The 57431-nt window shown below is 65.8% G+C and carries 52 protein-coding genes (1 of these 52 running past the window's edge); 17 read left to right on the top strand and 35 right to left on the bottom strand.

Features of this window, described 5'->3' with window-relative positions; all coding sequences use genetic code 11:
- The 12 genes from DNK34_RS05595 to flhA all read right to left on the bottom strand — a co-directional run.
- Positions 1 to 342, bottom strand: the 5' portion of a protein-coding gene (locus DNK34_RS05595; protein ID WP_131173568.1) for a CheW domain-containing protein. It extends 477 nt beyond the left edge of the window; the window shows 342 of its 819 coding nt (coding positions 1-342); its start codon is at positions 340 to 342; the stop codon falls past the left edge of the window.
- 92 nt (positions 343 to 434) lie between these two features.
- Positions 435 to 1223 carry a ParA family protein gene (locus DNK34_RS05590; protein ID WP_131173569.1) on the bottom strand — a complete coding sequence of 263 codons (789 nt, stop codon included), beginning with the start codon at positions 1221 to 1223 and terminating at the stop codon, positions 435 to 437.
- Between the two features lie 52 nt (positions 1224 to 1275).
- On the bottom strand, positions 1276 to 2151 hold the full coding sequence (gene motD / locus DNK34_RS05585; protein ID WP_131173570.1) for a flagellar motor protein MotD: 876 nt from the start codon (positions 2149 to 2151) through the stop codon (positions 1276 to 1278).
- A gap of 12 nt (positions 2152 to 2163) precedes the next feature.
- Positions 2164 to 2904: a flagellar motor protein gene (locus DNK34_RS05580; RefSeq protein ID WP_131173571.1), complete on the bottom strand. Its 741-nt coding sequence runs from the start codon at positions 2902 to 2904 to the stop codon at positions 2164 to 2166.
- Complete coding sequence (locus tag DNK34_RS05575) at positions 2904 to 4013, bottom strand: protein-glutamate methylesterase/protein-glutamine glutaminase (protein ID WP_131173572.1); 1110 nt, start codon at positions 4011 to 4013, stop codon at positions 2904 to 2906. Before DNK34_RS05575 ends, DNK34_RS05580 begins: the two co-directional genes overlap by 1 nt.
- A 43-nt stretch (positions 4014 to 4056) precedes the next feature.
- The gene (locus DNK34_RS05570) at positions 4057 to 6252 is read right to left on the bottom strand and encodes a chemotaxis protein CheA (RefSeq protein ID WP_131173573.1); all 2196 of its coding nucleotides are present in this window, start codon (positions 6250 to 6252) and stop codon (positions 4057 to 4059) included.
- A gap of 11 nt (positions 6253 to 6263) precedes the next feature.
- The gene (locus DNK34_RS05565; protein WP_131173574.1) at positions 6264 to 7052 is read right to left on the bottom strand and encodes a protein phosphatase CheZ; all 789 of its coding nucleotides are present in this window, start codon (positions 7050 to 7052) and stop codon (positions 6264 to 6266) included.
- Positions 7053 to 7071: 19 nt separating this feature from the next.
- The gene (locus DNK34_RS05560) at positions 7072 to 7446 is read right to left on the bottom strand and encodes a chemotaxis response regulator CheY (protein WP_207390760.1); all 375 of its coding nucleotides are present in this window, start codon (positions 7444 to 7446) and stop codon (positions 7072 to 7074) included.
- A gap of 155 nt (positions 7447 to 7601) precedes the next feature.
- The gene (gene fliA / locus DNK34_RS05555) at positions 7602 to 8345 is read right to left on the bottom strand and encodes an RNA polymerase sigma factor FliA (RefSeq protein WP_131173576.1); all 744 of its coding nucleotides are present in this window, start codon (positions 8343 to 8345) and stop codon (positions 7602 to 7604) included.
- Positions 8342 to 9172: a flagellar synthesis regulator FleN gene (fleN, locus tag DNK34_RS05550; RefSeq protein WP_165496906.1), complete on the bottom strand. Its 831-nt coding sequence runs from the start codon at positions 9170 to 9172 to the stop codon at positions 8342 to 8344. Before fleN ends, fliA begins: the two co-directional genes overlap by 4 nt.
- A gap of 102 nt (positions 9173 to 9274) precedes the next feature.
- Positions 9275 to 10570, bottom strand: coding sequence for a flagellar biosynthesis GTPase FlhF (gene flhF, locus DNK34_RS05545; RefSeq protein ID WP_131173577.1), 1296 nt, complete (start codon positions 10568 to 10570; stop codon positions 9275 to 9277).
- A gap of 15 nt (positions 10571 to 10585) precedes the next feature.
- Entirely contained in the window at positions 10586 to 12694 is a 2109-nt protein-coding gene (flhA, locus tag DNK34_RS05540) for a flagellar biosynthesis protein FlhA (protein ID WP_131173578.1), read from the bottom strand.
- Positions 12695 to 12977: 283 nt separating this feature from the next.
- On the opposite strand from flhA, the gene sodC reads away from it, so the two are divergent.
- On the top strand, positions 12978 to 13499 hold the full coding sequence (gene sodC, locus DNK34_RS05535) for a superoxide dismutase family protein (RefSeq protein ID WP_131173579.1): 522 nt from the start codon (positions 12978 to 12980) through the stop codon (positions 13497 to 13499).
- Between the two features lie 231 nt (positions 13500 to 13730).
- On the opposite strand, the gene DNK34_RS25380 is transcribed toward sodC, so the two are convergent.
- Positions 13731 to 13895, bottom strand: a complete 165-nt coding sequence (locus DNK34_RS25380; protein ID WP_165496907.1) for a hypothetical protein — start codon at positions 13893 to 13895, stop codon at positions 13731 to 13733.
- A 308-nt stretch (positions 13896 to 14203) separates the two neighbouring features.
- On the opposite strand from DNK34_RS25380, the gene phaR reads away from it, so the two are divergent.
- Positions 14204 to 14737, top strand: a complete 534-nt coding sequence (gene phaR / locus DNK34_RS05530) for a polyhydroxyalkanoate synthesis repressor PhaR (RefSeq protein WP_131173580.1) — start codon at positions 14204 to 14206, stop codon at positions 14735 to 14737.
- A 162-nt stretch (positions 14738 to 14899) separates the two neighbouring features.
- Here the strand turns inward: phaR and DNK34_RS05525 are convergent, their stop codons facing one another.
- Positions 14900 to 15475: a phasin family protein gene (locus DNK34_RS05525; protein ID WP_131173581.1), complete on the bottom strand. Its 576-nt coding sequence runs from the start codon at positions 15473 to 15475 to the stop codon at positions 14900 to 14902.
- Between the two features lie 362 nt (positions 15476 to 15837).
- Here DNK34_RS05525 and DNK34_RS05520 point away from each other — a divergent pair, with 362 nt between their 5' ends.
- The 4 genes from DNK34_RS05520 to fabI are packed head-to-tail and all read left to right on the top strand — an operon-like array spanning position 15838 to position 21411.
- A complete protein-coding gene (locus DNK34_RS05520) occupies positions 15838 to 18492 on the top strand; it encodes a DUF3141 domain-containing protein (protein WP_131173582.1) in 2655 nt (884 codons plus the stop codon).
- Positions 18489 to 19427, top strand: coding sequence for a bifunctional enoyl-CoA hydratase/phosphate acetyltransferase (locus tag DNK34_RS05515; RefSeq protein ID WP_131173583.1), 939 nt, complete (start codon positions 18489 to 18491; stop codon positions 19425 to 19427). The genes DNK34_RS05520 and DNK34_RS05515 overlap by 4 nt, the downstream gene beginning before the upstream one ends.
- Entirely contained in the window at positions 19424 to 20632 is a 1209-nt protein-coding gene (locus DNK34_RS05510) for an acetate/propionate family kinase (protein WP_131173584.1), read from the top strand. Before DNK34_RS05515 ends, DNK34_RS05510 begins: the two co-directional genes overlap by 4 nt.
- Entirely contained in the window at positions 20629 to 21411 is a 783-nt protein-coding gene (gene fabI, locus DNK34_RS05505) for an enoyl-ACP reductase FabI (RefSeq protein ID WP_131173585.1), read from the top strand. The genes DNK34_RS05510 and fabI overlap by 4 nt, the downstream gene beginning before the upstream one ends.
- Before the next feature lie 75 nt (positions 21412 to 21486).
- Here fabI and DNK34_RS05500 read toward each other — a convergent pair whose 3' ends face one another.
- Entirely contained in the window at positions 21487 to 22623 is a 1137-nt protein-coding gene (locus DNK34_RS05500) for an AraC family transcriptional regulator (RefSeq protein ID WP_131173586.1), read from the bottom strand.
- 221 nt (positions 22624 to 22844) lie between these two features.
- Here DNK34_RS05500 and phbB point away from each other — a divergent pair, with 221 nt between their 5' ends.
- The 8 genes from phbB to DNK34_RS05460 all read left to right on the top strand — a co-directional run bounded on the left by phbB (position 22845) and on the right by DNK34_RS05460 (position 34710).
- Complete coding sequence (gene phbB / locus DNK34_RS05495) at positions 22845 to 23591, top strand: acetoacetyl-CoA reductase (RefSeq protein WP_131173587.1); 747 nt, start codon at positions 22845 to 22847, stop codon at positions 23589 to 23591.
- Between the two features lie 58 nt (positions 23592 to 23649).
- The gene (locus DNK34_RS05490) at positions 23650 to 24828 is read left to right on the top strand and encodes an acetyl-CoA C-acetyltransferase (RefSeq protein ID WP_131173588.1); all 1179 of its coding nucleotides are present in this window, start codon (positions 23650 to 23652) and stop codon (positions 24826 to 24828) included.
- A gap of 172 nt (positions 24829 to 25000) precedes the next feature.
- Complete coding sequence (gene phaC, locus DNK34_RS05485; RefSeq protein WP_131173589.1) at positions 25001 to 26695, top strand: class I poly(R)-hydroxyalkanoic acid synthase; 1695 nt, start codon at positions 25001 to 25003, stop codon at positions 26693 to 26695.
- Between the two features lie 25 nt (positions 26696 to 26720).
- On the top strand, positions 26721 to 27794 hold the full coding sequence (locus DNK34_RS05480; protein WP_131173590.1) for an HlyD family secretion protein: 1074 nt from the start codon (positions 26721 to 26723) through the stop codon (positions 27792 to 27794).
- On the top strand, positions 27791 to 30535 hold the full coding sequence (gene rbbA / locus DNK34_RS05475; protein ID WP_131173591.1) for a ribosome-associated ATPase/putative transporter RbbA: 2745 nt from the start codon (positions 27791 to 27793) through the stop codon (positions 30533 to 30535). Before DNK34_RS05480 ends, rbbA begins: the two co-directional genes overlap by 4 nt.
- 1 nt (position 30536) lies before the next feature.
- A complete protein-coding gene (locus tag DNK34_RS05470) occupies positions 30537 to 31652 on the top strand; it encodes an ABC transporter permease (protein ID WP_131173592.1) in 1116 nt (371 codons plus the stop codon).
- A gap of 66 nt (positions 31653 to 31718) precedes the next feature.
- Positions 31719 to 31937, top strand: a complete 219-nt coding sequence (locus DNK34_RS05465; protein ID WP_131173593.1) for a YgdI/YgdR family lipoprotein — start codon at positions 31719 to 31721, stop codon at positions 31935 to 31937.
- Positions 31938 to 32217: 280 nt separating this feature from the next.
- Positions 32218 to 34710: a phosphoketolase family protein gene (locus DNK34_RS05460; protein ID WP_131173594.1), complete on the top strand. Its 2493-nt coding sequence runs from the start codon at positions 32218 to 32220 to the stop codon at positions 34708 to 34710.
- 905 nt (positions 34711 to 35615) lie between these two features.
- Here DNK34_RS05460 and flhB read toward each other — a convergent pair.
- From flhB to DNK34_RS05365, 19 genes are all read right to left on the bottom strand, one after another.
- On the bottom strand, positions 35616 to 36752 hold the full coding sequence (gene flhB / locus DNK34_RS05455; protein ID WP_131173595.1) for a flagellar biosynthesis protein FlhB: 1137 nt from the start codon (positions 36750 to 36752) through the stop codon (positions 35616 to 35618).
- A 2-nt stretch (positions 36753 to 36754) separates the two neighbouring features.
- The gene (fliR, locus tag DNK34_RS05450; protein WP_131173596.1) at positions 36755 to 37531 is read right to left on the bottom strand and encodes a flagellar biosynthetic protein FliR; all 777 of its coding nucleotides are present in this window, start codon (positions 37529 to 37531) and stop codon (positions 36755 to 36757) included.
- A gap of 5 nt (positions 37532 to 37536) precedes the next feature.
- Positions 37537 to 37806 carry a flagellar biosynthesis protein FliQ gene (gene fliQ / locus DNK34_RS05445; protein ID WP_131173597.1) on the bottom strand — a complete coding sequence of 90 codons (270 nt, stop codon included), beginning with the start codon at positions 37804 to 37806 and terminating at the stop codon, positions 37537 to 37539.
- A 10-nt stretch (positions 37807 to 37816) separates the two neighbouring features.
- Positions 37817 to 38608: a flagellar type III secretion system pore protein FliP gene (gene fliP, locus DNK34_RS05440; RefSeq protein WP_131173638.1), complete on the bottom strand. Its 792-nt coding sequence runs from the start codon at positions 38606 to 38608 to the stop codon at positions 37817 to 37819.
- Positions 38602 to 39030 (bottom strand): flagellar biosynthetic protein FliO, encoded by a 429-nt coding sequence (gene fliO / locus DNK34_RS05435; RefSeq protein WP_131173639.1) that lies wholly within the window; start codon positions 39028 to 39030, stop codon positions 38602 to 38604. The genes fliP and fliO overlap by 7 nt, the downstream gene beginning before the upstream one ends.
- A 5-nt stretch (positions 39031 to 39035) precedes the next feature.
- Positions 39036 to 39506: a flagellar motor switch protein FliN gene (gene fliN, locus DNK34_RS05430; protein WP_131173598.1), complete on the bottom strand. Its 471-nt coding sequence runs from the start codon at positions 39504 to 39506 to the stop codon at positions 39036 to 39038.
- A gap of 60 nt (positions 39507 to 39566) precedes the next feature.
- Positions 39567 to 40538: a flagellar motor switch protein FliM gene (gene fliM, locus DNK34_RS05425; protein ID WP_131173599.1), complete on the bottom strand. Its 972-nt coding sequence runs from the start codon at positions 40536 to 40538 to the stop codon at positions 39567 to 39569.
- Positions 40539 to 40553: 15 nt separating this feature from the next.
- Positions 40554 to 41081: a flagellar basal body-associated protein FliL gene (gene fliL / locus DNK34_RS05420; RefSeq protein WP_131173600.1), complete on the bottom strand. Its 528-nt coding sequence runs from the start codon at positions 41079 to 41081 to the stop codon at positions 40554 to 40556.
- A gap of 581 nt (positions 41082 to 41662) precedes the next feature.
- Positions 41663 to 42925, bottom strand: a complete 1263-nt coding sequence (locus DNK34_RS05415; RefSeq protein WP_131173601.1) for a flagellar hook-length control protein FliK — start codon at positions 42923 to 42925, stop codon at positions 41663 to 41665.
- 99 nt (positions 42926 to 43024) lie between these two features.
- Entirely contained in the window at positions 43025 to 43378 is a 354-nt protein-coding gene (locus DNK34_RS05410) for an Hpt domain-containing protein (protein WP_131173602.1), read from the bottom strand.
- Positions 43379 to 43529: 151 nt separating this feature from the next.
- Complete coding sequence (locus tag DNK34_RS05405) at positions 43530 to 45227, bottom strand: fused response regulator/phosphatase (protein ID WP_131173640.1); 1698 nt, start codon at positions 45225 to 45227, stop codon at positions 43530 to 43532.
- A 6-nt stretch (positions 45228 to 45233) separates the two neighbouring features.
- Positions 45234 to 45539 carry an STAS domain-containing protein gene (locus DNK34_RS05400; protein WP_131173603.1) on the bottom strand — a complete coding sequence of 102 codons (306 nt, stop codon included), beginning with the start codon at positions 45537 to 45539 and terminating at the stop codon, positions 45234 to 45236.
- Between the two features lie 190 nt (positions 45540 to 45729).
- The gene (fliJ, locus tag DNK34_RS05395; protein WP_131173604.1) at positions 45730 to 46182 is read right to left on the bottom strand and encodes a flagellar export protein FliJ; all 453 of its coding nucleotides are present in this window, start codon (positions 46180 to 46182) and stop codon (positions 45730 to 45732) included.
- 3 nt (positions 46183 to 46185) lie between these two features.
- A complete protein-coding gene (gene fliI / locus DNK34_RS05390; protein ID WP_131173605.1) occupies positions 46186 to 47544 on the bottom strand; it encodes a flagellar protein export ATPase FliI in 1359 nt (452 codons plus the stop codon).
- Positions 47534 to 48325, bottom strand: coding sequence for a flagellar assembly protein FliH (fliH, locus tag DNK34_RS05385; RefSeq protein WP_131173606.1), 792 nt, complete (start codon positions 48323 to 48325; stop codon positions 47534 to 47536). The genes fliI and fliH overlap by 11 nt, the downstream gene beginning before the upstream one ends.
- A gap of 3 nt (positions 48326 to 48328) precedes the next feature.
- Positions 48329 to 49345 (bottom strand): flagellar motor switch protein FliG, encoded by a 1017-nt coding sequence (gene fliG / locus DNK34_RS05380; protein ID WP_131173607.1) that lies wholly within the window; start codon positions 49343 to 49345, stop codon positions 48329 to 48331.
- Positions 49338 to 51035 carry a flagellar basal-body MS-ring/collar protein FliF gene (gene fliF / locus DNK34_RS05375; protein WP_425273937.1) on the bottom strand — a complete coding sequence of 566 codons (1698 nt, stop codon included), beginning with the start codon at positions 51033 to 51035 and terminating at the stop codon, positions 49338 to 49340. The genes fliG and fliF overlap by 8 nt, the downstream gene beginning before the upstream one ends.
- Before the next feature lie 121 nt (positions 51036 to 51156).
- The gene (gene fliE, locus DNK34_RS05370; protein ID WP_131173609.1) at positions 51157 to 51489 is read right to left on the bottom strand and encodes a flagellar hook-basal body complex protein FliE; all 333 of its coding nucleotides are present in this window, start codon (positions 51487 to 51489) and stop codon (positions 51157 to 51159) included.
- A gap of 267 nt (positions 51490 to 51756) precedes the next feature.
- Positions 51757 to 52086 carry a ComEA family DNA-binding protein gene (locus tag DNK34_RS05365; protein ID WP_131173610.1) on the bottom strand — a complete coding sequence of 110 codons (330 nt, stop codon included), beginning with the start codon at positions 52084 to 52086 and terminating at the stop codon, positions 51757 to 51759.
- A gap of 420 nt (positions 52087 to 52506) precedes the next feature.
- Here DNK34_RS05365 and DNK34_RS05360 point away from each other — a divergent pair, with 420 nt between their 5' ends.
- The gene (locus tag DNK34_RS05360) at positions 52507 to 54111 is read left to right on the top strand and encodes a glycoside hydrolase family 17 protein (protein ID WP_131173611.1); all 1605 of its coding nucleotides are present in this window, start codon (positions 52507 to 52509) and stop codon (positions 54109 to 54111) included.
- A gap of 22 nt (positions 54112 to 54133) precedes the next feature.
- On the opposite strand, the gene DNK34_RS05355 is transcribed toward DNK34_RS05360, so the two are convergent.
- Positions 54134 to 54505 carry a hypothetical protein gene (locus tag DNK34_RS05355; protein ID WP_131173612.1) on the bottom strand — a complete coding sequence of 124 codons (372 nt, stop codon included), beginning with the start codon at positions 54503 to 54505 and terminating at the stop codon, positions 54134 to 54136.
- Between the two features lie 324 nt (positions 54506 to 54829).
- Between DNK34_RS05355 and DNK34_RS05350 the strand changes: the two genes are divergently transcribed.
- Entirely contained in the window at positions 54830 to 56128 is a 1299-nt protein-coding gene (locus DNK34_RS05350; protein WP_131173613.1) for an alpha/beta fold hydrolase, read from the top strand.
- Positions 56121 to 56897: an MlaA family lipoprotein gene (locus DNK34_RS05345; RefSeq protein ID WP_131173614.1), complete on the top strand. Its 777-nt coding sequence runs from the start codon at positions 56121 to 56123 to the stop codon at positions 56895 to 56897. The genes DNK34_RS05350 and DNK34_RS05345 overlap by 8 nt, the downstream gene beginning before the upstream one ends.
- Positions 56898 to 57431: the final 534 nt, after the last annotated feature.

Genomic DNA, 57431 nt, shown 5'->3' with positions numbered 1-57431 from the left:
CCCGTCGGCAGCGACCGATGGTGCAGGCGGAGCGGGCCTGTGCACCTCGGCGACGGCCTCGACCAGCGCCGGCATGGCGACGGCCTCGACGGCGATTTCCGGCGCGGGTTCGGCCGGGGCCACCGGCACCGGCTCGCTGAGCGCCTGCGGCGCTTGCCCGACCTCGACCGCCAACTGGGCATCGCGGATCTGCTCCTCGCGCACGGCCGCCTCGAACTCGTCGAGCGTGCTGCTCGGGGCCAACTCGAGTTCGAGCTCGACCGCGGCCTCCTGCAGCAGGCCGTCGAGATAGGACTGCAGCGCCAATTGCGGCCGCGTGGCAGTGACGATGGAACGACTCATGAATGCAACCCGCAAAAAAGACCTGTATGGGCTATCGGCCGCAATGACGGCAGACTTGAGCCCCTCGACGCAGAATAACGGGCCATTGCCTGTCAGGCCACCTGGGCGGAGGGCTGTTGTGCCAGCAGGTACTTCAACAACGCCCGATAGGCGATGGTACTGCGGCTGTTATGGTCGAACTGCGACGGTGTGAGCCCCGCCCGGCTGGCATCGCGCAGGCGCGTATCGATCGGGATGTAGGCTGGCCACAGCACCTCGGGATAGCTGCTGCGCAGCGCCCGCAGCGTGGTCATGGAGGCTGCGGTACGACGGTCGAACAGGGTCGGCACGATGGTGTAGGGCAAGGCCTGCTTGCGCGAGCGGTTGATCATGGCCAGGGTACTGACCATGCGCTCCAGGCCCTTGACCGCGAGAAACTCGGTCTGCACCGGAATCACCAGTTGCTGGCTGGCCGCCAGGGCGTTGACCATCAGCACGCCCAGCAACGGCGGGCTGTCGATGATCGCGTGGTCGAAGTCCTGCCACAGCTGCGCCAGGCTCTTGGCGATCACCAGGCCGAGACCGCTCTGTCCGGGCGACTGGCGCTCCAGGGTCGCCAGCGCCGTACTGGAGGGCAGCAGCGAGATGCGCTCGTGACTGGTCGGCAGCAGCAATTGCTGCGGCAAGCCCTGGGGCACGCCGCCCTGATGCAGGAACAGATCGAAGGCGCTGTGCTCCAGGGTATCGGGGTCATGGCCGAAGTAGCTGGTCATCGAACCGTGCGGATCGAGGTCGACCACCACCACACGCTTGCCGGCATCGGCCAGCAGGCCCGCCAGGGCGATGGACGTGGTGGTCTTGCCTACACCACCTTTCTGATTGGCTACAGCCCAAACTCTCATGGTCTTCATCCTCCCGGAGCAGGTCGAACCTGGCCGAGAACGGGCGCCAGCCTCACGGAGCTGGCGACGGGGGATTGACGGCGCCCGCTGGCGGGGCCTGCACTGACGGCGCTGAAGCAGGTTGCGTGCCAGCCCGCCGCAGCGCCGCGTCGGGTTGCGCGTTGGCACTGCCGACTCCGCTGACACTGCGCCGTACATCAAGGTTGCGCGACACCACCAGCACCACCCGGCGATTGCGCGCCCGCCCCTCCACCGTGGCGTTGTCGGCCACCGGCTGGAATTCGCCATAGCCCACCGCGGCCATCCGCGCCGGGTCGACACCCTCCATGGCCAGCATACGCACGATGCTCGCCGCGCGCGCGCTGGACAATTCCCAGTTGGTCGGGAACTGGGCCGTGCTGATCGGCTGATTGTCGGTGAAACCCTCGACGTGCACCGGGTTCTCGTAGGGTGCCAGAATCTTGGCGATGGTCTCGATGATTTCGAATGCCTCGTCGTTGGGCAGCGCATCGCCACTGGGGAACAGCAGCCCCGAACTCAGTTCGATCTCGATCCACAGCTCGTTGCCACGCACCTTGAGCTGGTCGCTCTGCATCAGCCCGCCGAAGGCTTCGCGCACGTTGCCGGCGATCGTGTCGAGGGTCTCGGAGGCGATCTGCTGGTTGCTGTCCTCCTCGTCCACCATGGAACGGTCCGGCTCGGTGGTGCGCGGGCGCTCATCGCCCACCGGGATCGGCTTGATCGAGCGATCGGGTTGATTGAAGACCCCGGTGAGGGTTTCCGAAAGGATCTTGTACTTGCCTTCGTTGATCGAGGAAATCGAGTACATCACCACGAAGAAGGCGAACAGCAAGGTGATGAAATCCGCGTATGACACCAGCCAGCGCTCATGGCTGTCATGCTCCTCAACGCGGCGTCTGCGAGCCATGCTGCCACCCCACTAGTTCATGAAGCCTTGCAGCTTCAGCTCGATGGAGCGCGGGTTCTCACCTTCGCCGATGGACAGGATGCCTTCGAGCAGCATCTCGCGGTAGGTGGACTGGCGCATGGCCACGGACTTGAGCTTGTTGCCGACCGGCAGCAGCAGCAGGTTGGCGAACGCCACGCCATAGATGGTGGCGACGAAGGCCACGGCGATGCCACCGCCCAGCAGGCTCGGGTCGGCCAGGTTGCCCATGACATGGATGAGCCCCATCACCGCGCCGATGATGCCGATGGTCGGCGCGTAACCGCCCATGCTCTCGAACACCTTGGCCGCCTGGATATCGCGGTTTTCCTGGGTGTACAGATCGACCTCGAGAATGCTGCGGATGGCCTCCGGCTCGGCGCCGTCGACCAGCAGTTGCAAGCCCTTGCGCGCGTAGGGATCGGGTTCGGCATCCGCCACCGCCTCGAGCCCCAGCAAACCCTCCTTGCGCGCGGTCATGCTCCAGTTGACCACCCGGTCGATGCCGCCCGGCAGGTCGATCTGCGGCGGAAAGAAGATCCAGCGCAGGATCGTCATGGAACGCTTGAACACGTTGACCGGGGTCTGCAGAAAGGCGGCACCCAGGGTGCCGCCCAGCACGATCAGGGCCGCCGGCCCATTGAGCAGTGCCGAGACATGACCGCCTTCCAGGTAGTTGCCGCCGAGGATGGCGACAAAGGCCAGGATGACACCGATCAGGCTCAGCACATCCATCAGAGGCAGGCCTCGACCAGGTGGCGGCCGATGTCATCGAGCGGGTACACGGCATCGGCCAGGTTGGCCTTGACCACCGCCATGGGCATGCCATAGATCACGCAGCTGGCTTCGTCCTGGGCCCATACCTGGCTGCCGCCCTGCTTGAGCAGGCGCGCGCCTTCACGGCCATCGGCGCCCATGCCGGTGAGCACCACCGCCAGCACCTTGTCGTGGTAGGACTTGGACGCGGAGCCGAAGGTGATGTCGACACAGGGCTTGTAGTTCAGCCGCTCGTCACCCGGCAGGATGCGGATGACGCCGCGCCCGTCGATCATCATCTGCTTGCCGCCAGGCGCCAGGATGGCCAGCCCGGGGCGCAGGATGTCGCCGTCCTCGGCTTCCTTGACGTTGATCTTGCAGAGCTTGTCGAGGCGCTCGGCGAAGGCCTTGGTGAACGCCGCCGGCATGTGCTGGATCAGCACGATGGGCGCGGGAAAGCTGGCCGGCAACTGGGTCAGCACCCGCTGCAGGGCCACGGGCCCGCCAGTCGAGGTGCCAATCGCCACCAGCTTGTAGGCCTTGCGCTTGGGTGCCGGGCTGCTGCCGCTCGATGCCCCGCTGGCGGCCGGCGCTGGCTGGGCGCGTGCCGGAGCGGACGCACCGGCCAGGGGTCGGCTCGGCGCACCGCCGGCAGGCGGCGTCAGGGACGCCGCGCCGAACCCCCGGCGGTTGCTGCGCGAGATGCTGTGCACCTTCTCGCACAACAGTTGCTTGACCTTGTCCGGGTTGCGCGAGATGTCCTCGAAATTCTTCGGCAGGAAATCCACCGCCCCGGCATCCAGCGCATCCAGGGTCACCCGCGCGCCCTCGTGGGTCAGCGAGGAGAACATCAACACCGGGGTCGGGCAGCGCTGCATGATGCTGCGCACCGCGGTGATGCCGTCCATCAACGGCATCTCGTAATCCATGGTGATCACGTCGGGCTTGAGCGCCAGCGCCTGATCGATGGCTTCACGGCCATTGGTGGCGGTGCCGACCACGGTGATGTTGGGGTCGGCCGACAGAATCTCCGAGACCCGGCGACGGAAGAAGCCGGAATCGTCGACCACCAGTACCTTGACAAGCATAAACACTCCTAAACGACCTGGCCCGAGGCCACGCCGCGATCGATCAGATACGCCGCGCGTAACGCTTGAGCATGCTCGGCACATCGAGAATCAGGGCGATGCGGCCATCACCGGTGATCGTCGCGCCCGACATGCCGGGGGTTCCCTGCAGCATCTTGCCCAGCGGCTTGATGACCACTTCTTCCTGGCCGACCAGTTGGTCGACGACGAAGCCGATACGCTGGTTGCCGACGGTCAGGATCACCACATGGCCTTCACCCTGCTCTTCGTGGGCGGCTTTGCGCACCAGCCAGCGCTTGAGGTAGAACAGCGGCAGCGCCTTGTCGCGGACGATGACCACCTCCTGCCCGTCCACCACGTTGGTGCGCGACAGGTCGAGGTGGAAGATCTCGTTGACGTTGACCAGCGGGAAGGCGAAGGCCTGGTTGCCCAGCATCACCATCAGGGTCGGCATGATCGCCAGGGTCAGCGGCACCTTGATGACGATCTTCGAACCCTGGCCCTTCTGCGAGAAGACGTTGACCGTGCCGTTGAGCTGGGAAATCTTGGTTTTCACCACGTCCATGCCGACGCCGCGGCCGGAGACGTCGGAAATCTCGGTCTTGGTCGAGAAGCCCGGGGCGAAGATCAGGTTGTAGCACTCCAGGTCGGTCAGACGATCCGCCGCATCCTTGTCCAGCAGGCCTTTCTCCACGGCCTTGCCACGCAGCACGTCGGCATCCATGCCCTTGCCGTCGTCGGTGATCATCAGCAGGATGTGGTCGCCTTCCTGCTCGGCGGACAGCACCACGCGCCCGGTACGCGACTTGCCGGCGGCTTCGCGCTCCTCGGGGGTTTCCACGCCGTGGTCGACGGCATTGCGCACCAGGTGAACCAGGGGATCGGCCAGGGCCTCGACCAGGTTCTTGTCCAGGTCGGTCTCTTCACCGACCAGCTCCAGGTTGATTTCCTTCTTCAACTGGCGCGCCAGGTCGCGCACCAGGCGGGGGAAGCGGCCGAAGACCTTCTTGATCGGCTGCATGCGCGTCTTCATCACCGCGGTCTGCAGATCGGCGGTGACCACGTCGAGGTTGGACACGGCCTTGGACATGGCCTCGTCGCCACTGTTCAGGCCCAGGCGTACCAGGCGGTTACGCACCAGCACCAGTTCGCCGACCATGTTCATGATCTCGTCCAGGCGCGCGGTATCGACCCGCACGGTGGTTTCCGCTTCGCTGGCCGGCGCGTTCGCCGCCGGCGTATGCGCGGCCTTGGCCGGCTCGGCTTTCGCCGCGGGAGCGGCCGGCGCCTTGGCCGGCGCCGCAGGCTTCGCCGCCGCTGGCGGCTGTGCCGCCTTGGCTACGGGCTCCGCCGCCTTGATCGCAGTGGGTTCGACGAACTTGCCTTTGCCATGCAACTGATCGAGCAACGCTTCGAATTCATCGTCGCTGATTTCATCGCTGGAGGAATCCGGTGCGGCAGGCGCGCTATCGGCGGCGGGTGTTGCCGCTGCGGCAGGCGCGGCGGCGAACTGCCCCTTGCCATGCAACTGATCGAGCAGCGCCTCGAACTCGTCGTCGGTGATTTCGTCGCCGCCAGTGGCAGGCGGGGCACTGGCCGGCGCCTCGGCGGCGCTCAGCGCCGCAGGCGCGAACTGCCCCTTGCCATGCAACTGGTCGAGCAGCGACTCGAACTCGTCGTCGCTGATCTCGTCCGCCGAAGTGCCGGCAGCCGCCACCGGCTCGTCGTCCAGGGCCTCGAGAAGTTGCTCGAACTCGCTGTCGGTGATGTCGCCCGCAGGCGCTGCGGCGGCCTGCTCTTGAACCGGCGCGACCGGCGCTGCAGGCGGAGCCGCTGCCGGTGCGGCGGAAGCCGGCTCGGCCAGACGCGCCAGGGCGGCCAGCAGTTCGGGCGTGGCCGGCGTCGGTTCGACCCGCTCGCGCACCTCGGCGAACATGCCATTGACCGCGTCCAGCGCCTCGAGCACGACATCCATCAGTTCGGCGTCGACCCGCCGCTCGCCCTTGCGCAGAATGTCGAACACGTTCTCGGCGATGTGGCAGCACTCCACCAGCTCATTGAGTTGCAGGAAACCTGCCCCCCCTTTGACGGTGTGGAATCCCCGGAAAATCGCATTGAGCAGGTTCATGTCATCCGGACGACTTTCCAGCTCAACCAACTGCTCGGACAATTGCTCGAGAATCTCGCCGGCCTCTACCAGGAAATCCTGGAGGATTTCTTCATCGGCGCCGAAGCTCATATGACGTGCTCCTAAAATCCTAAGCTGGACAACAAATCGTCGACATCATCCTGACTGGATGCGACGTCATCACGCTTATCGGCATGAATCTGCGGACCTTCACCATGAGAAGGCTGTTTTTGTTTGTTCTGCTCGGCGCGCAACACCTCGTGGTCGTGCTCGATACCGGCGAAACGATCCACCTGGCTGGCCATGAGCACCAGCTTGAGCAGATTGCTTTCCACCTCGGTGACCAGTTGCGTGACCCGCTTGATCACCTGCCCGGTCAGATCCTGATAGTCCTGAGCGAGCATGATGTCGTTGAGGTAGCCGGACAGCTTGCTGCTGTCGCGCTGGCTGCGCGCCAGGAACAGTTCGAGACGCTTGGCCAGTTCGCGAAAGCCGTCGGCGCCCATTTCACGGCGCATGAAACGGCCCCACTCGCCACTCAGCTCTTCGGCCTCGCTGCTCAAGTCGTTGACCAGCGGCGCGCTCTGCTCGACCAGATCCATGGTGCGGTTGGCCGCACGCTCGGTCATGGTCACCACATAGTTGAGGCGCTCGGTCGCATCGGCGATCTGCGACACTTCCTTGGCATGCGGTACCCGCGGATCCAACTGGAAATTGACGATGGCATTGTGCAATTCGCGCGTCAGCTTGCCGACTTCGTGGTAGAGACCCCGGTCGCGCGCCTTGTTGAGTTCGTTGATCAGCTGTACCGCTTCGCCAAAATTGCCTTGTTCAAGGCTATCCACCAACTGACGAGCGTTGGTTTTCAGGGTCGACTCGAGGTCGGACCCTGCAGAATCATCATGTTCCATAACAACCTCGCGGCAGACATCAGCCGTTGACCCGCTCGAAGATCTTCTCAATCTTTTCTTTAAGCACCTGGGCGGTGAACGGCTTGACCACATAACCGTTCACGCCAGCTTGGGCGGCCTCGATGATCTGATCGCGCTTGGCTTCCGCCGTCACCATCAACACCGGCATATGCTTCAAGCGCTCGTCCGCACGCACGGCACGCAGCAGGTCGATCCCACTCATGCCCGGCATGTTCCAGTCGGTCACGAGAAAGTCGAAGCTGCCGCTGTGCAGCATCGGCAATGCCGTGGTGCCGTCATCGGCTTCCGCGGTATTGGTGAATCCCAAATCGCGCAGAAGGTTCTTGATGATCCGGCGCATCGTCGAAAAATCATCGACGATGAGGATTTTCATGTTCTTGTCCAAGTCGACCTCCGTACAGTCCTAAAACGCCCTCAGCATTCTGGAGCGCTCTCAATCGCGAAACCGGCCTGGCGGAACGCCGCAAAACTATTGCGCCTGGCTTTGCTGCGTTCACTACTCTGTTTCCAGCGCCCTACTTCAACTACCTAAGCGCGCCATTCCACCAACCGCGCACGCAAACGCGCGGCACACTGGCTATGCAACTGGCTGACCCGCGACTCACTGACTCCCAGCACCTCGCCGATTTCCTTGAGGTTCAACTCCTCGTCGTAATACAACGACAACACCAGCCGCTCACGCTCCGGCAGGTTGGTAATGGCATCGGCCAGCGCCGCCTGGAAACGGGTGTCTTCCAGCTCGTGCGCAGGTCCGTGATGCAGGGAACTCGTGTCTTCCTGCAGCCCCCCCGTTTCGCCGTCCTGCAACAGATCGTCGAAACTGAACAGGCGGCTGCCCAAAGTGTCGCCAAGAATGCCGTAGTAATCCTCGAGACTCAATTGGAGTTCGGCCGCAACCTCCTGATCTTTAGCGTCGCGCCCGGTTCTGGCCTCGATTTTTCTGATGGCGTCACTGACCATGCGGCTGTTGCGGTGCACCGAGCGTGGCGCCCAGTCGCCCTTGCGCACCTCGTCGAGCATGGAGCCGCGAATGCGGATGCCGGCGAAGGTCTCGAAGCTGGCGCCCTTGCCAGCGTCGTATTTCTTCGATGCCTCGAGCAGACCGATCATGCCGGCCTGGATCAGATCGTCCACCTGGATATTGGCGGGCAAGCGCGCCAGCAGGTGGTAGGCGATACGCTTGACCAGCGGCGCGTAGCGTTCGATCAACTGGTGCTGTGAATCTCGTGCCTGTGCCTTGCTGTACATACGGAGTCCAGAGGCTGCTGTCATACAGCCGTGTCTGCGATCGGTTGTTGCACCAGGCGTTCGACGAAAAACTCCAGATGGCCCCGCGGGTTGGCCGGGAGCGGCCATGCATCGACCTTCTGGGCAATCGCCTTGAACGCCAGCGCGCACTTCGAGCGAGGAAACGCTTCATATACCGCACGCTGTTTCTGTACGGCCTTGCGCACCGACTCGTCATAGGGCACCGCACCCACGTACTGCAGCGCGACGTCCAGGAAACGATCGGTCACCTTGGTGAGCTTAGCAAACAGGTTGCGTCCCTCCTGCGGGCTGTGCGCCATATTGGCCAGAACCCGGAAACGGTTCATGCCATGGTCGCGGTTGAGCAATTTGATCAGCGCGTAGGCGTCGGTGATAGAGGTCGGTTCGTCGCACACCACCACCAGCACTTCCTGGGCGGCGCGCACGAAGCTGACCACCGAGTCGCCGATACCGGCGGCGGTGTCGACGATCAGCACATCGAGGTTGTCGCTGATATCGCTGAACGCCTGGATCAGGCCGGCGTGCTGCATGGGCGTGAGCTGCACCATGCTCTGGGTGCCGGAGGCGGCCGGGACGATACGGATACCCCCCGGCCCCTGCAGCACGACATCGCGCAAGTCGCACTCGCCACTGATGACGTCGGCCAGGGTACGCTTGGCGGTCAGGCCGAGCAGCACGTCGACGTTGGCCAGACCGAGGTCGGCGTCCATCAGCATGACGCGCCGGCCGAGATCGGCCAGCGCCAGCGACAGATTCACCGACACATTGGTCTTGCCGACGCCACCCTTGCCGCCGGTCACCGCGATCACCTGTACGGGATGCATACCCATGTTATTTCGATACCTTGTCTAACTTCGCCTTGGAGCCACGTGGCGGATTGTGCGCCGCTGCGCCATTGCACAGCCAGCCTTTCGCCACACCTGGGTGTCTCATCATCCCGCGCATCGCGCTGGGTCCTGATAAAGCCCGGCAAACATGTCGGCCATCGTGTCCTCGCTCGGCTCTTCCGGGGACTGCAGGCCCACGGCGCGACTGACCAGCTGGTGACTGCGCGGTACATGCACATCATCCGGAATCCGCGGCCCGTCTGCCAGATAGGCTACCGGTAGACGGTGGCTGATAGCCAGCCCCAATACTTCGCCCAGACTGGTGGCCTCGTCCAGTTTACTCAGAATACAGCCCGCCAGCCCGCATCGTTTATAGCTGTGATAGGCCGCCTTGAGCACCTGACTCTGGCTGGTGGCGGCCAGCACCAGGTAATTACGCGCCTTGATCCCGCGGCTGGCCAGGGTTTCCAGCTGCATGCGCAGGGCCGGGTCGTTGGCCGGCAGGCCGGCGGTGTCGATCAGCACCACGCGCTTGCGCGCCAGAGGCGCCAGCGCCTGGGTCAGGGACTGGCCCGGATCGACCAGGGTCACCGGCACATCGAGAATGCGCCCGAGCGTCCTGAGTTGCTCCTGGGCGCCAATACGGTAGCTGTCCATGCTCACCAGGGCGATGTGCTGGGCGCCGTACTTGAGCACGTAGCGCGCCGCCAGCTTGGCCAGGGTGGTGGTCTTGCCCATGCCGGCGGGGCCGACCAGGGCGATCACGCCGCCCTCTTCCATCGGCTCCTGCTTGGGCGTCTGGATCGAATGGGCCAGGTGCGCCAGCAGCATGCGCCAGGCCTGACGCGGCTCGGCAATGGCGGCCACGCGCTCGAGCAGCGGGCGCGCCAGTTCGGCAGGCAGGCCCATGCGCTGCAGGCGGCGCCACAGGGTAGCCTGCTGTGGGCGACGAGCCTGCAGCTGGCCCCAAGCCATGGAACCCATCTGCATTTCGATCAGCTCACGCAAGCCATGCAATTCGGAGCGCATGGATTCCAGGGCAGACTGGTCGACCGAAGCCGAGGCCGGTTTCTTCTGCTGGCGCTCGAGCACGGCATCCAGGCTGTCGGCCGGTACTTCGGCGAACAGTTGGCGATCCTTGCCGGCATCGAGCTGGGCGCGGGTGGTCAGTTCGGCCTGGGCCGAAGCGATGCGCGACTGGGTCTTGCGCAGCTCGGCTTCCAGGGCCGGATTGGGCTGGCGCGCCGGCGCCGGCGGCAGCTGATAATCGAGCGCGGCCGTCAATTCCACGCCACCGGCCACACGGCGGTTGCCGATGATCGAGGCGTCGGCGCCCAGCTCATCGCGAACCAGCTTCATGGCTTGGCGCATATCGGCGGCGAAAAAGCGTTTGACCTGCATGGCCTGTACCCTCGATCAGTTCTGCCCCACCGTCGCAACGATGGTGACCTGCTTGTTGTCCGGAATTTCCTGGTACGCCAGCACATGCATGCTCGGTACGGCCAGCCGCGCGAATCGCGACAGCATTCCCCGAACCGGACCGGCCACCAGCAGTATCACCGGCTTGCCGAGCATTTCCTGACGCTGCGCTGCTTCCACCAGGGAACGTTGCAGCTTCTCGGCCATGCCAGGCTCCAGGAGGATGCCATCCTCGGAGCCTTGCCCGGCCTTCTGCAGACTATTGAGCAATATCTGTTCCAACCTTGGCTCGAGGGTGATCACAGGCAGCTCCGGCTCTAGTCCCACGATGCTTTGCACGATTGCGCGGGCCAGCGCCACCCGTACCGCGGCGACCATGGCGGCGGGATCTTGACTCCGCGGCGCGACGTTGGCGATGGCCTCGGCGATGGTGCGGATATCGCGTACCGGCACCTGTTCCTGCAGCAGCGCCTGCAACACCTTGAGCAGGGTCGACAGCGAAATCAGCCCGGGCACCAGTTCTTCGGCCAGTTTCGGCGAGCTTTTCGCCAGCACTTGCATCAGTTGCTGGACTTCCTCGTGCCCCAGCAACTCGTGGGCGTGCTTGTGCAGGATCTGGTTGAGGTGGGTGGCCACCACGGTACTGGCGTCCACCACGGTGTAGCCCAGCGACTGCGCCTGATCGCGCTGGCCCGGATCGATCCACACCGCTTCCAGACCGAACGCCGGATCTTTGGCGGCGAGTCCGTTGAGGGTGCCGAACACCTGCCCCGGGTTGATCGCCAGTTCGCGATCCGGATATACCTCGGCTTCGGCCACGCTGACGCCCATCAGCGTCAGGCGGTAGGCGCTGGGCTGCAGGTCCAGGTTGTCGCGGATATGCACCGACGGCATCAGAAAGCCCATTTCCTGGGACAGCTTCTTGCGCACGCCCTTGATCCTGGCCAGCAGTTGCCCGCCCTGGTTGCGGTCGACCAGCGGGATCAGGCGGTAGCCGACTTCCAGGCCGACCATGTCCACCGGCATGACGTCATCCCAGCCCAGCTCCTTGACTTCCTGGGCGCGCTGGGCGGGGAGCAGTTCCTGCTGACGCTGAACCTCCTGAATCTCGACTTCCTTGACCTTGCGCTGCTTGTTGGCGATCCAGTACGCCGCGCCCGCGGCGATCAGGCCCAGGCCAACGAAAGGCATATGCGGCATGCCGGGCACCAGGCCCATGGCGATCATGATCGCCGCCGCGACGGCCAGCGCGCGCGGCGAGGCGAACATCTGCCGGTTGACCTGGGCGCCCATGTCTTCGGAGCTGGACACCCGGGTGACCATGATCGCCGCCGCCGTGGACAGCAGCAGCGACGGGATCTGTGCCACCAGACCGTCACCGATGGTCAGCAACGAGTAGATGCGCCCCGCCTCGCTGAACGGCAGGCCGTGCTGCAGCATGCCGATGCCAATGCCGCCGAGCAGGGTGACGAACATGATCAGCAGACCGGCGATGGCATCGCCGCGCACGAACTTGCTGGCACCGTCCATCGAACCGTAGAAATCCGCTTCCTGGGCCACCTCGACACGGCGCTTCTTGGCTTCCACCTGGTCGATCAGGCCGGAGTTGAGGTCGGCGTCGATGGCCATCTGCTTGCCGGGCATGGCATCCAGGGTGAAACGCGCACTGACCTCGGAAATCCGTCCGGCGCCCTTGGTCACCACCACGAAGTTGATGATGATGAGGATGGCGAACACCACGATACCGACGACGTAGTTACCGCCGACCACCACCTCGCCGAACGCCTTGATCACCTGCCCGGCCGCTCCCGCGCCGTCCTGTCCGTGCAGCAGCACCACCCGCGTGGAGGCCACGTTCAGCGCCAGGCGCAGCAAGGTGGCCGCCAGCAGGATGGTCGGGAATACGGCGAAATCCAGCGGCCGCAACGCATAGATCGCCACCAGCAGGACGACGATCGACAAGGCGATATTGAAGGTGAACAGCACGTCGAGCAGGAACGGCGGAACCGGCAGCATGACCATGCCGAGCATGACCAGCAGCAGCAGCGGGATACCGAGATTGCCGTCGCGCAACCCGGACAGGTTGCTGCGTACGTTGCCAATCATTTGCGAGCGGTCTACTGCCACGTGGTTACCCCGGCTGATTCAATCTTTTGACGCCCATGACGTCGCTATGCCGGTGTTTGCAAAAAGCTTTCCAGTTTTGCCAAAGCGTCGAAATTACTCGCCCGAGCGCCCGTGACAGGCATTCGCAGCCCCCAGCCGCGCAGGGCTCGTGGCGACGGACGAGCATGACCAGGAAAAACAGCGAACCTCACGCACGCCAGCCAGTCCCACCCCATAGGGCCTTGCTGCGCCCCTCTTTTCCCCCTATTCCAAGGAGTCACCAATGAAACGATGGATGATCGCCGCTCTGGCCGGCTGCTGCGCCGCCAGCCTGCAGGCCGCCGACCTGTCGGTCGAACTCAACGCCGTGAGCGCCGAAGGCCAGGGCGCCTCGGTCGGCAAGGTGGTTATCAGCCAGAGCCCCTACGGCGTGGTGTTCAGCCCCGAGCTGCACGACCTCGAGCCGGGCGTGCATGGCTTCCACGTACACAGCAAGCCCAGTTGCGATCCGGCGCCCAAGGATGGCCAGCCCTCGGCTGCCGAAGCCGCTGGCGGCCATTGGGACCCACAGAACACCGGCAAGCACGGCCTGCCCTGGGGCGAGGGCCACCTCGGCGACCTGCCCGCCCTGCTGGTCACCGCCGACGGCAAGGCCAACCAGCCGGTACTGGCTCCCCGCATCAAGAACGTAGACGAGCTCAAGGGCCTGTCGCTGATGGTGCACGCCGGTGGCGACAACCATGCCGACCATCCCGAGCCGCTGGGCGGCGGCGGTGCGCGCGTGGCCTGTGGCGTCATCAAGTAACGCCACCAGGGCCTGTTGACGTTTCAGCGCAAGCCGCGTCGTGCTCGCCAATCGCCGCGGCTCCCGCCGGATTGCGGCAAGTCTGGGTCAGGTAGGAGCCCCGCCCCCGGGGCGATGCGCCAGCAGCCATTGCGCGCAGGCAAGGGCTTTCGGCACTTGGCGTCACAGCGACTCGAGGTCATGCAGAGAGAGCCGGGCCTGGGCGGTCCCCATCGCCCGGAACTCATCGCCTCAACCCAGCACCAGGTAGAGCTTGTAGCCGATGGTGGCGAACATCACGCCAATCCCCGCGGCGATCATCAGGACCCCGTAATCGAATTCCCGGCGGCTGTAGCCTGTTACCAGCAACAGGAATCCCAGGCCGATCAAACCAATCATGACTTCGAGTTGTTGCATCGGGTTACGCCTTCATCAAGGGGGTGGTTTTCGCGTGTTTCGCTGCGAGGGAAGGAACCGGCACGGCGCGAACGCATACTCGCCGAGGAGATCCCGCGCACGCTGGAAGCCTACATCAAGCGCGACAGAACCGAACATGGGAGCGGCCATAAGCTGCAAGGCGGATGGCCGCCCCCTGCGAGCGGCAGGTCGAAAGCGCTTCAGGCATAACGCCCTATGCTTCTGACTTGAAGCTTGCGGCTGCTACTGGCAGCCACGCCTCTGGGGTAAGATAGCCGCGACTCCAGGCTATTCACGAGACACGTCACATGCCAGAGAACAGCCGGAACACTCCCCGTCTGATCAAGAAATACGCCAATCGCCGCCTGTACGATACCCATACCAGCAGCCATCTGACGCTGAGCGATATCCGCCAGTTGGTGATCGATGAAATCCCCTTTCAGGTGGTCGACGCCAAGAGTGGCGAAGACCTGACCCGCAGCATCCTGATGCAGATCATCCAGGAAGCGGAAAGCGACGGCGAACCGATTTTCTCCAGCGACATGCTCAAGGGCATCATCCGTTTCTACGGTCCCTTCCAGGGCATGCTCGGCAGCTACCTGGAAAAGAGCATCCAGACCGTCATCGACGTGCAGACCCAGACCGGCGTGCAGTCCTCCCAGGCCTGGAGCGAGTTCATGCACAAACAGGTGCCGGTGATGCAGGAACTGATGAACCAGTACGTCGATCAGTCGAAGCAGCTTTACCTCAACACCCAGAACCTGTTCGGTCTGTTCGGCACGCCGCCGTCCGCCAGGCCCGACGGCGACGACGGGCGCAAAAAGGACGACGACGGACACTAAGCCCGCCGGCAGGAGCGGACATAAGCTTCAAGCCACAAGCTGCAAGCAAGAGCCTGAAGCGCCCCGAGTTGCTTTTAACTTGCAGCTTGCAGCTTGCGACTGCTGTTGCCTCGATGTCGTCATCCACGCCGAAACAGACCTACCCGAGCAAGCCACAGCCTGTCAGGCCTGCTTGCGCGAACCGCCCGCCGCCTTGCCGGCTTCACGAGTCGCCTGACCGGCAGCGGAAGCGGCTGCGGCAATACCGTTCTCGGCGATTTCCGCCGCCTGCTTCGCCGCCTTCTGCGCGCTTTCGTAGACGCTGCCGGCGCTTTCCAGCGCCGACTTGAGCACGGCCACCGCCGGCTCGGCCCCGGTCGGTGCGTTCTTGGCGATCACCTCCACCAGTTCCTGGACCTGCTTGGCGCCCGTCTCTATCTGGCGCTCGGCGAGCTTGGCGATTTCCGACTGGGTACCGGAAATCAGTTCGTACACCTGGCGATTGAATTCCATCAGGCGTTCGGCCTGGGCGGTGGGCTGGGCGAAGGAGGCCTGCAGCTCGGCGAAAGCCTGTGGGTCGCGGGCCGAGAGCAGCTTGCGGAAGCTGTCGAAGTGATCGTCGCTCGAGGCGCGCAGCGTCTTGAACTGCAATTGGCTGAGCTGCTCGACGCCCTCGAATACCTTGCTGCTGATCTGTTGCAACAGGTCGAGGTTGGCTTTCTGGGTGCTGTGCAGTTTTTCCGTATCGAACAAGGACATGGTTGGGTCTCCAGGTAACGGGATGGCCCGGCAAAGGGCCTGACTCCACCTCCAGGACAGCCCGTGCGCACTGCCGGCTCAGGTGCCGTAGGCGCTGCAGCCTGTGTGTCTCGACCGTGCACCCGAAGGAGGAACGATGCGCGCGAGCCAGCACTTGTCGCGAACCCGACGCGCCACTGGATTGTTGCGCTGCAAAAAACCCTTTGCAAGCGTTTTTTGCAGCGCACAAAAAAGCTTTGCCTGAGCGCCGGGCATTGGCTATAAGGAATCATTCGCCACAACCGGCGAAGCATGGGCCGGCCTGAGCGAGCAGTCTGGATCAGGCAAGCGGCTCGTTGACCTGCCAGCGACGGGAGACGGTCATGAGTCAGGAAAGTTTTTTTGCAAAGCAGGAAGACCATTACGCGTCGTACCAGGGCCTGCTCAGGCACATGGGCGAACTGCAGCGCCTGCATGTGCAGATCCTCCTGGATGCCTTGCGCCAGCGCCAGGAACATATCCTCGCGCCCATTCGCGCCGGCCAGTTGCGCCAGCCCAGCGCCAGCGATTGCTGGGAATACCTGGTCGATTTCGGCCAGCGCAGCCTGCTGTTCCTCGACACCCTGCGCCAGCGCGGCGACAACACCCTGGCCCACGAGCGTGCGGGATACCCACTGCTGCTCAAGTTCGACCACGAGGTGCTGATCGACGGCCACGACTTGCCCCACCCGGCCAACTACTCCCTGCTGCGGATACTCCCGGGCCCCAACCAGCCGAGCGACGACAGCCGCCAGCCGGTGATCATCGTCGACCCGCGTGGCGGCCACGGCGCCGGCATCGGTGGCTTCAAGGAGGACTCGGAGATCGGGGAAAGCCTGAGGGCCGGGCACCCCACCTATTTCATCGCCTTCAGCCACTTCCCCGCGCCGGGACAGACACTGGCCGATATCGCCGAAGCCGAAGCCCATTTCATCGAGGCGGTTCGCGCCCGCCACCCCGACACCGGCAAACCGGTGATCATCGGCAACTGCCAGGCCGGCTGGGCGCTGATGGGGCTGGCCGCCGCCCGCCCGGAACTGCCGGGCCTGGTGATCATCAACGGCGCGCCGCTGTCGTACTGGGCCGGGGTCAATGGCAGCAACCCGATGCGTTACGCCGGCGGCCTGCTCGGCGGCAGCTGGATGACGCGCCTGGGCAGCGACCTGGGCAACGGCCGTTTCGACGGCGCCTGGCTGGTCAGCAACTTCGAGAGCCTGAACCCGGCCAACACCCACTGGAGCAAGTACTACAACCTGTTCAGCCAGGTCGACAGCGAGGCGCCGCGCTTTCTCGACTTCGAACGCTGGTGGGGTAGCCCGACGCTGCTCAACAGCGAGGAGATCGAGGCCATCGTCGACGACCTGTTCATCGGCAACCGCCTGGCGGGCGGCTTCGGGCGCAAGAGCAGCGCAATCGACCTGAAGCGCATCGAAGCGCCGGTGGTGGTGTTCTGTTCCTATGGCGACAACATCACGCCGCCGCAGCAGGCGCTGAACTGGATCGTCGACGTCTACCCCAGCGACCTGGCCCTGCGCAGCGCCGGACGTACCATCGTCTACCTGCGCCATGCCAGCATCGGCCACCTGGGCATCTTCGTCTCGGGCAAGGTGGCCCGCCGCGAGCACCGCGAGTTGCTGGGCGCCATCGACAGCATCGGCGCGCTACCGGCCGGCCTGTACGAACTGGTGATCGATGACTTGCCGGAAACCGCCGAAGACGGGCAGACCTATCAGGTGCATTTCGAACGCCGACGCATCGCCGATATCCTCAGCCATGACCAGGACGGGCGCGACGACGAGCGTGAATTCGCCCTGGTCGACCGCCTCTCGGAACTCAACAGCACCCTCTACGACTGGTTCGTGCGTCCGACGATGCGCCAGCTGATCAACGAACCCACGGCCGAGGTCATCCGCAAGGCGCATCCCTTCCACCAGCAACAGGTGCTCTGGAGCAGCCTGAACCCGGCGCTCTGGTGGCTGGCCGGCACCGCCGGGCAGGTGCGCGGCAACCGGCGGCCGGTGGCCGCGGACAACCCGCTGCTGACCTGGCAGGCGCTGTTCTCCCACCTCGTCGAAGCGCAGTTGGACGGCTACCGCGACCTGCGCGATGCGCTCCAGGAACTGTGCTTCCACGGTTTCTATGGCGGCCTGAGCACGCTCACCGGTGGGCAAAAACCACAGAATCCGCAGAAACGCGCCAGCGTGCAGGATCAAGCGCTGATCGCGCGCCTGCACGATGCCCTGCCGCATGGCGGCCAGCTGGAAGCCCTGGCGCGCATCCTGTTCCTGCTCGGCAGCACCAGCCAGAGCATCAGCAAGGAGCGGATCGAGCGCCTCGCCCAGCACGGTCGCCAACTCGTGCAGCAGTTCGCCCTCGACCCCATCGCCCTGCGCGACAGCGTTCGCCTGCAGGGCCTGCTGGTGTTTGCCCACGCCGCGGAAAGCCTGAGCAGCCTGCCGCTGTTGCTGCGCACGGCGAGCGAACGCCAGCAGGTGCTGGACGCCGTCATCCAGTTGGTGCCGGAACTGCACACCGCCGAGGGCGCCGTGGGCGACTTATGGCGCGAACTGCACCGCCTGCTCGAACGCCCCCTGCCCGGCTTCGTCCTGACCCCCGACGAGCCGGCCGCGACGGACGCGGCAGCCGCTGCCAAGCCTACTGCGCCAGCCGACGCAACTGCGCCGGCCGCTGCCGACAGCGTACGCGCCAGGGCAGCCAGCCGGGCCGCCGCGCCGGCGCGCCGCGCCAGCTCGCCGGGCAAAACGACGAAGGCGGCCGACTCCGGCAAAGCGCCGGGCAAAACCGCCGGCAAGCCAGCGCCCGCGACGGCCAGGACAGGCCCAGGCAAGGCCGCCACGGGCAAGGCGACGGCCGAGGCCAGCACGCCACTGGATGGCGAACCGGCCGCCGGGGCGCCTGCGGCCAAGCCCGCCCCAAACGCAGCCGCCGCGCGCAAGCGCAAGCGCCCGGCCAACGACCCAGCCGGTTCAAGCGAATGAGCCAGGATCATTATCAGGATCTGCTGCGGCGTTGCGACCGTCTCGCCCCGGTGCCCACCGCCGTGGTTCACCCCTGCTCGGCCGGCGCCTTGAGCGGTGCGCTGGAGGCCGCGGACGCCGGGCTGATCGCACCGATCCTGATCGGCCCGCGGCACAGGATCGAGAGCACCGCGGCGGCGGCCGGCCTGGCTATCGCCCAATGGCCGCTGGAATCCGTGGAACACAGCCATGCCGCCGCCGCGCGTGGGGTCGAACTGGTGCGCGCCGGCCGTGCCGAACTGCTGATGAAAGGCAGCCTGCACAGCGATGAGCTGCTGCAGGCGGTGACCGCCCGCGACAGCGGCCTGCGCACGGAGCGGCGCCTCAGCCACCTGTACGCGATGAACGTGCCCAGCTACCACAAACCGCTGTTCGTCACCGACGCGGCGGTGAACATCTTCCCCAGCCTGGACGACAAGGCCGATATCTGCCGCAACGCCATCGACCTGCTGCACGTGCTAGGCGTCGAGCGGCCGAAGCTGGCGCTGCTGTCGGCGGTGGAGACGGTCACCGCCAAATTGCCCTCGACCCTGGAGGCCGCCGCGCTGGTGGTGATGGCGCGGCGCGGGCAGATCCAGGGCGGCCTGCTCGACGGCCCCCTGGCCTTCGACAACGCGATCAACGCCGAAGCGGCGCGGCTCAAGGGTATCCAGTCCGAGGTCGCCGGCGATCCGGACATCCTCCTCGCCCCGGATCTGGAGGCCGGCAATATCCTCGCCAAGCAACTGATCTACCTGGCCGGCGCCGAGGCCGCCGGTATCGTCCTCGGCGCCCGCGTGCCGATCATTCTCACCAGCCGCGCCGACAGCGTCCGCGCGCGCATCGCCAGTTGCGCCCTCGGCGTGCTGCTGGCCGAGGCCCGGCGCACAGCACTGGCCGTGGAGGCGCTGGCATGAATGCGCCACGGGACGCACTGATCCTCACCGTCAACGCCGGTTCGTCGAGCCTCAAGATCGGCCTGTTCACCGGCCGACGCGGCGAGGCCGAACCGGCGCTGCTGGCCCGCGGCAAGCTGGACGGTATCGGCGTGCAACCACGCCTCAGGCTCACCCGGGCCGACGGCAGCAACATCCACGACAGCGCCTTCGACGCCCAGCAGGTGGGCGATATGCCGGCGGCGTTCCGGCAGCTCTACCAGGCCCTCGGCGAATACCTGGGAGACCGGCGCCCGACGCTGATCGGCCATCGCGTGGTGCATGGCGGCGCGGACTTCAGCGCGCCCCTGCGCATCGATGCCGCAGTGCTGGCCCGCCTGCGCGAGCTGGAACCCCTGGCGCCGCTGCATCAACCGCACAACCTGGCGGCGATCCAGGTGGTGCTCGACAGCCAGCCGGAGCTGCCTCAGGTCGCCTGCTTCGATACCGCGTTCCATGCCGGGCGCAGCCTGCTCAGCCAACTCTTCGGCCTGCCTTATGCCCTGTATGAACAGGGTATCCGCCGCTACGGTTTCCATGGCCTGTCGTTCGAATACATCAGCCAGTACCTGCAACAGCGGCACCCGGAACTGGCCGCCGGCAAGCTGGTGATCGCCCACCTGGGCAACGGCTCCAGCCTGTGCGCCGTCGATGGCGGCAGGAGCGTCGAGGTGACCACTTCATTCAGCGCCCTGGACGGCCTGCCCATGGGCAGCCGCTGCGGCGCCCTGGACCCCGGTGTGCTGCTGCACCTGCTGGCACGCGGCGAGGATGCCCGCAGCCTGGAACACATGCTCTACCACCAATCGGGCCTGCTCGGCATTTCCGGGGTCGGCAGCGACATGCGCAGCCTGCGCGCCAGCAGCGCGCCGCGCGCGCGGCTGGCCATCGATTATTATGCCTACCGCATCGCCCAGGAAATCGGCCGCCTGGCCGTCAGCCTAGGCGGCCTGGACACCCTGGTGTTCACCGCCGGCATCGGCGAGAAGGATGCCGAACTGCGTCACCAGGTGGTCACGCACCTGGCCCCGCTGTTCGGCCTGCGCCTGGACGCAGCGGCCAACGGCCGGCATGCCGAGCGCATCTCCAGCCGCGACAGCGCCCGGCCGATACTGGTGGTCGCCACCGACGAGGAAAGCATGATTGCCCGCCATACCTGGCGCCTGTACCAGGAGTCCGTGCCATGAGTTTCACGCCACAGCGCCTGTCCCTGGCTGGCAAACGCGGCCTGGTGGTGGGCATCGCCAACCAGCACTCCATCGCCTGGGGCTGCGCCCGGGCGCTGCATGCCATGGGCGCCGAACTGGCCATCACCTGGCTCAACGACAAGGCGCGCAGACACGTGGAGCCACTGGCCGACCAGCTCCAGGCCGGCCTGAAACGGCCCCTGGACATCACCCGGCCCGGCGAGCTGGAGGCGTTGTTCGAGGACATCGAACAACGCTGGGGGCGCCTCGACTTTCTCGTCCACTCCCTCGCCAGCGCGCCCAAGGATGACCTGCGCGGCCGCTTGCTGGACAGTTCCAGCGCAGGCTTCCTGCAGGCCATGGACATTTCCTGCCACTCCTTCATCCGCATGGCGCGCTTGGCCGAACCGCTGATGGAGCGCGGCGGCACCCTGCTGACCATGAGCTACCACGGCGCCCAGGAAGTGATCGATGGCTACGCGCTGATGGGGCCGGTCAAGGCCGCCCTGGAAGCCGGCGTCCGCTACCTGGCCGACGAGCTGGGCCCCCGCGGCATCCGCGTCCATGCGATTTCCCCCGGCCCCATGCCGACCCGCGCCGCATCCGGGCTGAAGGACTTCGACAACCTGCTCGAGCGGGCCGCGACCCGCTCGCCGTTGCGCCGCCTGGCCAGCCTCGAGGACGTGGGCGCGCTCTGCGCCTGGCTGGTCAGCGATGCCGCGTGCGGCCAGACCGGCAGCGTCCATTTCGTCGATGGCGGGCTCAATATCATCGGCTGAAACCTCGCGCCCGCCAAACCTACGGCACGGGCGGCGATCCCGTCGCGGTGCGTCGGCCAGGACGGCGCCGGCCCGTCAGCACGAGCACACGCCCCCGGAACGGCAGGCACATGGGGGACGTGCGTCGTCCCCCTGTTGCCGTTCATCGATAGCGTCGTCGCCATCGGCTGCACGGGCGGTGTCTTCACCGGAGGCGCCGTCCGCCAGCGCCCCCTCGCCGAGCCGGTAGCGCCCGGGCGACACGCCGAACCAGCGCAGGCAGGCCTTATGGAAGCTGCTTTGCTCGAGGAAGCCGAGGCGCTCGGCCACCTGCGCCAGGCTGTCCTGGGTGTGGCGCAGGTAGTAGTCGGCCAGTTGCCGGCGCACGGCGCCGAGCACATCCTTGAATTGCACGCCCTCGCGCTCCAGGCCACGCTGCAGGGTACGCTTGCTGATGCACAGCGCTTTCGCCACCGACGCCATGTCGCAGCCGCCCCGATCCAGGTTCTCGGTGATCAGCGTGCGCACCCGGGCGGCCAGCGAATGGCCACACAGCAGGCTCAGGCGGGCTTCGGCAAAACTCTCGTGAAGCGTGGCCAGCGCTTCGTTGGCCGTGCTCAGCGGCGCCAGCAGCTCCTGCGAGGCGAACAGGATACTGGCCCGGGCGGCGCCGAAATGCAGCGGGCAATCGAACAGGCGCTGGTGCTCGGCAATGTCCGGCGGCTCGGGATAGTCGAGCTCGATCGCCAGTGGCCGCTGCAGGTTGCCTCCGGTCAGCCAGCGGCAGAAGCCCAGCAGCGCCGCGGCGGCAGCGTCCGACGCTTGCCGGGGGCGGGCGATACCTGCTTCGGGATGCTCCTCGAACGACAGCCGATGACAGCCCTGCTCCCGGGTGAAGAGCACCGTGACGCCATTGCCGAGCAACGGCGTGAAACGCACCAGGCGTTCCAGGGCCTCCTTCAGGTTGGGGCTGGACATCATCACGTAACCCACCAGCTGGAAGCTGCCCGGCAGGAAATGCGCATAGGTCTTCAGGCCGATGTTGGGGTTGCCGGACTCGACGGCGGCCAACTCCAGTAGCCGATAGATCGTCCGGCGCCGGAAAAAGGCATCCGCCTGCTGCAGGCGCTGCCTGTCCAGCCCGGCGTCGCGGCACAGGCGCGCCACGTCCAGGCCTTCTGCCATGAAGGTGTTCAGCAGAAGCGCGGCAAAGCTCGCGCTGACCCTGTACATGCTCTCTTCGCTCCTATCCCCATGTCCATGCCGTAGCCACGCTACAGCGCCTGCGCTCCTCGCCACCGATCCAGGTCAAGGAGCCGACGATTTTCCGGATTCGATGTCCGCAAATGACAGATTTGGCACGGATTGACAACCGGGCGTCGCCCAAGAACGTTTTCCCGAACGGGATGCTACCGAATACTTGAGCGAACACATATGCACGCAAGGAACACGCCATGGGAGTTTCCAATCGCATCGCACTGGTCACCGGCGGCATGGGTGGCATCGGTACCGCCATCAGTCAGCGCCTGTACAAGGACGGTTTCACCGTGGTCGTCGGCTGCAGCCCCGACTCCAGCCGCAAGAATGCCTGGATCGCCCGGCAACTCGAGGCCGACTATCACTTCCACTGCGTCGACTGCGACATCACCGACTGGGAGTCCACTCGCCAGAGCTTCGAGATGGTTCGCGAGAACATCGGCCCCATCGACGTGCTGGTCAACAACGCCGGCATCACCCGCGACGCCAGTTTTCGCAAGCTGACCGCGGAGAACTGGAAGGCGGTGATCGACACCAACCTGAGCGGCCTGTTCAACACCACCAAGCAGGTCATCGAGGGCATGCTGGCCAAGGGCTGGGGACGGATCATCAATATTTCCTCGATCAATGGCCAGCGGGGCCAGTTCGGCCAGACCAACTATTGCGCGGCCAAGGCCGGCATCCATGGTTTCAGCATGGCCCTGGCCCGTGAAGTCACCGGCAAGGGCATCACCGTCAATACCGTTTCCCCCGGCTACATCCAGACCGACATGACCGCGGCGATGCGCCAGGACATTCTCGAGGGCCTGGTCGCCGGCATCCCGCTCGGCCGCCTGGGCAAACCCGAGGAGATCGCCTCGATCGTCGCCTGGCTGGCATCGGAGGAATCCGCCTATGCCAGCGGCGCGGACTTCTCGGTCAATGGCGGCATGAACATGCAGTAGCGCCGCGCGCGGACACGGACATTCCCCCTTCCTTCAGGTCCCACGAACGGAGCGCCGCATGAACGATGTCGTCATTCTCGCCGCCAGCCGCACCGCCATCGGCAGTTTCCAGGGCGCGCTGGCCGGTATACCCGCCGCCGACCTGGGCGCCGCGGTGATCAAGCAACTGCTGCAACGAACCCAGCTGGACCCGGCCCAGGTCGACGAGGTGATCCTCGGCCAGATCCTCAGCGCCGGCAACGGGCAGAATCCGGCGCGCCAGGCGGCGATCAGGGCCGGCCTGCCCGATACGGTGCCGGCGCTGACCCTGAACAAGGTCTGCGGTTCCGGACTCAAGGCGGTACACCTGGCCGCCCAGGCGATCCGCTGCGGCGACGCCGAACTGGTCATCGCCGGCGGCATGGAGAACATGAGCCTGGCGCCCTATGTGCTGCCCAAGGCGCGTACCGGCTTGCGCATGGGCCACGGCCAACTGCTCGACAGCATGATCAGCGACGGTCTGTGGGACGCCTTCAACGACTACCACATGGGCATCACCGCCGAGAACCTGGCGGACCGATACGCCATCAGTCGCGAAGCCCAGGACGCCTTCGCCGCCGCCTCGCAGCAGAAGGCCGTGGCCGCCATCGAGGCCGGACGTTTCAAGGACGAGATCACCCCCATCCTGATTCCCCAGCGCAAGGGCGAACCCGTGGTTTTCGATCGCGACGAACAGCCCCGCCCGGGCACCACGGCCGAGTCCCTGGCCAAGCTGAAAGCGGCTTTCAAGAAGGACGGCAGCGTCACCGCCGGCAATGCCTCGACGCTCAACGACGGCGCCGCCGTGCTGGTGCTGGCCAGTGCCGCCAAGGCCGCCGCCCTCGGTCTGCCGGTGCTGGCGCGGATCAAGGCCTATGCCAGCGCCGGGGTCGATCCGGCGGTGATGGGCATCGGCCCGGTGCCGGCCAGCCGCCGCACCCTGGAAAAAGCCGGCTGGACGCTGGACCAGCTCGACCTGATCGAAGCCAACGAGGCGTTCGCCGCGCAATCCCTGGCGGTCGCCCGGGAGCTGCGCTGGGATAGCGGGAAAGTCAACGTTAATGGCGGTTCCATTGCCCTGGGTCATCCCATCGGCGCATCCGGTGCGCGCATTCTGGTCACCCTGGTGCATGAGCTGATACGCCGCGACGCCAGCAAGGGCCTGGCCACCCTGTGCATCGGTGGCGGCCAGGGCGTGGCGCTGGCCATCGAACGCTAACCCGGCCTTTGCGGTTCGAGGATCGGTTCGCAGCCGATGTGGCCTGCCCCTGGCCGCGTCGGCCGGTTATCGGTGACCGCACCGTGCTTGCTCGACAACCGGGCTCGAGATCACGCCAGACCGGCCTGATCCGGCAAGCACGGCTTTTGTTTTTCAGTGCGGATGAATGGTTATGGACAATTCCTTCAGCGGCTACTGGTCGGGCCAGGCGCCCTTCAGCGCCAGTTTCGCCCTACAACAATTGCGTCTGTGGGTGGCCAGCAGCCCCTGGTTCAACGGGCACCGGCACGACGCCTGGTTCGAGCTGCCCGCCGAGCGGCTGGAACAGCTGCAAAGCGACTACCAACAGCAGTGGAGCGCCCTCGGCCAGCGCCTGCTGAGCAGCCAGCCCTTCACCTTCGACGACCGGCGCTTCGCCAGCGGCAACTGGAGCGATCCGCTGTTCGGCTCCCTCGCCGCCTTCTACCTGCTCAACTGTTCGTTTCTACTGCAACTGCTCGATGCCCTGCCGATCGACGAGGACAAACCGCGCCAGCGCCTGCGCTACCTGGTCGAACAGGCGCTGGCCGCCAGCGCCCCGAGCAACTTCCTGGTGAGCAATCCCGACGCCTTGCAGCGCCTGCTGGAAACCCAGGGCGCCAGCCTGTTCAACGGCCTGCTGCAGATGGGCAACGACCTGCGCGAAGGCAAACTGCGCCAGTGCGACCAGGGCGCCTTCGAAGTCGGCGTCAACCTCGCCATCACCCCCGGCGAGGTGGTGTTCGAGAACCCCCTCTTCCAGTTGATCCAGTACCGGCCGCTGAGCGAGACCCAGCACCAGCGGCCGCTGTTCATCGTGCCGCCGGCGATCAACAAGTACTACATCCTCGACCTGCGCCCGGAGAACTCGCTGGTTCGTCACCTGCTGGAACAGGGCCACCAGGTGTTCCTGATGTCCTGGCGCAACTTCGGCCAGGCGCAATCCGACCTGACCTGGGACGACCTGATCCAGGACGGCGTGATCAGTGCCCTGCGGGTAACCCGGGCGATCAGCGGCGAGCGCCGGCTCAACTGCCTGGGCTTCTGCATCGGCGGCACCCTGCTGGCGAGCGCCCTGGCGGTGCTCGCCGCCCGGGGCGACAAGGACATCGCCAGCCTGAGCCTGCTGGCGACCTTCCTCGACTACCTGGACACCGGGCAGATCAGCGTCTTCGTCGACGAACAACTGGTGGCCTACCGCGAGCGCACCATCGGCGGCCAGGGCGGCGCCACCGGCCTGTTCCGCGGCGAGGACATGGGCAATACCTTCTCCCTGCTGCGGCCCAACGAGCTGTGGTGGAACTACCATGTCGACAAGTACCTCAAGGGCGACAAGCCGCTGCCCCTGGACCTGCTGTTCTGGAACAACGACAGCACCGATCTGCCCGGCCCCATGTACTGCTGGTACCTGCGCCACACCTACCTGCAGAACGACCTGAAATCCGGCGAACTGGACTGCTGCGGGGTCAAGCTCGACCTGCGCGCCATCGAGGCGCCGGCCTATGTGCTCGGCACCCACGACGACCATATCGTCCCCTGGCGCAGCGCCTATGCCAGCACCGCCCTGCTGTCCGGCCCCTGCCGTTTCGTGCTGGGCGCCTCCGGGCATATCGCCGGGGTGATCAACCCACCAGCACGGCAGAAACGCCATTATTGGCTGAACGAGCGTATAACGGAGGAGCCCGACGCCTGGCTCGAGGCCGCCGAACAGCATCCCGGCAGCTGGTGGCACGACTGGTTCGCCTGGCTGGCCGGGCATGCCGGCCCACGCCGCCCCGCCGTCATGCATACTGGCAATGCCGAGTATCCGGCCGTGGAACCCGCGCCGGGCCGCTACGTAAAGCAATGAACATCTGAGTTTGGGAAATCGATTGATGAAGCAGCAGTACAGGAAAAACCTCACCCGCGTGGTGATCGTGGCCGCCTTGGTCGCCGTTGCCGCCCTGGTATGGATGAAGTTGCGCCCAAGCGGACTGGGTGAGGGTTTCGCCAGTGCCAACGGCCGTATCGAAGCCACCGAAGTGGACGTGGCCAGCAAGCTGGCCGGCCGGCTCCTGGAAATCGAGGTCGAGGAAGGCGACTTCGTCCAGGCCGGGCAGATCCTGGCGCGCATGGATACCCAGGTGCTCGTGGCGCAGTTGAACCAGGCCCAGGCCCAGGTACGCCAGGCGCAGAACGCCACCCGCACGGCCCATTCCCAGGTCTCCCTGCGGCAAAGCGAGAAGATCACCGCCGAAGCCGTGGTGCGCCAGCGCCGCGCCGAACTCACCGCCGCGCAGAAACGCCATGACCGCACCGCGATCCTGGTCAAGCGCAATGCCCTGCCACGCCAGCAACTGGACGACGACCTGGCCGCCCTGCAGAGCGGCCAGGCCGCCCTCGCCGCCGCGCAATCCCAGGTGGTCTCGGCCCAGGCCGGCATCGAGGCCGCGCAGTCCCAGGTGATCGAGGCCGAGTCGGCGGTACAGGCCGCCCAGGCCAGCGTCGAGCGGCTGCAGGCCGATATCGAGGACAGCCAGTTGAAGGCACCGCGCAGCGGCCGCGTGCAATACCGTATCAGCCAGCCCGGCGAAGTGCTGGCCGCGGGCGGCAAGGTGCTCAACCTGGTCGATCTCAACGATGTCTACATGAACATCTTCCTGCCTTCGCAGCAGGCCGGCCGGGTCGCCCTCGGTTCCGACGTGCACCTGGTGCTGGATGCGGCGCCGCAGTATGTGATCCCGGCCAAGGTGACCTTCGTCGCCAGCGTCGCGCAGTTCACGCCGAAGACCGTGGAAACCGCCAACGAACGCGAGAAGCTGATGTTCCGGATCAAGGCGCGGATCGACCCCGACCTGCTCAAGGCGCATCTGGACCAGGTCAAGACCGGCGTCCCCGGCATGGCCTACCTGAAACTCGATGATGCCGCCGAATGGCCGCAAGACCTGCAGATCCGGATTCCACAATGACGCAAAGCCCTTCCGTCGTGGCGCAGTTGCTCGATGTCAGCCTGCGCTACGGCCAGACCTGCGCGGTGGACCACGTCAGCCTGGAGATCCCCGCCAAACGCATGATCGGCCTGATCGGCCCGGACGGGGTCGGCAAGTCCAGCCTGCTGGCGCTGATCGCCGGTGCGCGCAAGCTGCAGGACGGCACGGTGCGGGTGCTCGATGGCGACATGGCCGACGCCGGCCACCGCCGCGACATCTGCCCGCGCATCGCCTACATGCCCCAGGGCCTGGGCAAGAACCTCTACCCGACCCTGACCGTGTTCGAGAACCTCGACTTCTTCGGCCGGCTGTTCGGCCAGGACGCCGCGGAACGCAAGGCGCGCATCGCCGACCTGGTGCAGAGCACCGGCCTCGCGCCCTTCACCGAGCGCCCGGCGGGCAAGCTGTCCGGCGGCATGAAGCAGAAGCTCGGGCTGTGCTGCGCGCTGATCCACGACCCGGACCTGCTGATCCTCGACGAACCCACCACCGGCGTCGACCCGCTGGCGCGCAACCAGTTCTGGGAGCTGATCGAGCGCATCCGCACGCGCCGTCCCGGCATGAGCGTGCTGGTCGCCACCGCCTACATGGACGAAGCCCAGCGTTTCGACTGGCTGGTGGCCATGGACGACGGCAAGGTGCTGGATACCGGCACCCCCGGCGAACTGCTCGAGCGCACCGCCACCGACAACCTGGAAGAAGCCTTCATCGCCCTGTTGCCCGAAGCCAAGCGCAGCGGCCACCATGCCCTGGTGATTCCACCGCGCCCGGCGGCCAGCGGCAACGACGCGGTGGCCATCGAGGCCCATGGCCTGACCTGTCGCTTCGGCGATTTCGTCGCCGTCGATCATGTGGATTTCCGCATCGAACGCGGGGAGATCTTCGGCTTCCTCGGCTCCAATGGCTGCGGCAAGTCGACCACCATGAAGATGCTCACCGGCCTGCAGCCGGCCAGCGAAGGCGAAGCCTTCCTGTTCGGCCAGCCGGTCGACCCCAGGGACATCGAAACCCGGCGGCGGGTCGGCTACATGTCCCAGGCCTTTTCGCTGTACAGCGAGCTGAGCGTGCTGCAGAACCTCGACCTGCACGCCCGGCTGTTCCACATTCCCGTGGCACAGCGCCCTGGCCGTATCCAGGAAATGCTCGACAGGTTCAACCTCCAGGGCGTTGCCGAGCAATTGCCGGCCGACCTGCCCCTGGGCGTGCGCCAACGCCTGTCGCTGGCGGTGGCGGTGATCCACAAGCCGGAGATCCTGATCCTCGACGAGCCCACCTCGGGGGTCGACCCGATCGCCCGGGACGGCTTCTGGGAACTGCTGATCGACCTGTCGCGCAACGATGGCGTGACCATCTTCATTTCCACCCACTTCATGAACGAGGCGCTGCGCTGCGACCGCATGTCGATGATGCACGCCGGCCGGGTGCTGGACAGCGACACGCCGCAGGCGCTGATGGACAAGCGCGGCCTGGCCACCCTGGAAGAGACCTTCATCGCCTACCTGCGCGATGCCGCCGGCAGCGACGAGAGCGCCCCGGAGGCCACGCCGGGCGTAGCGCCAGAGACGTCGAACGGCACCGCCGGCGCGTCGAAGTCACGCTTCAGCCTGCGTCGCCTGTACAGCTATACCCAGCGCGAATCCATGGAGCTGCGCCGCGACCCGATCCGCGCCACCCTGGCCCTGCTCGGTACGGTGCTGCTGATGTTCATCATGGGCTACGGCATCAGCCTGGACGTGGAGGACCTGAACTACGCGGTGCTCGACCGCGACCAGACCACCACCAGCGCCGCCTACGCCCTGAACATCGCCGGCTCGCGCTACTTCGTCGAGCAAGCACCGTTGCGCGACTATGCCGATCTCGACCAGCGCATGCGCAAGGGCGAGATCAGCCTGGCGCTGGAGATTCCGCCCGGCTTCGGCCGCGACCTCAAGCGCGGCGAGGTGCCGCAGGTGGGCTTCTGGGTGGATGGCGCCATGCCGACCCGCGCCGACACCATCAAGGGCTACGTGCAAGGCATCCACCAGAGCTACCTGGAGGAACTCGCCCGTGGCTCGACCCAGGGGGTGGCGGCCAGTCCGTTCGACATCACCCTGCGCTACCGCTACAACCCCGACGTACAGAGCCTGCCGGCCATGGTGCCGGCGGTGATCCCGATCCTGCTGATGCTGATCCCGGCCATGCTCACCGCCCTCGGCGTGGTGCGCGAGAAGGAACTGGGCTCGATCACCAATTTCTATGTCACCCCGGTGACCCGCCTGGAATTCCTGCTCGGCAAGCAGTTGCCCTACATCGGCCTGGGCATGATCAACTTCTTCATGCTGGTGGCCCTGTCGGTGCTGGTGTTCGACGTCCAGGTCAAGGGCAGCATGCTGACCCTGACCATCGGCGCCCTGCTCTACGTGATCTGCGCCACCGGACTCGGCCTGCTGATGTCGTCGATCCTCAACAGCCAGATCGCCGCCATCTTCGGCACCGCCATCGCCACCCTGCTGCCGGCGACGCAGTTTTCCGGCCTGATCCACCCGGTATCGGCCATGGAAGGCGCCGGCGCCTTCATCGGCAATATCTACCCGACCAGCCACTTCCTGACCATCAGCCGTGGCGTGTTCTCCAAGGCCCTGGGTTTGCACGACCTGTACCTCTATTTCTTTCCCCTGCTATTGACCATTCCCGTGCTGACCCTGCTCAGCGTCGCCGGCCTGAAGAAGCAGGAGCATTGAGATGCGCAAACTGAGCAATATCCTGCAGTTGGGGATCAAGGAACTGCGCAGCCTGTATCGCGATCCGGCGTTGCTGCTGCTGATCGTCTACGCCTTCACCCTCGGCATCTACTCCAGCGCCACCGGGGTGCCGGAAGCCCCGCACCGCGCCACCATCGGGGTGATCGACGAAGACCAGTCGCAGCTGTCCCAGCGCATCATCGCGGCCTTCCAGATGCCCTACTTCCTCGCCCCGAAGCCGATCACCCTGGAGGAAATGGACAGCGGCATGGATGCGGGCCTCTACACCTTCACCCTGAACATCCCGCCGAACTTCCAGCAGGATCTGCTCGCCGGGCGCCAGCCGAGCATCCAGCTCAACGTCGACGCCACCCAGGTCAGCCAGGCCTTCACCGGCGCCGGGCACATCCAGCAGATCATCAGCGCCGAAGCCGGCGAATTCCTCCAGCGCACGCGCGGCGCGGCGACCCAGTCGGTCGAGGCGGTGGTGCACATGAACTACAACCCCAACCTGGTACGCGCCTGGTTCGGCTCGGTGAACGAGGTGATCAACCAGATCACCATGCTGTCGATCATCCTCACCGGCGCCGCGCTGATCCGCGAACGCGAGCACGGCACCATCGAGCATCTGCTGGTGATGCCGGTCACGCCGTTCGAGATCATGTGCGCCAAGGTCTGGTCGATGGGGCTGGTGGTACTGACGGCTTCGGCCATCGCCCTGACCCTGGTGGTCGAGGGCTGGCTGGAGGTGCCCATACCGGGCTCCATCGCGCTGTTCCTGTGCGGTGCGGCCCTGCACCTGTTCGCCACTACCTCGATGGGCATCTTCTTCGGCACCCTGGCCCGTTCGATGCCGCAACTGGGCCTGCTGATCATCCTCGTGCTGATGCCGCTGCAGATCCTCTCGGGCGGCATGACGCCCCGGGAAAGCATGCCGGAGGCGGTGCAACACATCATGCTGCTGGCCCCCACCACGCACTTCGTCGAACTGGCCCAGGCCATCCTCTTCCGTGGCGCGGGAAGCACCATCGTCTGGCCACAGCTGGTGGCGCTGGCCATCATCGGCAGCCTGTTCTTCGTCGGCGCCTTGTCGCGGCTGCGCAAGTCATTGCATTGAGGATCGATCGATGCCGAAGCGCCACGCACAGCCGACACCCCACCTGAGCCATACCGGAGTCTCACCATGAAACAATTCGCCATCATCCTCTCTGCCGTTGCCCTCGCCGCCCTGTTGAGCGGCTGCTCCACGCCTTCGCTGATCATTCTCAACGACGGCCAGGAACTGCAGACGCTGGACAAGCCCAAATTCGATAAAAAGACCGGCTTCTACGAATTCCGGCAACTGGACGGCAAGTCGAACCGCATCAACAAGGATCAGGTGCAAAGCATCAAGCAACTGTAACGTCCGTGCGCTACTGATGCGGCTCCAGCGGCGCGCCCGTCATGGCGGGGGCGTTGGTGCCTGAGCCGTCCAGGCGAGCCCATGCGCTCCGCTCGCCGTGCGGCGGTCGATCGAAACGGATGCCGCGTTCGTGCCTACACTGGTGACACACCATCCTCGCCGGATCCAGTCGTACCGGTGCGCCGCCAGGCGATGGCGGACAGGTCGTGACCGCGGACGCCGGGCACGACCTGGCGCCCAACGCCTCGAACGAACCACCACAGCCCGACAGGAGTTGCCCGTGTTCCATTTCAATCCCGACCTTTCCAGTGCCGATACCACGCCCTCCCCCGTACCGCCTGCCGCCGACAAGCCGGCGCTCGACGATCGGCAACTGGCGGTCATCCAGCGCTACTGGCAGGCGGCCAATTACCTCTGCGTGGGGCAGATCTACCTGCAGGACAACGCGCTGCTGCAGGAGCCGCTGAAGGCCGAGCACATCAAGCCACGCCTGCTCGGCCACTGGGGCACCTCGGCCGGTCAGAACTTCATCTATGCCCACCTCAACCACCTGATCGGCCGCGAAAACGTGGAGATGCTGTTTCTCTCCGGCCCCGGCCACGGCGGCCCGACCCTCAACGCCTGCGCCTGGCTGGAGGGCACCTACAGCGAAGTCCACCCGCAGATCAGCCGTGACGCCGACGGCATGCGCCGCTTTTTCCGTTCGTTCTCGACCCCCGGCGGCGTGCCCAGCCACTGTGGGCCGCACACACCGAACTCGCTGCACGAGGGGGGCGAACTGGGCTACTCGCTGATGCATGCCTTCGGCACCGTGTTCGACAACCCCGAGCTGGTGGCGGTCTGCGTGATCGGCGACGGCGAAGCGGAAACCTGCCCGCTGGAAGGCAGCTGGAAAAGCATTCGCTTCCTCGATCCGCGCAAGGACGGCGCGGTGCTGCCGATCCTGCACCTGAACGGCTACAAGATCTCCGGCCCGACCGTCGAGGCGCGTACCGATGACGCCGACCTGATCCAGCTCTACCAGGGCCGCGGCTACGAGCCGATCATCGTCGCCGGCGACGACCTGCCCGGCATGCACCAACGCTTCGCCGCCGCCCTGTCCGACAGCTACCAGCGGATTCGCCAGTTGCAGGCCCAGGCCCGCGACCAGGATCTGCCGCGGGTCGGCCGCTGGCCGATGATCATCCTGCGCTCCCCCAAAGGCTGGACCGGGCCGATCGAGGTCGACGGCCTGCCGGTGTCCGGCACCTTCCGCGCCCATCAGGTGCCCCTGGCGGGGGTGCGGGAAGACCCGCAGCACCTGGCCTTGCTGGAGGCCTGGCTGCGCAGCTACGAACCCCACAGCCTGTTCGACGACAACGGCGTGCCGGCGGCCGATCTCGACGGGCTCAACCCGCCCGCCCACCTGCGCCTCGGCGCGGTGCCCCACGCCAACGGCGGGCGGCTACTGACCGCCCTGGATCTGCCCGCCTTCGGCGAATACTCGCTGGCAGTACCGGCCCCCGGCCAGGTGATCGCCGAGGCGCCGCGCAAGCTGGGCGAGTTCCTGCGCGACGTGATCCGCCGCAACCCGCGCAACTTCAGGATGTTCAGTCCCGACGAAACCAATTCCAACCGCCTCAACGCGGTGTTCGAAGCCTCTTCCCGCACCGCCTCCGGCCCGCTGCTGGAACTGGACGATCAACTGGCGATGGACGGCCGGGTCATGGAAGTGCTCAGCGAACACCTGTGCGAAGGCTGGCTGGAAGGCTATCTGCTCACCGGGCGGCATGGCATGTGGTCGACCTACGAGGCCTTCGCCCAGGTCGTCGATTCGATGGTCACCCAGCATGCCAAATGGCTGCAGCAATGCCGCGAGTTTCCCTGGCGCAAGCCGCTGGCGTCGCTGAACATCCTGATCACCAGCCACGCCTGGCGCAATGACCACAATGGCTTCAGCCATCAATCCACCGGCTTCGTCGACAACGTCCTGCAACGCCGCTCGGAGGTGGTGCGCATCTACTACCCGCCGGACTCCAACTGCCTGGTCAACGTGTTCGACCACTGCCTGCGCAGCCGCAACTACATCAACGTGGTGACCTGCGGCAAACAGCCGGACTTTCAGTGGCTGGACTTCGAAGCGGCCCTGGAGCACTGCTCGCGCGGCGCGTCGATCTGGGACTTCGCCAGCAGCGACGGCGGCGGCGAGCCGGACATCGTGCTGGCCTGCGCCGGCGACGTGCCCACCACGGAAGCGGTGGCCGCCTCATGGCTGCTGCAGAAGCATGTGCCGGGGATCAAGGTGCGCCTGGTCAACGTGGTCGACCTGGGCATCCTCGCCTCGCCGCGGGATCGCCCCCACGGCCTCGACGACGCCAGCTTCGAAGCCCTGTTCACCCGGGACGTGCCGGTGATCTTCGCCTTCCACGGCTCGACCTGGGTCATCCACTCCATGGTCCATGGCCGGGCCAACGAGGCCCGCTTCCATGTCCGCGGTTTTTCCGATCAAGGTACCACCACCACCCCGTTCGACATGGTGGTGCTGAACGACCTCAGCCGCTACCAGCTGGCCAGCGAAGCGCTCAAGTACGTGCCCCGCCTGCGCGCCCAGGCCAGCGATGCGATCGATCTGTTCCAGCGCAAACTGCGCGAGCACCACAGCTACATCCGTGAGCACTTCGAAGACCTGCCGGAAATCCGCAACTGGCATTGGACGGATGATTTCGAGCAACCGACCGCCCCGCCGCCACTGGCCAAGGGACATGCCCGCGGGCAGACCTTCACCGACGCCTGAGGGGCACGCAAGGCTGACACAGCACGGCAGCCGGCGGTCATGACCGCTGGTCGCCCCGAATTACCTTGTTTCAGGCCAAACCGCGTCGCGGCCGCCATTCGCCGCGGGGTCGCGGCTCCTACGGGATCGCGGCAAACCACCGCCCGTGTAGGAGCGCCGACCCCGGCGCGATGCGATGGCGGCCACCCCGCAAAATCCGTGGTATGGCCGCCATTCGCCGCGGGGGCGCGGCTCCTACGGGGTCGCGGCCAACCACCGCCCGTGTAGGAGCGCCGACCCCGGCGCGATGCGATGGCGGCCACCCCGCAGAATCCGTGGTGTGGCCGCCATTCGCCGCGGGGGCGCGGCTCCTACGGGGTCGCGGCCAACCACCGACCGTGTAGGAGCGCCGACCCCGGCGCGATGCGATGGCGGCCACCCCGCAGAATCCGTGGTATGGCCACCGTTCGCCGCGGGGGCGCGGCTCCTACGGGATCGCGGCCAACCACCGACCGTGTAGGAGCGCCGACCCCGGCGCGATGCGATGGCGGCCACCCCGCAGAATCCGTGGCATGGCCGCCATTCGCCGCGGGAGCGCGGCCCCTACGGGATCGCGGCAAATCACCGCCCGTGTAGGAGCGCCGACCCCGGCGCGATGCGATGGCGGCCACCCCGCAAAATCCGTGGTATGGCCGCCATTCGCCGCGGGGGCGCGGCTCCTACGGGGTCGCGGCCAACCACCGACCGTGTAGGAGCGCCGACCCCGGCGCGATGCGATGGCGGCCACCCCGCAGAATCCGTGGTATGGACACCGTTCGCCGCGGGGGCGCGGCCCCTACGGGATCGCGGCAAACCACCGCCCGTGTAGGAGCGTCGCCCCCGGCGCGATGCGATGGCGGCCACCCCGCAGAATCCGTGCCGTGGCGCTATTCGTCGCGGCGCAGGTCCGGCGGGATCGGCAGGTCGTTCAGCGGCGCCGGACGCTTGCCCTTGCCGGCCTGGTACTGGCGGATCTGGTAGACGTAGGCCAGCACCTGGGCCACGGCCAGGTACAGACCGGCCGGGATCTCCTGGTCCAGTTCCGTGGTGTGATAGATCGAACGCGCCAGGGCCGGCGACTCCAGCAGCATGACATTGTGCTCCTGGGCGATCTCGCGGATCTTCAGCGCGGTGAAGTCGCCCCCCTTGGCCAGCAGCACCGGGGCCTGGCCTTTTTCCGGATCGTATTTCAGGGCCACGGCGAAGTGGGTCGGGTTGGTGATCACCACATCGGCCTGGGGCACGGCCTGCATCATGCGCCGCTCGGTCATCTCCCGCTGCAGCTGGCGGATACGCTGCTTGACCTCGGGCTTGCCCTCGCTGTCCTTGTATTCGTCGCGTACTTCCTGCTTGGTCATCTTCAGCTTCTGGTTGTTGTCCCAGAGCTGGAACGGCACGTCCACCGCGGCGATCAGGATCAACCCGCAGGACATCCACAGGGCGCTCCAGCCGACCACCTGGGCGGCATGCATGATGGCCGACTCGATGGGTTCGTTGGCGATCGCCAGCAGATCGTCACGGTCGGCCGACAATACGACCAGGGCCACCAGCAGGATCAGGACGAACTTGCCCAGGGCCTTGAGCAGTTCCACCAGCGCCTTCACCGAGAACATGCGCTTGAGGCCTGCCAGCGGATTCATGCGGCTGAACTTGGGCGCCATGGCCTTGGCCGAGAACAGCCAGCCACCGAGGGCGATGGGCCCGATGATCGAGGCGATCAGCAGGATCACCAGCAGCGGCAGCAGTGCCTCCAGGGCCACCTGGCCGGAGGCCGCCAGCCACAGCGCCATGCTGCGCTCCTCCATCAATACCTCGCGCGGCAGGGCGAAGTTGCCGCGCATGATTTCCAGCAGGGCGGCTCCCAGGCTGCCGCCCGAAGCCAGCAGCCCGCCGGTGCCGGCGAGCATGATGGCGAAGGTGTTCAGCTCGCGCGAACGCGCGATCTGGCCTTTTTCCCGTGACTCACGGCGGCGTTTCTCCGTGGGTTCTTCGCTTTTGTCGGCGCCGCTTTCGGATTCGGCCATGCTCAGCCCGCCCTCGCCATTTCACGCAACATTATCAGGGCCTCGGTGGCCAGAACCTGGTAGTGCGCCAGGATATCGGCCAGGGAGATCCACACGATGACCATCCCCAGCACCAGGGTCAGGGGGAAGCCGATGGAGAAGATGTTCAGTTGCGGCGCCGCCCGGGTCATGACGCCGAAGGCGACGTTGACCACCAGCAACGCGGTGACCGCCGGCAGCACCAGGATCAGCGCGGCCCCCAGCACCCAGCCGAGCTTGTTGGCCAGCTCCCAGTAGTGCTCGGTGAGCAGCCCGGAGCCGACCGGCAGGGTGACGAAGCTCTCGGCCAGCACCTCGAACACCACCAGGTGGCCGTTCATGGCCAGGAACAGCAAGGTCACCAGCATGGTGAAGAACTGCCCGATCACCGGCACCGAGACGCCATTGGCCGGGTCGACCATGGAGGCGAAGCCCAGGCCCATCTGCATCGCCAGAATCTGCCCGGCGACCACGAAGGCGTGGAAGAACAGTTGCAGGACGAACCCCAGCATCACCCCGACCAGCACTTCCTGGGCGATCAGCAGCAAGGCCTGCAGGCTGATCGCGTCGACCTGCGGCATGGGCGGCAGGCTGGGGACCAGCACCATGCTGATGGCCAGCGCCAGGTACAGGCGCACCCGGGTGGGCACCAGCTGCGTGCCGATGATCGGCATCACCATCAGCAGCGCGGCGATGCGGAACAGGGGCAGCAGAAAACTGCCGACCCAGGCGCCGATCTGTGCGTCGCTCAGCTCAAGCATCGCGCTCAGCCGATCATCTGCGGAATGCTCAGGATCAGGGCCTGCGTGTACTCCATCAACTCACGCACGACCCATGGCCCGGCGAAGATCAGGGTGAGCAGCATCACCAGCAGACGCGGCAGAAAGCTCAGGGTCTGCTCGTTGATCTGCGTGGCGGCCTGGAACATGGCCACCAGCAGGCCCACCAGCAGGCTGGGCATGACCAGCAGACCGACCATCAGGGCGATCATCCACAGCCCTTCGCGGAACAGGTCGACGGCGACTTCTGGGGTCATGTGAACCTCGCTATAAGGTGCCGAAACTGCTGGCCAGCGTGCCCATGATCAAGGCCCAGCCGTCGATCAGCACGAACAGCATGATCTTGAACGGCAGGGAAATGATCAGCGGCGACAGCATCATCATGCCCATGGCCATGAGGATACTGGCCACGACCATGTCGATGATCAGGAACGGAATGAAGATCATGAAGCCGATCTGGAACGCGGTCTTCAGCTCGGAGGTGACGAAGGCCGGGACCAGGATGGTCAGCGGCGCCTGCTCCGGCGTGGCGATGTCGGTGCGCTTGGACAGGCGCACGAACAGCTCCAGATCGCTCTCGCGGGTCTGCGCCAGCATGAAACTCTTGATCGGCACCTCGGCCCGCTCGATCGCCTGCTGCGCCGGCAACTGCTCGTTCAGGTAGGGCTGCAGGGCCTCGCGGTTTATCTGATCGAAGACCGGGGCCATGATGAACAACGTCAGGAACAGCGCCAGACCGATGAGGATCTGGTTCGAGGGGGTCTGCTGCAGGCCCAGCGCCTGGCGCAGGATGGAAAACACGATGATGATGCGGGTGAAGCTGGTCATCAGCATGACGAACGCCGGGATGAAGCTCAGCGCGGTCATGATCAGCAGGATCTGCAGGCTGACCGAGTACTCCTGCTGGCCCTCGGCGTCGGTGCTCAGGGTGATGGCCGGAATCGACAGCGGGTTGCCGCCCTGGCCCGACAACGGGCTGCCGGCAGGCGGCTCCTGGCCGAAAGCCAGCGAAGCGCCCAGGGTCAGCAGCAGTACCAGCAGCAGGCGAGTGGTCACGATCTGTCCTTCTGATCCTTGCCAAGCAGCTCCTTCAGGCGCTGGGCGAACTCGGTCGAGGCCGGCTCGGCGTCGGGCAGGTGAATCGGCTCGTTCATCACGTGCAGGGAAGCGATGCGCCCCGGTGTCAGCCCCAGCAGCACCTGCTCGCCGCCGATCTGCACCAGCACCAGCCGATCCCGCGGGCTCAGGGCCTGGGTGGCGACGATCTTGATCACCTGGCCACTGCCGCGCGGCCCCATGCGCTGCACGCGGCGCATCAGCCAGGCGAGCAGAAAGATCAGGCCGATGACCAGCAGCAGGCCGAGCAGCAGTTGCAGCAGTTGCCCGCCGATACCGTCGCCGGCCATGGTCGTATGGGCCGCGGGCTCGGCGGCGAACGCCGTCAACGGCAGCCACGCCAGCAGGAAAAGAGCTCGGTTCATGTTCATCAGCGCAGCTTCTTGATACGTTCGCTCGGACTGATCACATCCGTCAGGCGGATGCCGAACTTCTCGTTGACCACCACCACCTCGCCGTGGGCGATCAGCGTGCCGTTGACCAACACGTCGAGCGGCTCGCCGGCCAGGCGGTCGAGCTCGATCACCGAGCCCTGATTGAGCTGCAACAGGTTGCGGATGGTGATATCGGCATTGCCCACTTCCATGGAGATGGACACGGGAATGTCGAGGATCACATCGAGGTTGGGTCCGTCCAGGCTGACCGGCGCATTGGCCTTCGGCATGCTGCCGAACTCCTCCATCGGCGCCCGCGGTGCGGCCGGCTTGCTGTCCGCACTGGCGGCCAGCATGGCATCGATGTCGTCCTGCCCGGCGGCGTCGCCGGATTCGGACAGGGCTGCCGCCCACTCATCGGCCAGTGCCTGTTCCTCGGGCGTGGTGTTTTCGTTCTCGTCTGCCATCGTTCGACCTCGGCTGGCGTCTATCGGTTGGGCCGCACTGCGTGGCGGCATGCAATGGGGTTAGCGCTGGCGCTCGATCGGCTCGAGCACCTGCAATGACAAATTGCCCTTGTGGGAGCCGAGCTTGACCTTGAACGAGGGTACGCCGTTGGCGCGCAGCACCATGTGTTCCGGCAGATCCACCGGGATCACGTCGCCCGGCTGCATGTGCAGGATGTCTCGCACCTTCAGTTGGCGGCGCGCCACCGTGGCGCTGAGCGGCACGCTGACCTCGAGGATATCCTCGCGCAGGGCCTTGACCCAGCGCTCGTCCTGGTCGTCGACATCGGACTGGAAGCCGGCATCGAGCATCTCGCGGATCGGCTCGACCATGGCGTAGGGCATGGTGATGTGCAGGTCGCCGCCGCCGCCATCGAGTTCGATGTGGAAGGTCGAGACCACGATGACCTCGCTCGGGCTGACGATATTGGCCAGCGCCGGGTTCACCTCCGAGCCGACGTATTCGAAGTGGATGTCCATCACCGCGTTCCAGGCCTCGCGCAGGTCGATGAACGCCTGGTCCAGCACCATGCGCACCACGCGCAGCTCGGTGGGGGTGAATTCGCGGCCTTCGATCTTGGCGTGGCGGCCGTCGCCGCCGAAGAAATTGTCGACCAGCTTGAACACCAGCTTGGCGTCGAGAATGAACAGGCCGGTGCCGCGCAGGGGCTTCATCTTCACCAGATTGAGGCTGGTCGGCACGTACAGCGAATGCACGTACTCGCCGAACTTCATCACCTGCACGCCACCCACGGCCACATCCGCGGAGCGGCGCAGCAGGTTGAACATGCTGATGCGGGTGTAGCGGGCAAAACGCTCGTTGATCATCTCCAGGGTCGGCATGCGCCCGCGCACGATGCGGTCCTGACTGGTCAGGTCGTACTGCTTGACGCTACCCGGCTCGACGGAATCCTCGGGTTCGACCAGGCCGTCGTCGACGCCATGCAACAGCGCGTCGATCTCGTCCTGGGACAGCAGGTCTTGCACAGCCATGATCGGACTCCCGCCCTATTGCAACACGAGGTTGGTGAACAGCACTTGCTCGACGACCAGCTTGCCCGTCTCTTTCTGCGCCAGTTCCTGCACGCTGGCGGTGGCCTGCTGGCGCAGCATTTCCTTGCCGACCGGGGTGACCAGGGTGTCGAAGTCCTGGCTGGAAAACAGCATTACCAGGTTGTTGCGCAACACCGGCATGTTCACCTTGAGCGCATCCAGCGCCGCCTGGTCGCGGGCCATCAGCGCCACGCTGACCTGCATGTAGCGGGCACGGCCGTTCTGCGTGAAGTTGACCACGAAGGCCGGGGCCAATTCCTCGTAGATCGCCGGCTGCTTGACCGGTGTCGCGCCCTGCGCGGCGTCCTCCTGGGATTCGTTCCTGGCCTCGCCCTTGCTGAGGAAGAACCAGGTCCCGCCGATCGACAAGCCCACCGCCACCAGCAGCGCCAGGACGATCACGAGGATGAGCTTCAACTTGCCCGCTGGCTTGCCACCTGTCTCGGCAGGGGCGGCAGCGGGTGGCGCGTTCTTCTTAGCCATGCCAAAAATCCGTCACTGAGCGGAGATCCTTCCGCTATCAAAGGGTTGAGAGCAAGTGTTATGCCAGCTCATGAGCCATGGCGCAAATGCCGCTCCTTGCGCCCGTGACCGGGTATGTTACGCGAAACCGCCGGGTCTGACCCGTTCCGGGGGCCGCAACAAACGCCATCGCCATTCACCCTTCTCCACTCCGGAGAGGAGCTGGGCAGAGGGCGCCTGGTGCCAGTCAGTCAAGCATGTGGCCCGCAAAAAGCGGTTTGCCTAAGCCCTGTAGGAGCCGCGCCCCCGCGGCGATTGCTGGCCGCACCACGGATTTTGTGGGATGGCCGCCATCGCATCGCGCCGAGGTCGACGCTCCTACACGGGCGGCGGCTTGCCGCTCTTCTGCAGACGCCCCCGGGATAGCGGGGCACAAAAAATGGCCGGGAGCCATTTTTGACGTCGCCTGCGACGGCCCGCAAGGTGGCCGCCAGGGAGGGCGGGCCACAAAAAACGACACCCTGTCCGAACGGGCCCGGACAGGGTGCAGTCTAGATCAGGGTGCGCGACGCGCAGCGCCTGCCATGTGGGAAAGCTCGAACTCAGGCGTAATAATCGACCATGCCGCGACCGCCACCCTGAGCGTTATCCTTCAGCTCGACACTGCCGACCAGCCGCTCCTCTTCCAGCGTACCGCCGGCATCGGCATCGTCGGCGAGCAGCCCACCCCGGTTGCGGCCGTCACCGTCCTGGCCCTGCCAGGCGCGGCCCTGGGACTGATCGGAGACATTCACATCGAGCAGGTTCATGCCCTGCTGGGTGAACATTTCGCGCAGCCGGTGCACCTGGCTCTCTAGGGCTTCACGCACACCGGCGTGGGCGCTGGCGAAGCTGATCTGGGTCTGGTCCTGGTTCAGGCTGATGCGCACGTCCAGCCGCCCCAGCTCGGCGGGATCGAGCTGGATTTCGGCGGACTTGAGGTTCTGGCTGGACAGCCACATCACCTTGTCCACCACCGCCTCGCTCCAGCCCGCCTGCTGCATGGCCACGGGCTGACCCGGCACCACAGGCGCCCGGGCGACCTGGGCGCTCTGCTGGCCAATCGCCTGGCTCAGCGCGCTGAGCTTGCTGACGAAGTTCTCCGGTGGGGTGTCGGCCGAACTTTCCTTGAGCGCCTCCAGCCCTTCGGCGCTGAGTGCCTTCAGCGGCAGTTCGAGGGTCTCGCCGGCCTCGCTCGGGGTGTTCGAAGCGTTCAGGCCCAGGGCCGCCATGGCGCTGGCGAACGTCTGCCCGGCATTGGCGCTGGCACTGCCTGTCGCCACCTGCTCGGCCGCGCGCGCCTGGGCGCCGAGGTCCAGCGCCATGCGTACGGCCGGCAGCTGATTGAGCGCATCGATCTCGGGGTCGAAGCTGGCTTCCGTCAGGCTGGCCGGCCCGGAGCCGAGCAGGTTGGCGGATGGCGCCGTCTCTGTGCCCACCTCCAGTTCCGCCGTATCGGCCTCGACAGGAGGCTGAGCGAACATCCCCAGTAGCAGAAACGCATCGGTGCCCGCCTCCTCGCTTGCCGGGTCGGCATTGGCATCGGCAGGCAAAGGTTTGCCGGTATCGGCAACGGCGGGTACCTGCCTGGCAGCGTCTGTCTGCTCGGAACTCTTCGCCTCGCTTTTACTGTCACGCGCAGGCCTGGCCGAGCCGTCATTGCGCTCCGCTGGTTTGTTGGCCTGGCGCTCCTTGGCGTACACCTGAGAGAAGCTGGAAGCCTCTTTCCTGCGGGGTTCGGCCGTATCCTGCGTGGCTTTCGCCGTAGCGGCCTTGGGCTTGGCCGCCGGGGTGGAGGTCAGCAGCAGATCGGGGGCAACGGACATGAATGCTCTCCGCTTGGATTATGTCGTGACAAGGACATAGCAAAGGGCGGGCCAACTTTACGACGGTGTCGAAAAACGGCGCTGGCGGCAGGCCGAGGCTCAACCCGGATAACGCTGGCGCTCGGATTTGAAGAGGATACGGACGATGGCGAATTCGCGCTCGATGCGCTCGACCAGCGCCGCGGCGCCGTCCAGTTGCTCACGCCGCGCCAGCTCCTCCAGTTCCCGGCAGGATTCGGCCAGCAGTTGCGCGCCCATGTTGCTGCAACTGCCCTTGAAACTGTGCGCGGCCAGGCGCATGGCCTGGGGATCGCCGGCCCGCTCGGCTTCGCGCAGCAGGCGCAGGCGCTCTTCGGAGTCGACCACGAAGGTGTCGAGCAGCAGCGGATACTCGTCCTCCATGACCTCCTGCAGGGCGGCCAGTACGGCACTATCCAGATGGTTATCGGACACCATTCACTCCCGGATCGCGGCGATAGCGCCACGTCGCTGAAAACAACCACACCGAATGCTCATGACCCGCCATCCCTGACGGGGCCACCCTGCGGGCCATCGCAAGCACCGCCAGCAATGGTTCCCGGTGATCCGTTGCACAACCGCGCGATTATGCCTCAACGGGCCAGGAGAACTCCACGCTGACGCTACGCCCATCCGGCGCCCAGCAACAGCGCTCGCAGAGATCGCGCACCAGACCGATACCCCGCCCACTGAGACCGTCGATACGCTGCTGGCGTTCCAGCACGCGCCGGGCATCGAACCCCGCCCCGCTGTCCGCCACGGTCAGGGTCAGGCGACCGCCGCCGGACTCGCGGCGGATGTCGATGGCGATGCTCACATGGCCCTCCTGCAGCGCATCGAGGCGCTCGCTGCGCTGCCGGTAATATTCGGCGAAACCCGCCGCATCGCGCTTGAGCGTCGAGTCCAGGCCCAGTACGCCATGCTCCAGCGCGTTGGCGTACAACTCGCTCAGCACACTGTAGAGGCTGCCGCCCTGGCCGCGCAGGCCCGGTACCTCGAGCAGCAACTGCAGCAGGTAGGGCAAGGGATAGAAGTGCCGCAAGGTATCGCCATGAAACTCGAAGTGCGCCGACCAGTGCTGCGGCCCGCGGCCCGCGCTATCGCCCTGCAAGGCGGGGCGACTCAGGACGCCTTCCTCGACCATGGTCACTTCGACGAGGCTGACATCGTCGCGCGCCTTGCCGTGAAAACCGGTCAGGGCCTGCTGGATGTCGTCGAACAACGCCGCCGGCTCGCGGCTATTGTCGAACACCTCGAGCAAGCGTGCTTCGCCGAACAGTTCATCGCGCTCATTGTGCGCCTCGAGCACGCCATCGGAGAGCAGGAAGACGCGATCGCCCAGGGCCAGCGGGTAGGCCTCGTAGTCATCATGGAAGCTGTCGGGGTCGAGCACCCCCAGCGGCAGATGACGCGACACCAGCGCCACCCGCTCGCCCCCCTGCCCACGCAACAGGTAGCCGTCGGGCAGGCCACCGGCCCAGACCTCGACCACCTGGCGGCGGAAACTGACATTGAGCAGCGTGGCGCAACAGAACACCCCGCGCGGCAGGATGCGTTTGAGCTTGGCGTTGCTCTCGCGCAGGATCTCGGACAGCGAGTGTCCCCTGGCGGTCATGCGGTAGAACACGTCGGCCAGCGGCATCGCGCCGATGGCCGCCGGCAGACCGTGGCCAGTGAAATCCCCCAGCAGCACATGCATGTCGCCGCTGGGCTGGAAAGCCGCCAGCAGCAGATCGCCATTGAACAGCGCATAGGGCGACTGCTGGTAGCGGATATTGGCCGCTCCCAGGCAGCCAGAATGGGCCACCTTGTCGAAGACCGCCTTGGCCACCCGCTGCTCGTTGAGCAGGTGCTCGTTGTGCCGGGCGATCAGGTCGCGCTGCTGCAGCACCTCCTGGTGCAGGCGGCGCAGACGGTCCATGGCATTGATCTTGGCTTCCAGGATCACCCGGCTGTAGGGCTTGGCCAGGAAATCGTCGCCGCCGGCCTCCAGGCAACGTACCAGCGCCTCGTTCTCGGTCAGGGAGGTCAGGAAGATGATCGGCACCATGGCCTCGCCGGCCATGGTCTTGATCCGCCGCGCCGCCTCGAAACCGTCCATGCGCGGCATCAGGGCATCCATCAGCACCAGTTGCGGACGCTGCGACTCGAACAACGCGACCGCCTCCAGGCCGTCACCGGCCGCCAGCACCCGATGGCCCTGGCGGCTGACGATGGTCGAGAGCAGCATGCGGTCGCTGGCACTGTCCTCGGCGATCAGAATGGTCAGGCGCGAGGACGTCATCACGGGTCAGGCGATCTGGAACAATTGTTCGAAGTTGGAAATGGAGAGGATCTTGCGCACATCGGCGTTGCAATTGAGCAGGCGGATCTGCGCCCGGTCGCCACCGGCATGGTCACGCAGCAGCAAGAGCATGCCCAGGGCGGAACTGTCGAGGTAGGTCGTGGCCTTGAGGTCGACGACATAACGCTTGGGGCGGACATCGACACGCTCGTAGGCGTTGCGAAACTCCTGATGGGCGCCGAAATCGAACCGCCCCTGGATGACGATGGTCAACTCTTGCCCGTCATCCGAGGGCAGCGAGGTGATGGGCATGAAACACTCCTTTTGATCCGGCAGAACCGCCAGGCCTGATGCTGCGAGCGGCCCGGGCCGACGGCACTGCATTGAGAACAGCCGCGTTACGCAATGGACCAGCGGGCCTGTGCGTTGTCCCAACTGTTTTTGTCCTGGCGCCCGTCAGGGCCTGACAAGATTTAGCACTCGCCGGCACATGCGGCAACCGTCATTCCGAGGAATCGCGTCGCGGCAGGCGCTGGGAGAGTTCGTCGAGCAGTTTCTGTTCGCGCTTGTCTTCGGCGAGACGGGCTTCATCGAGGTAGCGCTGGACCAGCTTGCGCAGGCCCTCGAGGCGCGCGTAGCGCTGTTGCCAGACCTCGCGCACCTGGTCCAGGTTGTGGCGGTGCCAGGCCACGCTCTGCCGTTGCTGGCCGATGGCGGTATCCAGTTGCGAGAGAAAACGCTGATAGTTCATCAGCCACTGCCCGGAAACGCCCTGCTGGCCTTCGTTGATCCACTGCTTCTGGTAATCCTCGAGGTAACGCTCGAGATCGCCCAGCTTGCCCTGGGCCTGGCTCAGCAGGCCCTGGGCCCGGCCCAGTTGCAGGGCGGCTTCGCGCTCGGCCCGCTCGGCCATCTCGACCACGGGCGCCAGACGCGCGGCACGGCTTTGCGCCATCGGTTACGACGCCGCGCCCGGGTTGAGGGTCGCCGCCAGCAATTCCCGGCTGCGCTCCAGGCTTTCGCTTTCGCCCAGGCTCTGGCGCAGGTAGCGCACCATCACCGGCTGGCGGGCGATGGCCAGATCGGTGTCGGCATCGCCGCCCGGCACGTAGGCGCCGACGCTGATCAGGTCACGGCTCTGCTGGTAGCGCGACCACAGCTGCTTGAAACGCTGGGCGTTGCGCATATGCTCGGCACTGACCACCTGGGGCATGACCCGGCTGATCGAGGCCTCGATGTCGATCGCCGGGTAATGGCCCTCCTCGGCCAGGCGCCGCGACAGCACGAAGTGGCCGTCGAGCACGCCGCGGGCGGCGTCGGCGATCGGGTCCTGCTGGTCGTCGCCCTCGGACAGCACCGTGTAGAAGGCGGTGATCGAGCCGCCGCCGGCCTCGGCGTTGCCGGCGCGCTCGACCAGCCGCGGCAACTTGGCGAACACCGACGGCGGGTAGCCCTTGGTCGCCGGGGGCTCGCCGATGGCCAGGGCGATTTCCCGCTGGGCCTGGGCGAAACGGGTCAGCGAGTCCATCAACAGCAGCACGTTCTTGCCCTTGTCACGGAAATACTCGGCGATACGCGTGCAATACATCGCCGCCCGCAGGCGCATCAGCGGCGCATCGTCGGCCGGCGAGGCGACCACCACCGAGCGCTTGATGCCCTCCTCGCCGAGAATCTCGTCGATGAATTCCTTGACCTCGCGACCCCGTTCGCCGATCAGGCCGACCACGATGATCTCGGCCTCGGTGAAGCGGGTCATCATGCCCAGCAGCACCGACTTGCCGACCCCGGTACCGGCGAACAGGCCCAGCCGCTGGCCGCGGCCCACGGTGAGCAGGCCATTGATGCTGCGAATGCCGACATCCAGGGGTTCGCTGATCGGATGGCGCTTGAGTGGGTTGATGGTCGGCCCGTCCATCGGCACCCAGTCCTCGGCCTTCATCCCGCCCTTGCCATCCAGGGCACGGCCGGCGCCATCCAGCACCCGGCCGAGCATGGTCATGCCCATGGGCAGACGGCCGGTGTCCGGCAACGGCACCACCCGCGCCCCGGGGGCGATACCGGCCAGGCTGCCGACCGGCATCAGGTAGATCTTGCCACTGGAGAAGCCCATGACCTCGGCCTCGACCCGTACCGGGTGGTAGCTGTCGTCGTTGATCACCAGGCAGCGGCTGCCGAGCGCGGCGCGCAGCCCTTCGGCCTCCAGGGTCAGGCCGACCATGCGCAGCAGGCGGCCTTCGACCACGGGCTGGCTGGGTAACTGCACCGCATCGGTGTAACCCGCCATGCGCCGGGCGAAGCTGATGCGCTCAAGGCGCATGGGGCGCGTCCAGGTCGATGTGCAGGTCGCTGGTACGGGGCGTGGTAGCCTGTTCGCGCTGCTGCTCGAAGAGTTGCTTGAGGGCCTGGCTCAGGCGGGTTTCGACGCTGGCGTCGATCCGACTGTGCTCCGACTCGACCCGACAGCCGCCCGGCAGCAGCGCCTCGTCCTCGAGGATGCGCCAGCTTTCCTCGTGACGTTCGCGAATGGCCTTGACCAGTTCGAAGTCCTGCGGGTTGAGGTGAATGCGGATGTTCTCGGCACCCATGGGCAGCAGCTTGAGGGCCTCGCGCAGGACCTGGCGGATCTGGCTGGAGTCCTGGCTCAATTCGCGCTGGATGACTTCCCGGGTGATCTGCCCGACCAGCGCGACCAGCGCCACTTCGATCTGCTGATCCTGCTCGGCGATCGGCTCGAACAACTGGCTCATGACCTGCTCGAGGGCGCCGACCTTGTCGGCCAGCGCCGCATCGGCCTCCTGCTTGGCCTTCAACTGGCCGGCGCGGAAACCGTCCTTCTCGCCCGTGGAAAACCCCTCGTTGTAGGCGTCCTGGCGGATCGCCTCGAGTTCGTCCAGCGTCAAGGGTTTGACATCTTCCAGGGCGATCTCTTCGCTTTCCGGCGCCGCCGGCTCGGCCGCCGCCGTGGAGGTCTCTTCCTGCTCGCCGGGTGCCTCCTGCTCAGGCTCGGCGTGCTCGTCGAAACTGGGCAGCGACCAGCGGTCGACGGTGCCCAGGTCCTTGGCGCGGATCAGCTCGCTGGACGGTTCCTTGACGGCCATGGCTTAGACCATCTCCTCACCGCCCTTACCACCCAGCACGATCTCGCCGGCCTCGGCCATGCGCCGGGCAATGGTGAGGATTTCCTTCTGCGCCGTTTCCACGTCGCTGACACGCACCGGCCCCTTGGCCTCCAGGTCGTCACGCAGCAGCTCGGCGGCGCGCTTGGACATGTTCTTGAACACCTTATCCTTGATGCCCTCGTCGGCGCCCTTGAGCGCCAGCACCAGCACCTCGGACGACACCTCGCGCAGCAGCGCCTGGATGCCGCGATCGTCGACATCGGCCAGGTTGTCGAAGACGAACATCAGGTCCTCGATCTGCGAAGACAGGTCTTCGTCGATCTCGCGGATGGAGTCCATCAACTGGCCTTCGACCGAGCTGTCGAGGTAGTTCATGATGTCGGCCGCGCGCTTGACCCCGCCCATGGTGGCGCGCGTGGTGTTGGAGCTGCCGGAGAACTGCTTCTCGAGAATCAGGTTGAGCTCCTTGAGCGCGGCCGGTTGCACGGTGTTCAACGAGGAGACGCGCAGGACGATGTCCAGGCGCACCTTGTGGTCGAAGTGGCTGAGCACTTCACCGGCCTGATCCGGGTCCAGGTAGGCCACCACGATGGCCTGGATCTGCGGGTGCTCGTAGCGGATCACATCGGCCACGGCACGCGGCTCCATCCACTTCAGGCTGTCCAGACCGCTGGTGCTGCCGCCGAGCAGGATGCGATCGATCAGGTTGCCGGCCTTGTCCTCGCCCAGGGCCTGGGTCAGCATCTTGCGGATGTAGCCGTCGGCGCCCACGCCCAGGCTGGTCTGGTCGCCGACGATCTCGACGAACTCGCCCATCACCTGCTCGACCTGCTCGCGGTGCACGTTGCGCATGCCGGCCATGGCCACGCCGACGCGCTGCACTTCCTTCGGCCCGAGGTGGCGCAGCACCTGGGCGGCGTCGGTTTCACCGAGCGACAGGAGCAGGATCGCGGCCTTCTCGACTTTGCTCAGCTTGGCGGCGGTACGGTTCTCATTCATCGGCATTGATCCAGTCTTTGACTACCTGGGCAACACGGCCCGGGTCATCGGCGACCAGGCTCTTGATCGCGTTCAGTTGTGCATCATACCCCTCACTGGGGCTCGGCAGGAGGATGCTTTGCGGCCCGCCCAGGCTGACCCGGTCGGACGCCAGCTGACCATCCAGGCCGCCCATTTCGCCCAGATCGACGTCGCCGTCGCGGCCACCGGCCACGGCCAGTTCCTTGCCTTTGCCGCCGCCGGTGATGTTGTTCAGCACCGGCCGCAGGACGAACCACACCAGCAGGAAGATCAGCAGCGCCGGGAACAGCGACTTGAGGGCGCCCATGGCCATCAGGAACAGCTCGCTCTGGTACCACGGCACCTCGATCACCTCGGCACGCTCGCTGCTGAAGGCCGTGTTGATCACGCTGACGCTGTCGCCACGGCTGGCATCGAAGCCGACCGAATCCTGCACCAGGCGGGTGAAGCGCGCCAGGTCGTCGCTGCTCCACGGCACCCGGCTGCTTTCGCCGGTGGCCGGGTCGACGCGGACCTGGTCATCGACCACCACGGCGACCGACAGACGCCGCAGGCGGCCCTGTTGCTGCCTGGTGTAACTGACCGAGCGATCGAGCTCGAAGTTGCGCGTCGACTGGTCGCGTTTGTCGGCCGGGTACGGTGCGAGCATCGGCTGACCGGTCGCCGGGTCCATGATCTGCTGGCCGTTGGCGTCGAGCAGCGGCTGGCCCGGGGCCACGGGGCCGGCGGGTGCTGCTGCCGCCACCGCCTGCTGCGGCGCCGCGGCCGGGCCCGGCGGCTGATTGCTCAGCGCGCCCGGTACACCCTGCGGCCCCTGGCTGCTGCTGCGTTGCTCGCTGACCTGTTGTTCGCTGCGCAGGGCCGGCTGATCGGGATTGAAGGTCTCCGAGGTCGACTCGACCGCGCTGAAATCCACGTCCGCCGAGACTTCGGCCTTGTAGCGGCCCACGCCGAGCACGGGCTGCAGGATGTTGTGCACACGCTGGGTGAACAGGTTCTCCATGCGCCGGCTGTAGTCGAACTGCTTGCCGGCCATGCTCAGCTCGGACATTTCCTGCTGATCGGACAGCAGGTTGCCCTTCTGGTCGACCACGGTGACCTGGGCCTTGTCCATCTCCGGTACGCTGCTGGCGACCAGGTTGACGATGGCCATCACCTGGCTCGGCTCGAGATTGCGCCCCGCATACAGTTCGACCAGCACCGACGCGCTGGGCTTTCGTTCGTCACGCACGAACACCGAGCTTTTCGGGATGGCCAGGTGTACCCGGGCGGCCTTGACGTTGTTCAGGCTCGACACGGTGCGCGCCAACTCGCCTTCCAGGCCGCGGCGGTAACGGGTGGCTTCCATGAACTGGCTGGTACCGAGCCCCTGTTCCTTGTCGAGAATCTCGAAGCCGATGCTGGTGTCGGTGGGGGCCACGCCAGCGGCGGCCAGGCGGATGCGCGCCCGTGCCAGATCATCGGACTTGACCAACAGCGCGCCGGAATTCGGTTCGATGGTGTAATCGATATTGGCCGTGGTCAGTGTTTCTATCACCTGGGTGGCGTCCATACCATCGAGGCTGCCGTACAGCGGCTTGTAATCCGGCTGCTGCGACCAGAGCACCACGGCGAAACCGATCGCCACGCTGGCGGCCAGGCCGACCAGCAGACCGAGCTGGCGCAGCATCGGCATGTCGGAAAGGTTTTCCAGGAACGTCAGGCCGAACAGGGGTTTCTTCGGCTCGCTGCCAGCGGTGGTGGCAGGTACGTTTGCGGCAAGGGCTTCGGCCATGGTCGGGATCTACCTCTTAAACCGGCATTTGCATGATGTCTTGGTAAGCCTGAACCAGCTTGTTGCGCACCTGGGTCATGGCCTGGAACGATACGCTGGCTTTCTGCGAGGCGATCATCACGTCGGTCAGGTCGACCCCGCTCTGGCCCATCTCGAACGCCGTGGCCAGCTGATTGGAAGCCTGCTGCGTCTCGCTGACCTTGTTCACCGCCTGGCCGAGCATGTCCGAGAAACTCGGCGCGCCCGCTTCCTGCGCGCCGGAGACCGCCGGTTTCTGCCGGGCCATGGCCTCCGCCTGCATGGAACGCATTTCCAGCATCAGACGATTGAACTCGATACCTTGACTCATGACCTTCCTCCACTGACCGCAGTTGCTTAGCGACGCCCCAAATGGCTCCCGGCCATTTTTTGACGCTAGCGGTGCCTTGCAGAGGTATTAGCAACAAGGATGCCAACAATCGGAATCAGGGAAAACGCGCCGAGAAGCCCGGCGCCGCCGGCTTGACGCCTGGGCCGGGCAAGCAGAAAACAGGCCAGCGGCCAGAAAAATGCCGCTCGAATCCAGCGGACCCGAGCGGCATTGGCAGATCAACGCGCTAGCGCGCCAGTCCTGCCCTCACTGGGCGACCGTGAGTTTCCCGCGATTACGCTCCAGCAGCGCCTCGCCGACACCCTTGACCTCGAGCAACTCGTCGACCGAGGCGAACTGGCCATGGGTTTCCCGATAGCTGACGATCGCCTGGGCCTTGACCGCGCCAACGCCGCTGAGCTCGCGCTGCAGCGTTTCGGCATCGGCCGTGTTGAGATCGAGCGGGGCAAGCTCGGCCAGTTGCTCGGCGACCGCCGGCTCCGGCGCCGCTGCCGGGCTGGTTTCGGCGGCGCTGAGCAGCAGGGATGCACTGGCCAGTGCGGCGAACAGGAGGGATTGCAGATAGCTCTTTTGCATGATTCAAGTTCCTTTTGAAAAGTCGATTCGAACAAACGACGCGGTACTTCCTTAGCGCCGCCTGAGAAAAGTTAGCCAGCCTCGACGACTTGTCAAATCCATAAGCGCGCAACGCTCAGCTTGAAGCTTCAGGGCAATCGCACTATGGCGTCATAGTGTGAAAGACCCTCGATGAAAAGCGCTGGAGGCTGGAGGGCTGAACGAGAAACCGCTGTTTTCCTGCGGGCTCGGGCTGCTTTTCGTTAAGCCTCCAGCCTTCCAGCGCTGTTTTCGGCTCGGGCTCCTGCTTCCATGCAGTCGTCGGCGCTTCGAGCGCGTAGCGCAATTGCCCTGCTTGAAGCTTGAAGCTTGAAGCTTGAAGCTTCCGACCGCCTTTCCGTCTAAGATGCGCGATCGCCACCTGCCCCTGCGTGTTCGACCATGCCCGTGACCGCCCGCTTCCCGCTCGCTCCCTACCTGTGCGCCTGCCTCGTCGGCCTGCTCGCCCTTGGCGGCCTGTGGCAGACCCTGGGCAAACCGGTCGAACTCGCCGACGCGGCGACCCCGACGCACAAACTGCAGTGCGCCTCCTATACGCCGTTCGACAAGGATCAGTCGCCCTTCGATCAGCCCCTGGCGATCCGTGCCGAACGCATGGACGCCGACCTGGCGCTGCTCGCCCAGCGTTTCCAGTGCATCCGCACCTACTCGGTCACCGGCCTGCAAGCCTTGCCGGACCTGGCCCGCAAGCACGGGCTGAAGTTGCTCGCCGGCGCCTGGGTGAGCCGCAACCCGCATGACACCGCCGTCGAAATCCAGGGGCTGATCGAGCTGGCCAGGGCCAACCCCGATGTGGTCGAGGCGGTGATCGTCGGCAACGAGGCGCTGCTGCGCAAGGAAGTCACCGCCGCACAGCTGGTCGCTCTGATCGAGCAGGTCAAGGCGGCGATCGCCCAGCCGGTGACCTATGCCGATGTCTGGGAGTTCTGGCTAAAGCACCCCGAGGTGGCACCCGCCGTGGATTTCCTGACCATTCACCTGCTGCCCTACTGGGAGGACGACCCGGCGGGAATCGACCAGGCCCTGCGCGAAGTCACCGAGGTGCGCCAGCTGTTCGGCCGGCGGTTCGCCCCCAAGGACATCCTGATCGGCGAGACCGGCTGGCCCAGCGAGGGCCGCCAGCGCGAAACCGCAGTGCCCAGCCGGGTCAACCAGGCCACCTTCATCCGCGGCTTCGTCGCCCTGGCCGAGCAGCATGGCTGGCGCTACAACCTGATCGAAGCCTTCGACCAGCCGTGGAAGCGCGTCAGCGAAGGCGCCGTCGGCGGTTTCTGGGGGCTGTACGATGCCGAGCGCCAGGACAAGTCGATTCTCGCCGGCCCCGTCTCCAACCTGCCGCACTGGCCGTACTGGCTGGCGGTCAGCAGCGTCGTATTCGTCTTCGGCCTGGCCCTCGGCGGCCGCCCGTGCTCGCCACGCAACGCCTTGCTGCTGCCATTGCTGGCGGCCGTGGCGGCGGCCTGCGTGGGGTTGTCGGCGCAACTGGCCTGGGTCACCAGCCGCTTCTTCGGCGAATGGCTGTGGGCCGGCGCCTTGCTGGCCCTGAACCTGCTGGTCCTGGCCCATGCGAGCCTGGCCCTTGGCCAACGCGCCGGCTGGCGCGAGCCGGCGTTCGCCTGGCTGGAGCGACGCGCGGGCTGGTGGCTGGCGGCCGCGGGCTTCGCCGGCGCGGTGATGATGCTGGCCCTGGTCAGCGACGCGCGCTACCGCAGCTTTCCCAGCGCCGCCCTGCTGCTGCCGGCACTGGTCTACCTGTGTCGCCCGGTCGCCGGCCCGCGCCGGGAGATCGCCCTGCTGGCGCTGCTGATCGCCGCCGGTATCGCGCCGCAACTGGTCGAGGAAACCCTCGGCAACCTGCAGGCCATCGGCTGGGCCATCACCAGCGCCCTGCTGGTCGCGGCACTCTGGCGCAGCGTGCGCCTGTCGGCTGCAAAAGGCATAGAAACCTCCCGGCATGGGCTTCCCCGGGTCGAGAGCGATGCCTAGCGCAGCCAGGGCTTCGCCTGCGCTACGCGCTCACCCGCTCGGCACGCACCAGGCGCAGCAGCGCCAGGACCACGGCGAACACCGCCAGGCTGGCGCTATACAGCGCCAGCGCCGGCAGGCCCAGGAGCAGTGCCGGGACCGCCAGGCGCCAGCCCCAGACACCCGGCAGCACGAAGGCCAGCACGGCGCAGCCCAGGGCGGTCCAGGCCAATACGCGCAGGTGGATCAACCAGCCCAGGCCGGCACGCACCTGGCAGGCCAGGCTGGCGGGGTCGTCGACGCAGCGGCCGACCCACAGATCACCTTCCATGAGCAGGTAGCGCAGCGCATAACTGGCGCCCAGGCAGACAACGGCGGCGAGCGCCAGCAAGACGATGGGCAGGCGGCGGGACATAGGGACTCCGGGCGGATGGACGGCGCCCAGAATAATCCTCCCGGGCCCGGATGCAAGCCGTCGTCACGGCACATTCACAGCCTGGCGGACAGGCACAGGCTCGCCCCGTGCCGGAAAAGCACGAGGCCGCTCGACCTTTGCCGGTAAATCCGGTATCAAGTCGACAATCCGGAACTCGCCAGAACATCGTATGGCACTTTGACACGCCGGGGTTGTCTCAGGGACTGCGCTGATACGGATCCGTCCCGTTCGGGACGAGGCGAAACACGCCGCGAACCCGCAGCCCATCCTTGAAAAGAACGTTCTCCTGCAAAGGGATCTTGTATGTCTTGCATTGCTCGCCTTGCTGCATTGCTTAGCGGCCTGCTTCTCGGCGCCCCACTGTGGGCGGCCGATATCGATGCGCAAAGCTATGGCTACCCGCTGACCAATCCGTTCGAGGCGACCATTGCCACGACGCCACCCGAACTGCGCCCGACGCTGCTGGAGGACGCCGACATCCGGCAGAAGGACTATCAGGTGCGCCTGCGCCCCGAGCGCGAGTTCGAACTGCCGGACAATTTCTGGTCGGTGACCAAGCTGCGCTACCGCCTGGCCGAACAGAAAGGCCCGGCGCCGCTGATCTTCATCATCGCCGGCACTGGCGCGCATTACTCGAGCAGCACGCCCGAGTACCTGAAAAAACTGTTCTATGGCGCGGGCTACCATGTCGTGCAGCTGTCCTCGCCGACCAGCTACGATTTCATGACCTCGGCCTCGCGCTTCGCCACCCCGGGCCTCAGCCGCGACGATGCCGAAGACCTGTACCGGGCCATGCAGGCGGTGCGGGCACAGCACCCGAAACTGGCCGTGACCGAATTCCACCTGACCGGCTACAGCCTCGGCGCCCTGCACGCGGCGTTCGTCAGCCAGCTGGACGAAACCCGACGCAGCTTCAACTTCAAACGGGTGCTGCTGCTCAACCCGCCGGTCAACCTGTACACCTCGATCAGCAACCTCGACCGCCTGGTACAGACCCAGGTCAAGGGCATCGACAACCGCACCACCTTCTATGAACTGGTACTGGCCAAGCTGACCCGCTATTTCCAGGAAAAAGGCTATGTCGACATCAACGATGCCCTGCTCTACGACTTCCAGCAGTCCAGGGAGCATCTGTCCGACGAGCAGATGGCCATGCTCATCGGCACCTCGTTCCGTTTCTCCGCCGCCGACATCGCCTTCACCTCCGACCTGATCAACCGGCGCGGCCTGATCACCCCGGTGGACTACCCGATTGGCGAGGGCACCAGCCTGACGCCGTTCTTCCGCCGCGCGCTGCAGTGCGACTTCGACTGCTACATGACCGAGCAACTGATCCCCATGTGGCGCGCGCGCTACGGCGGCGGCAGCATGAGCCAGCTGGTCAACCAGGTCAGCCTCTATGCCCTGGAGGACTACCTGAAAGGCAGCCGCAAGATCGCCGTGATGCACAACGCCGACGACGTCATCCTCGGCCCCGGCGATCTCGGCTTCCTGCGCCGCACGATGGGCGACCGCCTGACCGTCTACCCCCTGGGCGGGCACTGCGGCAACCTCAATTACCGCGTCAACAGCGACGCCATGTTGGAGTTCTTCCGTGGCTAAGCCCTTCCCCACTCTCGCCCTGCTCGCCGCCCTGCTGGCGTGCACCACTGCCACCGCCCAGACCACCACCGAGGATGACGGCTTCAAGCAGCCGCTGCAGAACCTCAGGTTCAACCCGGGCCTGGATCAGCGCGAGTTCGAACGCTCGACGCTCAACGCGCTGAATGTCTACGATCCGCTGGAATCGTGGAACCGCCGCGTCTATCACTTCAACTATCGCTTCGACGAATGGGTGTTCCTGCCCGTGGTCGACGGCTACCGCACCATCACGCCGAGCCTGGTACAGCAAGGCGTGAGCAATTTCTTCGGCAATCTCGGCGACGTCTCCAACCTGCTCAACAGCGTGCTCCAGCTCAAGGGCCAGCGGGCCCTGAACACCACCGGCCGGCTGTTGTTCAACACCACCCTCGGCGTGGCCGGCCTGTGGGATCCCGCCACGCGCATGGGCCTGCCCAAGCAGAGCGAGGACTTCGGCCAGACCCTGGGTTTCTATGGCACCCCCGCCGGCCCGTACCTGATGCTGCCCGTGCTCGGCCCTTCCACCCTGCGCGATACCGGTGGCCTGGTGGTGGACTTCGGCGCCGAGCAGCAGATCAACTTCCTCAACGTGGCCGAGGTCAGCAGCAACCACCCGGAAGTGACGGCGCTGAGGATCGTCGATCAGCGCGCGACCACCAACTTCCGCTACGGCCAGCTCAACTCGCCGTTCGAGTACGAGAAGCTGCGCTTCTTCTATACCGAGTCGCGCAAACTGCTGATCGCCGAATAAGCGACAACAGCAGCTGCAAGGGGAAAGCGGCCTTCGGCCTTCGAGCAAAAACGCTTGAGGCTGGAAAGCTGGACGAAAGAGCCCATGGGGTTTGCTTGTCGTTCAGCTTCCAGCCTTTAGCGCTCCTATCGGCCGTATGCCCTGCCCCCGGCATCAACGCTGGTGATTGCGCCTGAAGGTGTCCTCGCCCATCGCGGCGATCTGCCCTTCGATCAGCACCTCGTAGGCCGTAGGGTGGATGACGCTCTTTTCATCCACCATTGCGATTGTAGAGCGGTGGACGGGTCGGGCCGCGCAGGTGAAGCGTCGTCCACCCGAACTGCAAAGCGAAACTGGCCTTCGAGCCAAAACGCTTGAGGCTGGAAAGCTGGACGAAAGAGCCCATGGGGTTTGCTTGTCGTTCAGCCTCCAGCCTTTAGCGCTCCTATCGGCCGTATGCCCTGCCCCCGGCATCAACGCTGGTGATTGCGCCTGAAGGTGTCCTCGCCCATCGCGGCGATCTGCCCTTCGATCAGCACCTCGTAGGCCGTAGGG

The organism is Phytopseudomonas dryadis, from assembly GCF_004327355.1.
GTDB lineage: Bacteria > Pseudomonadota > Gammaproteobacteria > Pseudomonadales > Pseudomonadaceae > Aquipseudomonas > Aquipseudomonas dryadis.
This window is presented reverse-complemented; position numbering and strand designations above follow the sequence as displayed.

Coding starts and splice junctions, on each gene's coding strand:
- DNK34_RS05590 (WP_131173569.1), bottom strand. CDS start 1,223: ATGAGAGTTTGGGCTGTAGCCAATCAGAAAGGTGGTGTAGGCAAGACC.
- motD (WP_131173570.1), bottom strand. CDS start 2,151: ATGGCTCGCAGACGCCGCGTTGAGGAGCATGACAGCCATGAGCGCTGG.
- DNK34_RS05580 (WP_131173571.1), bottom strand. CDS start 2,904: ATGGATGTGCTGAGCCTGATCGGTGTCATCCTGGCCTTTGTCGCCATC.
- DNK34_RS05575 (WP_131173572.1), bottom strand. CDS start 4,013: ATGCTTGTCAAGGTACTGGTGGTCGACGATTCCGGCTTCTTCCGTCGC.
- DNK34_RS05570 (WP_131173573.1), bottom strand. CDS start 6,252: ATGAGCTTCGGCGCCGATGAAGAAATCCTCCAGGATTTCCTGGTAGAG.
- DNK34_RS05565 (WP_131173574.1), bottom strand. CDS start 7,052: ATGGAACATGATGATTCTGCAGGGTCCGACCTCGAGTCGACCCTGAAA.
- DNK34_RS05560 (WP_207390760.1), bottom strand. CDS start 7,446: ATGAAAATCCTCATCGTCGATGATTTTTCGACGATGCGCCGGATCATC.
- fliA (WP_131173576.1), bottom strand. CDS start 8,345: ATGACAGCAGCCTCTGGACTCCGTATGTACAGCAAGGCACAGGCACGA.
- fleN (WP_165496906.1), bottom strand. CDS start 9,172: ATGGGTATGCATCCCGTACAGGTGATCGCGGTGACCGGCGGCAAGGGT.
- flhF (WP_131173577.1), bottom strand. CDS start 10,570: ATGCAGGTCAAACGCTTTTTCGCCGCCGATATGCGCCAAGCCATGAAG.
- flhA (WP_131173578.1), bottom strand. CDS start 12,694: ATGATTGGCAACGTACGCAGCAACCTGTCCGGGTTGCGCGACGGCAAT.
- sodC (WP_131173579.1), top strand. CDS start 12,978: ATGAAACGATGGATGATCGCCGCTCTGGCCGGCTGCTGCGCCGCCAGC.
- DNK34_RS25380 (WP_165496907.1), bottom strand. CDS start 13,895: ATGCAACAACTCGAAGTCATGATTGGTTTGATCGGCCTGGGATTCCTG.
- phaR (WP_131173580.1), top strand. CDS start 14,204: ATGCCAGAGAACAGCCGGAACACTCCCCGTCTGATCAAGAAATACGCC.
- DNK34_RS05525 (WP_131173581.1), bottom strand. CDS start 15,475: ATGTCCTTGTTCGATACGGAAAAACTGCACAGCACCCAGAAAGCCAAC.
- DNK34_RS05520 (WP_131173582.1), top strand. CDS start 15,838: ATGAGTCAGGAAAGTTTTTTTGCAAAGCAGGAAGACCATTACGCGTCG.
- DNK34_RS05515 (WP_131173583.1), top strand. CDS start 18,489: ATGAGCCAGGATCATTATCAGGATCTGCTGCGGCGTTGCGACCGTCTC.
- DNK34_RS05510 (WP_131173584.1), top strand. CDS start 19,424: ATGAATGCGCCACGGGACGCACTGATCCTCACCGTCAACGCCGGTTCG.
- fabI (WP_131173585.1), top strand. CDS start 20,629: ATGAGTTTCACGCCACAGCGCCTGTCCCTGGCTGGCAAACGCGGCCTG.
- DNK34_RS05500 (WP_131173586.1), bottom strand. CDS start 22,623: ATGTACAGGGTCAGCGCGAGCTTTGCCGCGCTTCTGCTGAACACCTTC.
- phbB (WP_131173587.1), top strand. CDS start 22,845: ATGGGAGTTTCCAATCGCATCGCACTGGTCACCGGCGGCATGGGTGGC.
- DNK34_RS05490 (WP_131173588.1), top strand. CDS start 23,650: ATGAACGATGTCGTCATTCTCGCCGCCAGCCGCACCGCCATCGGCAGT.
- phaC (WP_131173589.1), top strand. CDS start 25,001: ATGGACAATTCCTTCAGCGGCTACTGGTCGGGCCAGGCGCCCTTCAGC.
- DNK34_RS05480 (WP_131173590.1), top strand. CDS start 26,721: ATGAAGCAGCAGTACAGGAAAAACCTCACCCGCGTGGTGATCGTGGCC.
- rbbA (WP_131173591.1), top strand. CDS start 27,791: ATGACGCAAAGCCCTTCCGTCGTGGCGCAGTTGCTCGATGTCAGCCTG.
- DNK34_RS05470 (WP_131173592.1), top strand. CDS start 30,537: ATGCGCAAACTGAGCAATATCCTGCAGTTGGGGATCAAGGAACTGCGC.
- DNK34_RS05465 (WP_131173593.1), top strand. CDS start 31,719: ATGAAACAATTCGCCATCATCCTCTCTGCCGTTGCCCTCGCCGCCCTG.
- flhB (WP_131173595.1), bottom strand. CDS start 36,752: ATGGCCGAATCCGAAAGCGGCGCCGACAAAAGCGAAGAACCCACGGAG.
- fliR (WP_131173596.1), bottom strand. CDS start 37,531: ATGCTTGAGCTGAGCGACGCACAGATCGGCGCCTGGGTCGGCAGTTTT.
- fliQ (WP_131173597.1), bottom strand. CDS start 37,806: ATGACCCCAGAAGTCGCCGTCGACCTGTTCCGCGAAGGGCTGTGGATG.
- fliO (WP_131173639.1), bottom strand. CDS start 39,030: ATGAACCGAGCTCTTTTCCTGCTGGCGTGGCTGCCGTTGACGGCGTTC.
- fliN (WP_131173598.1), bottom strand. CDS start 39,506: ATGGCAGACGAGAACGAAAACACCACGCCCGAGGAACAGGCACTGGCC.
- fliM (WP_131173599.1), bottom strand. CDS start 40,538: ATGGCTGTGCAAGACCTGCTGTCCCAGGACGAGATCGACGCGCTGTTG.
- fliL (WP_131173600.1), bottom strand. CDS start 41,081: ATGGCTAAGAAGAACGCGCCACCCGCTGCCGCCCCTGCCGAGACAGGT.
- DNK34_RS05415 (WP_131173601.1), bottom strand. CDS start 42,925: ATGTCCGTTGCCCCCGATCTGCTGCTGACCTCCACCCCGGCGGCCAAG.
- DNK34_RS05405 (WP_131173640.1), bottom strand. CDS start 45,227: ATGACGTCCTCGCGCCTGACCATTCTGATCGCCGAGGACAGTGCCAGC.
- DNK34_RS05400 (WP_131173603.1), bottom strand. CDS start 45,539: ATGCCCATCACCTCGCTGCCCTCGGATGACGGGCAAGAGTTGACCATC.
- fliJ (WP_131173604.1), bottom strand. CDS start 46,182: ATGGCGCAAAGCCGTGCCGCGCGTCTGGCGCCCGTGGTCGAGATGGCC.
- fliI (WP_131173605.1), bottom strand. CDS start 47,544: ATGCGCCTTGAGCGCATCAGCTTCGCCCGGCGCATGGCGGGTTACACC.
- fliH (WP_131173606.1), bottom strand. CDS start 48,325: ATGGCCGTCAAGGAACCGTCCAGCGAGCTGATCCGCGCCAAGGACCTG.
- fliG (WP_131173607.1), bottom strand. CDS start 49,345: ATGAATGAGAACCGTACCGCCGCCAAGCTGAGCAAAGTCGAGAAGGCC.
- fliF (WP_425273937.1), bottom strand. CDS start 51,035: ATGCTGCGCCAGCTCGGTCTGCTGGTCGGCCTGGCCGCCAGCGTGGCG.
- fliE (WP_131173609.1), bottom strand. CDS start 51,489: ATGAGTCAAGGTATCGAGTTCAATCGTCTGATGCTGGAAATGCGTTCC.
- DNK34_RS05365 (WP_131173610.1), bottom strand. CDS start 52,086: ATGCAAAAGAGCTATCTGCAATCCCTCCTGTTCGCCGCACTGGCCAGT.
- DNK34_RS05360 (WP_131173611.1), top strand. CDS start 52,507: ATGCCCGTGACCGCCCGCTTCCCGCTCGCTCCCTACCTGTGCGCCTGC.
- DNK34_RS05355 (WP_131173612.1), bottom strand. CDS start 54,505: ATGTCCCGCCGCCTGCCCATCGTCTTGCTGGCGCTCGCCGCCGTTGTC.
- DNK34_RS05350 (WP_131173613.1), top strand. CDS start 54,830: ATGTCTTGCATTGCTCGCCTTGCTGCATTGCTTAGCGGCCTGCTTCTC.